At 64.8% G+C, this 56,467-nt stretch carries 54 protein-coding genes (1 of these 54 cut by a window edge); 40 read left to right on the plus strand and 14 right to left on the minus strand.

The features are described from left to right. From trmD to leuC, 3 genes are all read left to right on the plus strand, one after another. A partial coding sequence (gene trmD, locus ACP146_RS00005; protein WP_425032138.1) for a tRNA (guanine(37)-N(1))-methyltransferase occupies positions 1–406 on the plus strand: 406 nt, incomplete at its 5' end. Between the two features lie 53 nt (positions 407–459). Beyond that, entirely contained in the window at positions 460–915 is a 456-nt protein-coding gene (rplS, locus tag ACP146_RS00010) for a 50S ribosomal protein L19 (protein ID WP_422369598.1), read from the plus strand. A 161-nt stretch (positions 916–1,076) separates the two neighbouring features. Next, the gene (gene leuC, locus ACP146_RS00015; RefSeq protein ID WP_422369599.1) at positions 1,077–2,480 is read left to right on the plus strand and encodes a 3-isopropylmalate dehydratase large subunit; all 1,404 of its coding nucleotides are present in this window, start codon (positions 1,077–1,079) and stop codon (positions 2,478–2,480) included. A 12-nt stretch (positions 2,481–2,492) separates the two neighbouring features. Here the strand turns inward: leuC and ACP146_RS00020 are convergent, their stop codons facing one another. Then, positions 2,493–3,764: a glycosyltransferase gene (locus ACP146_RS00020; RefSeq protein ID WP_422369600.1), complete on the minus strand. Its 1,272-nt coding sequence runs from the start codon at positions 3,762–3,764 to the stop codon at positions 2,493–2,495. A gap of 261 nt (positions 3,765–4,025) precedes the next feature. On the opposite strand from ACP146_RS00020, the gene ACP146_RS00025 reads away from it, so the two are divergent. From ACP146_RS00025 to ACP146_RS00050, 6 genes are all read left to right on the plus strand, one after another. Next, the gene (locus tag ACP146_RS00025; protein ID WP_425032139.1) at positions 4,026–5,819 is read left to right on the plus strand and encodes a L,D-transpeptidase family protein; all 1,794 of its coding nucleotides are present in this window, start codon (positions 4,026–4,028) and stop codon (positions 5,817–5,819) included. Between the two features lie 289 nt (positions 5,820–6,108). Next, on the plus strand, positions 6,109–6,681 hold the full coding sequence (locus ACP146_RS00030; RefSeq protein WP_422364714.1) for a DUF882 domain-containing protein: 573 nt from the start codon (positions 6,109–6,111) through the stop codon (positions 6,679–6,681). A gap of 125 nt (positions 6,682–6,806) precedes the next feature. Further along, positions 6,807–7,412, plus strand: a complete 606-nt coding sequence (gene leuD, locus ACP146_RS00035; protein ID WP_422364715.1) for a 3-isopropylmalate dehydratase small subunit — start codon at positions 6,807–6,809, stop codon at positions 7,410–7,412. A 76-nt stretch (positions 7,413–7,488) separates the two neighbouring features. Further along, positions 7,489–8,601 (plus strand): 3-isopropylmalate dehydrogenase, encoded by a 1,113-nt coding sequence (gene leuB, locus ACP146_RS00040; protein WP_422364716.1) that lies wholly within the window; start codon positions 7,489–7,491, stop codon positions 8,599–8,601. Between the two features lie 159 nt (positions 8,602–8,760). Then, the gene (locus ACP146_RS00045) at positions 8,761–10,113 is read left to right on the plus strand and encodes an OmpP1/FadL family transporter (protein WP_422364717.1); all 1,353 of its coding nucleotides are present in this window, start codon (positions 8,761–8,763) and stop codon (positions 10,111–10,113) included. Positions 10,114–10,404: 291 nt separating this feature from the next. Then, positions 10,405–10,587 (plus strand): hypothetical protein, encoded by a 183-nt coding sequence (locus ACP146_RS00050; protein WP_299395528.1) that lies wholly within the window; start codon positions 10,405–10,407, stop codon positions 10,585–10,587. A gap of 101 nt (positions 10,588–10,688) precedes the next feature. Here the strand turns inward: ACP146_RS00050 and ACP146_RS00055 are convergent, their stop codons facing one another. Beyond that, positions 10,689–11,021: an Mpo1-like protein gene (locus tag ACP146_RS00055; protein ID WP_422364718.1), complete on the minus strand. Its 333-nt coding sequence runs from the start codon at positions 11,019–11,021 to the stop codon at positions 10,689–10,691. Between the two features lie 142 nt (positions 11,022–11,163). On the opposite strand from ACP146_RS00055, the gene ACP146_RS00060 reads away from it, so the two are divergent. The 4 genes from ACP146_RS00060 (at position 11,164) to ACP146_RS00075 (ending at position 14,681) form a co-directional block, all read left to right on the plus strand. Then, entirely contained in the window at positions 11,164–12,177 is a 1,014-nt protein-coding gene (locus ACP146_RS00060) for an aspartate-semialdehyde dehydrogenase (RefSeq protein ID WP_299395532.1), read from the plus strand. Between the two features lie 62 nt (positions 12,178–12,239). Continuing rightward, positions 12,240–12,866, plus strand: a complete 627-nt coding sequence (locus tag ACP146_RS00065) for a LysE family translocator (protein WP_422364719.1) — start codon at positions 12,240–12,242, stop codon at positions 12,864–12,866. Between the two features lie 56 nt (positions 12,867–12,922). After that, positions 12,923–13,504 (plus strand): tyrosine phosphatase family protein, encoded by a 582-nt coding sequence (locus tag ACP146_RS00070; RefSeq protein WP_422364720.1) that lies wholly within the window; start codon positions 12,923–12,925, stop codon positions 13,502–13,504. A 283-nt stretch (positions 13,505–13,787) separates the two neighbouring features. Next, complete coding sequence (locus tag ACP146_RS00075; protein WP_422364721.1) at positions 13,788–14,681, plus strand: LysR substrate-binding domain-containing protein; 894 nt, start codon at positions 13,788–13,790, stop codon at positions 14,679–14,681. Here the strand turns inward: ACP146_RS00075 and ACP146_RS00080 are convergent. Next, positions 14,672–15,301, minus strand: coding sequence for a DUF1062 domain-containing protein (locus tag ACP146_RS00080; RefSeq protein ID WP_422364722.1), 630 nt, complete (start codon positions 15,299–15,301; stop codon positions 14,672–14,674). The genes ACP146_RS00075 and ACP146_RS00080 overlap by 10 nt on opposite strands. A 340-nt stretch (positions 15,302–15,641) precedes the next feature. Then, positions 15,642–16,523, minus strand: coding sequence for a pyridoxal kinase PdxY (gene pdxY / locus ACP146_RS00085; RefSeq protein ID WP_422364723.1), 882 nt, complete (start codon positions 16,521–16,523; stop codon positions 15,642–15,644). A 118-nt stretch (positions 16,524–16,641) separates the two neighbouring features. Here pdxY and ACP146_RS00090 point away from each other — a divergent pair, with 118 nt between their 5' ends. The 9 genes from ACP146_RS00090 to ACP146_RS00130 all read left to right on the plus strand — a co-directional run bounded on the left by ACP146_RS00090 (position 16,642) and on the right by ACP146_RS00130 (position 25,925). Next, the gene (locus ACP146_RS00090) at positions 16,642–17,523 is read left to right on the plus strand and encodes an HpcH/HpaI aldolase/citrate lyase family protein (protein ID WP_422364724.1); all 882 of its coding nucleotides are present in this window, start codon (positions 16,642–16,644) and stop codon (positions 17,521–17,523) included. Between the two features lie 45 nt (positions 17,524–17,568). Next, entirely contained in the window at positions 17,569–18,636 is a 1,068-nt protein-coding gene (locus tag ACP146_RS00095; protein WP_422364725.1) for a MaoC family dehydratase, read from the plus strand. Positions 18,637–20,167: 1,531 nt separating this feature from the next. After that, a complete protein-coding gene (gene sdhC / locus ACP146_RS00100) occupies positions 20,168–20,563 on the plus strand; it encodes a succinate dehydrogenase, cytochrome b556 subunit (RefSeq protein ID WP_299395548.1) in 396 nt (131 codons plus the stop codon). Position 20,564: 1 nt separating this feature from the next. Next, positions 20,565–20,948: a succinate dehydrogenase, hydrophobic membrane anchor protein gene (gene sdhD / locus ACP146_RS00105; protein WP_422364726.1), complete on the plus strand. Its 384-nt coding sequence runs from the start codon at positions 20,565–20,567 to the stop codon at positions 20,946–20,948. Between the two features lie 65 nt (positions 20,949–21,013). Beyond that, positions 21,014–22,801, plus strand: a complete 1,788-nt coding sequence (gene sdhA, locus ACP146_RS00110; protein ID WP_422364727.1) for a succinate dehydrogenase flavoprotein subunit — start codon at positions 21,014–21,016, stop codon at positions 22,799–22,801. A 64-nt stretch (positions 22,802–22,865) separates the two neighbouring features. Beyond that, positions 22,866–23,645, plus strand: a complete 780-nt coding sequence (locus ACP146_RS00115) for a succinate dehydrogenase iron-sulfur subunit (protein ID WP_422364728.1) — start codon at positions 22,866–22,868, stop codon at positions 23,643–23,645. Positions 23,646–23,707: 62 nt separating this feature from the next. After that, positions 23,708–24,052, plus strand: a complete 345-nt coding sequence (locus tag ACP146_RS00120; RefSeq protein WP_422364729.1) for a hypothetical protein — start codon at positions 23,708–23,710, stop codon at positions 24,050–24,052. A 114-nt stretch (positions 24,053–24,166) separates the two neighbouring features. Beyond that, entirely contained in the window at positions 24,167–24,874 is a 708-nt protein-coding gene (locus ACP146_RS00125) for an FMN-binding negative transcriptional regulator (protein ID WP_422364730.1), read from the plus strand. Continuing rightward, on the plus strand, positions 24,840–25,925 hold the full coding sequence (locus tag ACP146_RS00130) for a glycerophosphodiester phosphodiesterase (RefSeq protein WP_422364731.1): 1,086 nt from the start codon (positions 24,840–24,842) through the stop codon (positions 25,923–25,925). The genes ACP146_RS00125 and ACP146_RS00130 overlap by 35 nt, the downstream gene beginning before the upstream one ends. A gap of 15 nt (positions 25,926–25,940) precedes the next feature. Here ACP146_RS00130 and ACP146_RS00135 read toward each other — a convergent pair whose 3' ends face one another. After that, positions 25,941–26,147 carry a DUF6494 family protein gene (locus tag ACP146_RS00135; RefSeq protein ID WP_422364732.1) on the minus strand — a complete coding sequence of 69 codons (207 nt, stop codon included), beginning with the start codon at positions 26,145–26,147 and terminating at the stop codon, positions 25,941–25,943. 119 nt (positions 26,148–26,266) lie between these two features. Here ACP146_RS00135 and ACP146_RS00140 point away from each other — a divergent pair, with 119 nt between their 5' ends. The 4 genes from ACP146_RS00140 to ACP146_RS00155 all read left to right on the plus strand — a co-directional run bounded on the left by ACP146_RS00140 (position 26,267) and on the right by ACP146_RS00155 (position 30,902). Next, positions 26,267–27,703, plus strand: coding sequence for an MFS transporter (locus ACP146_RS00140; protein WP_422364733.1), 1,437 nt, complete (start codon positions 26,267–26,269; stop codon positions 27,701–27,703). A 106-nt stretch (positions 27,704–27,809) separates the two neighbouring features. After that, positions 27,810–28,604, plus strand: a complete 795-nt coding sequence (locus tag ACP146_RS00145) for a phytanoyl-CoA dioxygenase family protein (protein ID WP_422364734.1) — start codon at positions 27,810–27,812, stop codon at positions 28,602–28,604. Positions 28,605–28,621: 17 nt separating this feature from the next. Beyond that, positions 28,622–29,971, plus strand: coding sequence for an NAD(P)H-dependent oxidoreductase (locus ACP146_RS00150; protein ID WP_425032140.1), 1,350 nt, complete (start codon positions 28,622–28,624; stop codon positions 29,969–29,971). 556 nt (positions 29,972–30,527) lie between these two features. Further along, positions 30,528–30,902, plus strand: coding sequence for a hypothetical protein (locus tag ACP146_RS00155; RefSeq protein WP_422364736.1), 375 nt, complete (start codon positions 30,528–30,530; stop codon positions 30,900–30,902). A gap of 89 nt (positions 30,903–30,991) precedes the next feature. Here ACP146_RS00155 and ACP146_RS00160 read toward each other — a convergent pair whose 3' ends face one another. The 6 genes from ACP146_RS00160 to ACP146_RS00185 form a co-directional block, all read right to left on the minus strand. Next, positions 30,992–31,693 carry a glutathione S-transferase N-terminal domain-containing protein gene (locus ACP146_RS00160; protein ID WP_422364737.1) on the minus strand — a complete coding sequence of 234 codons (702 nt, stop codon included), beginning with the start codon at positions 31,691–31,693 and terminating at the stop codon, positions 30,992–30,994. Positions 31,694–31,767: 74 nt separating this feature from the next. After that, positions 31,768–32,592 (minus strand): phosphodiesterase, encoded by an 825-nt coding sequence (locus tag ACP146_RS00165; protein ID WP_422364738.1) that lies wholly within the window; start codon positions 32,590–32,592, stop codon positions 31,768–31,770. 83 nt (positions 32,593–32,675) lie between these two features. After that, complete coding sequence (locus tag ACP146_RS00170) at positions 32,676–33,920, minus strand: extracellular solute-binding protein (protein ID WP_422364739.1); 1,245 nt, start codon at positions 33,918–33,920, stop codon at positions 32,676–32,678. A 150-nt stretch (positions 33,921–34,070) separates the two neighbouring features. Beyond that, the gene (locus ACP146_RS00175) at positions 34,071–35,045 is read right to left on the minus strand and encodes a carbohydrate ABC transporter permease (protein WP_422364740.1); all 975 of its coding nucleotides are present in this window, start codon (positions 35,043–35,045) and stop codon (positions 34,071–34,073) included. Beyond that, complete coding sequence (locus tag ACP146_RS00180) at positions 35,042–35,962, minus strand: carbohydrate ABC transporter permease (protein WP_422364741.1); 921 nt, start codon at positions 35,960–35,962, stop codon at positions 35,042–35,044. Before ACP146_RS00180 ends, ACP146_RS00175 begins: the two co-directional genes overlap by 4 nt. After that, positions 35,962–37,176, minus strand: a complete 1,215-nt coding sequence (locus ACP146_RS00185) for an ABC transporter ATP-binding protein (RefSeq protein ID WP_422364742.1) — start codon at positions 37,174–37,176, stop codon at positions 35,962–35,964. The genes ACP146_RS00180 and ACP146_RS00185 overlap by 1 nt, the downstream gene beginning before the upstream one ends. A gap of 139 nt (positions 37,177–37,315) precedes the next feature. On the opposite strand from ACP146_RS00185, the gene ACP146_RS00190 reads away from it, so the two are divergent. The 11 genes from ACP146_RS00190 to ACP146_RS00240 all read left to right on the plus strand — a co-directional run bounded on the left by ACP146_RS00190 (position 37,316) and on the right by ACP146_RS00240 (position 50,760). Beyond that, positions 37,316–38,179, plus strand: coding sequence for a LysR family transcriptional regulator (locus ACP146_RS00190; RefSeq protein WP_422364743.1), 864 nt, complete (start codon positions 37,316–37,318; stop codon positions 38,177–38,179). A gap of 140 nt (positions 38,180–38,319) precedes the next feature. After that, on the plus strand, positions 38,320–39,222 hold the full coding sequence (locus ACP146_RS00195; protein WP_422364744.1) for a DMT family transporter: 903 nt from the start codon (positions 38,320–38,322) through the stop codon (positions 39,220–39,222). 35 nt (positions 39,223–39,257) lie between these two features. Further along, positions 39,258–40,004, plus strand: a complete 747-nt coding sequence (locus tag ACP146_RS00200; protein WP_422364745.1) for an SDR family oxidoreductase — start codon at positions 39,258–39,260, stop codon at positions 40,002–40,004. Between the two features lie 105 nt (positions 40,005–40,109). Then, on the plus strand, positions 40,110–40,784 hold the full coding sequence (locus ACP146_RS00205) for an outer membrane protein (protein ID WP_422364746.1): 675 nt from the start codon (positions 40,110–40,112) through the stop codon (positions 40,782–40,784). Between the two features lie 91 nt (positions 40,785–40,875). Continuing rightward, on the plus strand, positions 40,876–42,039 hold the full coding sequence (gene zapE / locus ACP146_RS00210) for a cell division protein ZapE (protein ID WP_422364747.1): 1,164 nt from the start codon (positions 40,876–40,878) through the stop codon (positions 42,037–42,039). 182 nt (positions 42,040–42,221) lie between these two features. Then, positions 42,222–43,244, plus strand: a complete 1,023-nt coding sequence (gene mdh, locus ACP146_RS00215; RefSeq protein ID WP_422364748.1) for a malate dehydrogenase — start codon at positions 42,222–42,224, stop codon at positions 43,242–43,244. Positions 43,245–43,547: 303 nt separating this feature from the next. After that, positions 43,548–44,744, plus strand: coding sequence for an ADP-forming succinate--CoA ligase subunit beta (gene sucC / locus ACP146_RS00220; RefSeq protein ID WP_422364749.1), 1,197 nt, complete (start codon positions 43,548–43,550; stop codon positions 44,742–44,744). Between the two features lies 1 nt (position 44,745). Beyond that, positions 44,746–45,621, plus strand: coding sequence for a succinate--CoA ligase subunit alpha (gene sucD, locus ACP146_RS00225; protein WP_422364750.1), 876 nt, complete (start codon positions 44,746–44,748; stop codon positions 45,619–45,621). A 57-nt stretch (positions 45,622–45,678) separates the two neighbouring features. Then, positions 45,679–48,582, plus strand: coding sequence for a 2-oxoglutarate dehydrogenase E1 component (locus ACP146_RS00230; protein WP_422364751.1), 2,904 nt, complete (start codon positions 45,679–45,681; stop codon positions 48,580–48,582). A 45-nt stretch (positions 48,583–48,627) separates the two neighbouring features. Beyond that, a complete protein-coding gene (gene odhB, locus ACP146_RS00235; RefSeq protein WP_422364752.1) occupies positions 48,628–50,322 on the plus strand; it encodes a 2-oxoglutarate dehydrogenase complex dihydrolipoyllysine-residue succinyltransferase in 1,695 nt (564 codons plus the stop codon). Between the two features lie 9 nt (positions 50,323–50,331). Next, positions 50,332–50,760, plus strand: coding sequence for a hypothetical protein (locus tag ACP146_RS00240; protein ID WP_422364753.1), 429 nt, complete (start codon positions 50,332–50,334; stop codon positions 50,758–50,760). 32 nt (positions 50,761–50,792) lie between these two features. On the opposite strand, the gene ACP146_RS00245 is transcribed toward ACP146_RS00240, so the two are convergent. Together ACP146_RS00245 and ACP146_RS00250 are read right to left on the minus strand one after the other, a co-directional pair. Continuing rightward, positions 50,793–51,413 carry a LysE family translocator gene (locus ACP146_RS00245; RefSeq protein WP_422369602.1) on the minus strand — a complete coding sequence of 207 codons (621 nt, stop codon included), beginning with the start codon at positions 51,411–51,413 and terminating at the stop codon, positions 50,793–50,795. Positions 51,414–51,456: 43 nt separating this feature from the next. Beyond that, on the minus strand, positions 51,457–52,575 hold the full coding sequence (locus tag ACP146_RS00250; protein WP_422364754.1) for a threonine aldolase family protein: 1,119 nt from the start codon (positions 52,573–52,575) through the stop codon (positions 51,457–51,459). A 221-nt stretch (positions 52,576–52,796) separates the two neighbouring features. Between ACP146_RS00250 and lpdA the strand changes: the two genes are divergently transcribed. Both lpdA and ACP146_RS00260 read left to right on the plus strand, forming a co-directional pair. Next, positions 52,797–54,206 (plus strand): dihydrolipoyl dehydrogenase, encoded by a 1,410-nt coding sequence (gene lpdA, locus ACP146_RS00255; protein WP_422364755.1) that lies wholly within the window; start codon positions 52,797–52,799, stop codon positions 54,204–54,206. 174 nt (positions 54,207–54,380) lie between these two features. Beyond that, positions 54,381–55,061 carry a LysE family translocator gene (locus tag ACP146_RS00260; protein ID WP_422364756.1) on the plus strand — a complete coding sequence of 227 codons (681 nt, stop codon included), beginning with the start codon at positions 54,381–54,383 and terminating at the stop codon, positions 55,059–55,061. Here ACP146_RS00260 and ACP146_RS00265 read toward each other — a convergent pair. Continuing rightward, positions 55,058–55,999 (minus strand): AraC family transcriptional regulator, encoded by a 942-nt coding sequence (locus tag ACP146_RS00265; protein ID WP_422364757.1) that lies wholly within the window; start codon positions 55,997–55,999, stop codon positions 55,058–55,060. The two genes, ACP146_RS00260 and ACP146_RS00265, sit on opposite strands and share 4 nt — an antisense overlap. Before the next feature lie 104 nt (positions 56,000–56,103). On the opposite strand from ACP146_RS00265, the gene ACP146_RS00270 reads away from it, so the two are divergent. Continuing rightward, positions 56,104–56,467, plus strand: the 5' portion of a protein-coding gene (locus tag ACP146_RS00270; RefSeq protein WP_422364758.1) for a LysE family translocator. The gene runs 275 nt beyond the window's last position; only the first 364 of its 639 coding nucleotides appear in the window; it begins with the start codon at positions 56,104–56,106; the stop codon falls past the right edge of the window.

A 56,467-nucleotide genomic window follows, 5' to 3' on the forward strand; every position in this document is an offset into this window, starting at 1 on the left:
GGAATTGGCGGCGGGGCCGGGTGTGACCCTGCTCTGCGGCCGCTACGAGGGGGTCGACGAAAGGGTCCTGGAGGCCCATGACGTCCTCGAGGTCTCGCTGGGTGACTATGTCCTCTCCGGCGGCGAGACCGCGGCCCTGGTGTTGATGGATGCGATCGTCCGTCTGCTGCCCGAGGTGATGGGCAACGAGGACAGCCCGGGCGAGGAATCGTTCGGCGAGAACGAGTTTGAGGGGTTGCTGGAATATCCCCTCTTTACGCGGCCGGCCGAGTGGCAGGGGCGCAAGGTGCCGGAAGTCCTGACCTCCGGCCACCACGAGAAAATCCGCCTCTGGCGCAAGGCGCAGGCGGAAGAGATTACGAAGCGGCGCCGCCCGGATCTTTGGGCGCGCTACACGAAGAATTAGGGCCTGGCCTGCTTGTTGGCCGGTCACCCGCGTTGGTTTGAGGATTGAGAGCCATGAACGTCATCGAACAGATCGATCAAGAACAGATCGGCAAGCTGACCGCCGATAAAGAGCCGCCGGCTTTCGCCCCGGGCGACACCCTGCGGGTCAATGTGAAGGTCCGTGAAGGCAGCCGCGAGCGCGTTCAGGCCTTCGAGGGCGTCTGCATTGCGCGGCGTAACCGCGGGATCAACTCGGCCTTCACCGTGCGCAAGCTGTCCTACGGCGAAGGCGTCGAGCGTGTCTTCCCGCTCTACAGCCCGCGCATCGAGTCGATCGAGGTGGTGCGCCGCGGCGACGTCCGCCGCGCCAAGCTCTATTACCTCAGGGGCCGCACCGGTAAGGCCGCGCGCATCCGCGAGCAGACCACCGGTCACAGCGGCAAGCTGGAAGCCGCGGCCAAGCAGGAAGCTGCCAAGGCCAAGGCCGAGCGCAGCAAGTCCAAGAAAGCCGAGAAGGCCGAAGGCTAGCAGCCGAGGGTCTCTCTGCCGTCCAGGCATCAAGAGGGCCCGTCAGGCCGCTTCTCGGAAGCGCCGGCGGGCCCTTTTCTATTTCAGGCCCCTTCGTCCCAGGGCCGGGACGAGAAGAGGGGGCGTTGAAGAACAAGGCCTCTTCAAGGAACGATCACACGATGTCCGCACCGCGCACCCTGTTTGACAAGATCTGGGACAGCCATCTGGTGAACCGTCAGGACGACGGCACCTGCCTCATCTATATCGACCGTCATCTGGTGCACGAGGTGACCTCGCCACAGGCCTTCGAAGGCCTGCGCATGGCCGGGCGCAAGGTGCGCCATCCCGAGGCGACGCTGGCGGTGCCGGATCACAACGTGCCGACCACCGACCGCTCCAAGGGGATCGAGGAAGAGGAAAGCCGCATCCAGGTCGAAACCCTGGAGAAGAACTGCGCCGACTTCGGCGTGCCGATCTTTCAGATGAACGATGTCCGCCAGGGCATCGTCCACATCATCGGACCGGAACAGGGCTTCACCCAGCCCGGTATGACCATCGTCTGCGGCGACAGCCACACCGCGACCCACGGCGCCTTCGGGGCGCTGGCTTTCGGTATCGGCACCTCCGAGGTCGAACACGTTCTGGCGACCCAGACCCTGATCCAGCAGCCGGCGAAGAACATGCGCATCGCCGTCGACGGGGCGCTGCCGGTGGGCATTACCGCCAAGGACCTGATCCTCGCCATCATCGGCAAGATCGGCACCGCCGGCGGCACCGGCCATGTCATCGAATACGCCGGCCAGGCGATCCGCGACCTCTCCATGGAAGGCCGCATGACGGTCTGCAACATGTCCATCGAGGGCGGCGCCCGCGCCGGGCTGATCGCGCCGGACGAGAAGACCTACGACTATGTCATGGGCCGCCCCATGGCGCCCAAGGCCGGGGCCTGGGAACAGGCCGTCGCCTACTGGCGCAGCCTGCCCTCCGACGAGGGCGCGCGCTACGACAAGGAGGTGACGCTCGCGACCGGCGACATCGATCCGCAGATCACCTGGGGCACCAGCCCGGAAGACGTCGCGCCGATCACCGGCCGGGTGCCGAGCCCGGAAGAGGCCCGCGACGACGCCAAGCGCCAGGCGATGGAACGCTCGCTGGATTACATGGGCCTGAAGGCGGGCACGCCGCTCAGCGAAGTCGCCATCGACAAGGTCTTCATCGGCTCCTGCACCAACGGTCGCATCGAGGATCTGCGCGAGGCCGCCAAGGTCGCCGAGGGCCGCAAGGTCGCCGAGGGCGTCCACGCGATGATCGTGCCGGGATCGGGTCTGGTGAAGAACCAGGCCGAGGAAGAGGGGCTCGACCGCATCTTCACCGAGGCGGGCTTTGATTGGCGGGAGCCGGGCTGCTCCATGTGTCTGGCGATGAACGCCGACCGCCTGCAGCCGGGCGAGCGCTGCGCCTCCACCTCCAACCGCAACTTCGAGGGCCGCCAGGGCCGCGGCGGGCGCACCCACCTGATGAGCCCGGGCATGGCCGCGGCGGCGGCCATCGCAGGCCGCCTCGCCGACGTGCGGGAGCTTTAGGCAGCCCAGCTTTTAGTCGGCCCAGCTTTCGATCATCGCATCGACTTCTGCTGCCGCGCCCGCGGCACCGGGTTCCGCGCGCAGGGCTTCGCCGGTTTCGGCGGCGCGCCTGCGCATCTCCGGCGCTTCGGTGGCTTTCAGCGCCTCGGACAGGGTCGCTGCCGTCAGGCGCTTCTGCGGCAGAGGCGGCGGGCCGGCACCGGTTGCCGCCACCCGCTGGCCCCAGAAGGGCTGATCGCCGAACACCGGACAGATGACCGAGGGGCGCCCCCAGCGCAGGCCCTCGTGGGTGGTGCCGGCGCCGCCGTGATGAACCACCGCCGCACAGCGTGGAAACAGCCAGTCGTGCGGCGCGGATTCCAAAAAACAAACGTGCTCATTGCTGCTTGAATCCGTCAGGCCGCCCCAGCCGGTCGCCAAGACCCCGCGCTTTCCGACCGCCCGCAGCGCGTCGATCACGTTTTGGGTCAACGGCCCCGCGTCCTTTCCCGGCATGCTGCCGAAGCCGACATAGACCGGCGGCGGTCCGGCTTCGAGAAAGCGCGATAGCGCCGGCGGCGGCTGCCAGCCGGTGGCGGGCTCTGAGAACCAGTATCCCGTAACCTTCTCCCGGCTGCCCCAGTCTTCCGCCGCGGGCACCAGGTGGCGGCTGAAGCCGTGCAGCCGGGGCACGGCCTTTCCCGCCGGGTGGTAGCCGCCGAAAAGGTCTCGCGGTCCCTTCTCCGCGAGGCCAAGCCGTTCGCTGCGCCAGCGGCCGACCTGCCCTGACAGCAGGCGATGCATCAGGCCGACGACCGCCTTGTGACTCATCCGGTTGCCGAAGCGCCCGAGGTCGCCGAACGGCAGGCCCGGGCTGGGGAAGGCGCCGGTGGGGATATAAGCGGGGATCAGGGCCGTCGGTACGGCGATGATCTGCAACGCCTCGGCGATATGCTGAGCCGCCAGCCCCTTGGGGTGATGGTAGAGAATGATATCGGGCCGTACCTCCTGCGCGACGGCCCACATCTCGTCGAGCTGGCGGCGGAACAGGCCCTTGGAGGCGCGCCAGGCCCGGATCTTGCCGGAGAAGGTCCGCAGCGCCGCTTGGATCTCCGGCGTCTGGATCATTTCCCGCACGTTGTCGGAAAGCGGCGCGGCGGTCAGGCCTTGGGCCTCGATCATCGCCTCGAAGCCCTGCCCCGTACTCACGATCACGTTGTGGCCGCGGGCCCGCAGCGCGGCGCCCAGCGCCACATAAGGCTGCACGTCGCCGCGCGACCCCAGGGTCAGGATAAGAATCCGCATGCGTCCGGCATAGAGGTTTTGCCCGGCCCCGTCGAGAGGGGGGTCGAGAGTGAGGGCGAGAGGCGGCTGGAGAGGCCTTCGGGTGAGGGCACCCCTTTTTTGCAGCCCTTCCGGGCCCGGTGGTTGCATCGGGTGGGCTGGAAACCCGCCGCCTGCTGTGATCCTATGGATCTTGAGAGAGCAGAGCGCCCCCGGTTGAGAACAACCCGGCTGAGAACAACAAGGGCCGGCCGCGGGGCGAGAGGAAGAGGGGACCCAGGAATGAAAACCGGGGATATGATCGTCTGCGGAATCACGATCCGTGCAAGCTGCCTGTCGGTTTGCCTGCTTTGGGCGAGCCTCGCCCTGGCGCCGCTGCCCGCCGCTGCGGCGGCGCTGGAAGACGCGCTCGGCGCCCAGTTGCGCGCCGGCGTCGGAACCGCGGCCACCGATGACGAAATCGAGTCGCTGACGGTTCTGGAGCGCTTTTACCAGGCGCGCGGTCTGCAGCCGGTCTGGGTGGACGAGGCCGGGGCCTCGCCGCGCGCCCGGCAACTGACCGATCTGCTGCTGGCAGCCGATCTCGACGCTTTGGATCCGCGCGACTATGGGGCCGAGCAGATCGTTGCCCTGCTGGAGGCGAGGGAACCGGGGTCACTGGCTGAGCTTGAGGTGCGTCTGACCCAGGGGCTGGTGCGCTATGCCGCCGATCTCGGCCAGGGCCGCACCACGCCGCATATTGCCGACCCGGCGCTTTTCGTGTTCCGGGAGGAGGTGCGCAAGGAGGCGGTGCTGGCCGCCGCTGCCGAAGCGGAAGACCTGCGGGCTTTTGTGGAGAGCTACCGGCCCGACACCGTGCGTTACGACCGCCAGAAGGTCGCGTTGGCCGAATACCGCGCGCTGGCGACCCAGGGCGGCTGGCAGCCGCTGCCCCAGGGGCCGACCCTGAAGCCGGGCATGACCGATCCGCGGGTCGGCCTGCTGCGCGAACGCCTGCGTCTCTGGGGCGACCTGAAGCCGGACCAGGATCTGAGTGAAAGCGGCGGCGATCCATACTTCTACGACGACAAACTGGTCGAGGGTGTGAAGTGGATGCAGTACCGCCACGGCCTGACCCAGGACGGCGCGGTCGGCAGGAAGACCCTGGCGGCCCTCAACGTGCCCATCGAAACCCGCATCGAGCAGATGGTGCTGAACCTGGAGCGCCGGCGCTGGATGCCCGATGATCTCGGCCAGCGCCATATCTTCGTCAATATCGCGCGCAAGGAACTGCTGCCCAAGATCAAGCAGAACGCCAGCTATCTGGCGGAGCACAACTTCACCCTGTTCAGCGACTGGAGCAGCGGCGCCCGGGTGGTCGATCCGCTGATCGTCGACTGGGCGGCGGTGAACCGCAACAACTTCCCCTACAAGCTGCGCCAGGGCTCCGGCGACGGCAACGCCCTGGGCCGGGTGAAGTTCATGTTCCCGAACCGCTTCAACATCTATCTTCACGACACACCGGCGAAAGCGCTCTTCGGCAAGGACGAGCGCACCTTCAGCCACGGCTGCATCCGGGTTTCCGATCCGCCGGCGGGCAAGGCGGCGCTGCACTGGCGTCTGCTGTCGTCGGCGGACATCGCGCCGCAGCGTGCGGTTCAGCTCTACCGCCTGCGCTGGCGCATCGAGCAGCTGTTCCGAACCTGCAAGAGCGACGGCCTGCGCTTCGACGAAACCCAGATGCACGATGCCGGGCGGCTGATGAAGTTCGCCGCCATGGCGCTCGGCGCCGCGGCCCGCATCATGCAACTGGTCGATGCCCGCGACGGCTCGCGCCGACCGGCGACGGACGCCCTCGACGCCGGCTTTCTGCCCGCACTCCAGGCGATCTCCAAGACGCTCGAAGGCAACACCGAGCGCCAGAAAAATCCGCATCCAGCCGACAGCCTCGCGTTCCTCGCCTGGGTCTGCGCCCGCCTCGGCGGATGGAACTGCTACTACAAACCGCCCGGACCAAAGACCATGAAAACCGGTTGGCAAACCCTCGCAGCACAACTCACCGGATTCGCACTCGCAACAAACATCGAAAATGTGTGAATCCCATAGCCCACAAGGGGAGAGGGCCGGGGTGAGGGTGATGGCGGTGTCGGTTTGCGATGCTTGCCTTGAAAGGCGCCAGAGACGGGGCAATCCGGGAATAGACGGCTGCCACGCGCGTCCATAGGGGGTGGCGTGCCTGCCGGTCTTCAGAAATCCAGCCGCTGCGTTGCCTCGGCTCGGCGAAGCGTGTAAATCGTTAACACTCCCTTCGTCATTGTGGGCGCAATGTCCGAAGCGGAACACCGGACCCGCTCGCCAGACCCGTTCGAGAGAGGACCCAGGCGGTATGGACAACAGGTTTCTTGCCGGCGCCGCCTCGCGGCGCTCTTTCCTTTCCGGGGCCCTTGCCGGGGCTGCGGCTTTCACCTCCGCCTCGCTGATTCCGGGCCTTGCCGCGGCAGAGTCCGACAATATCCGAAGCCTCAGCTTCCGCTCCCTGCATACCGGCGAGGAGGTCACGGCGACCTACCTGCGCAACGGTGTTGTCGAGGCCGACGGCCTGCAGCAACTGAACCATGTACTGCGCGACTGGCGCAGTGGTGAGGTTTGGGAAATGGACCGCGGGCTGCTCGATCTGCTCTATGCCCTACGCCGCAAGATGGACAGCGATGCGCCTTTCGAGCTGATTTCCGGCTACCGTTCGCCCAAGACCAATGCCGGCCTTGCCGCCAAGAGCAAGGGTGTCGCCAAGCGCTCCCTGCACATGCGCGGCATGGCCGTCGACGTGCGCCTGCCGGAACGGGACCTGAAGGCGCTGCATCAGGCGGCCCTGGCGCTGAAGGGCGGCGGTGTCGGGCTTTATACGAAGTCCGGCTTCATTCACCTCGATACCGGCCGGGTCCGCCGCTGGGGCGCCTGAAGCCGCCGGTTTCTCGCAGGTCTGCCTTGAACAGACCGGGCTTTTCCCTTTCCGCCTGACCTCCTATGATCCGGCCTCAAAGCCTGGAACAAGACTGCAGCGCGCTCTAGGAGGTCTGCAAAGCAATGGATAAGTTCACGACCCTGACCGGGGTGGCCGCCCCCCTGCCGCTGGTGAATGTCGACACCGACATGATCATCCCCAAGCAGTTCCTGAAGACCGTGCAGCGCACCGGCCTTGCCAAGGGCCTTTTCTACGAGATGCGTTTCGACGAGGCGGGCCAGCCCAAGGAGGGTTTCGTTCTCGACCAGCCGGCCTATCAGAGCGCCAGCATCCTGGTCACGGGCGAGAACTTCGGTTGCGGATCGAGCCGCGAGCACGCGCCCTGGGCGCTGCTGGACGCCGGCATCCGCTGCGTCATCGCCCCCAGCTTCGCCGACATCTTCTACAACAACTGCTTCAAGAACGGCATTCTGCCCATCGCCCTGCCGCAGGAGCAGGTTGACCTGCTGATGGACGACGCCCAGCGCGGCGCCAATGCCGTGGTCTCGGTCGACCTGGAGAAGCAGGAGATTACGGGCCCGGACGGCGGCAAGATCCGTTTCGAGATCGATGCCTTTCGCAAGCACTGCCTGTTGAACGGTCTCGACGATATCGGGCTGACCCTGGAAAAAGCCGAAGCCATTACGGCTTTTGAGGAAAACCGCAAGATCAGCCAGCCCTGGTTATAGATCGGCGGTTCCGGACCGGGGCCGCTCAAGCGGCCCTAAGACTTCAAATAGTGTTTGATCGGGGAGGAGGCGCAGCGTGGCGTCCAACAAGAAACTATTGATCCTGCCGGGTGACGGCATCGGCCCGGAGGTGATGGGTGAGGTGCGCCGGGTCATCGATTGGATGGACAAGCGCCGCGCCGTCGGCTTTGACGTCGACGAAGGCTTGGTCGGCGGCGCCGCCATCGACGGCGAAGGCGCGCCGGTCAGCGATGCCACGGTTGAAAAGGCGATGAATGCCGATGCGGTGTTGCTGGGCGCCGTAGGCGGACCGAATTGGGACAATCTGCCTTTTGAGTGCAAGCCCGAGCGCGGCCTGCTGCGCCTGCGCAAGGACATGGCGCTGTTTGCCAACCTCAGGCCCGCGCTCTGCTTCGATGCGCTGGTGGAGGCGTCCTCTCTGAAACCGGAAGTGATCTCCGGCCTGGACATCATGATCGTGCGGGAGCTGACCGGCGGCGTTTACTTCGGCCAGCCGCGGGGCATCGAAACCCTGGCCGACGGCAGCCGCCGGGGCGTGAACACCCAGGTCTACACCACGCCGGAAATCCGCCGTGTCGCCCGGGTCGCCTTCGACCTCGCCAGAAAACGCCAGAACCGGCTTTGTTCGGTAGAAAAGGCAAACGTCATGGAATCAGGCGTTCTCTGGCGCGAAGAAGTCACCAAGCTGCATGCCTCGGACTTTGCCGACGTGGAGCTCAGTCACATGTACGCCGACAACTGTGCGATGCAGCTGGTGCGCGCGCCCAAGCAGTTCGACGTCATCGTCACCGATAATCTTTTTGGCGATCTGCTGTCCGATGCCGCGGCCATGCTGACGGGGTCTCTCGGCATGCTGCCCTCGGCGTCGCTCGGCGATGTCGACGAAAACGGCCGCCGCGCCGCGCTCTACGAGCCGGTGCATGGCTCGGCCCCGGATATCTCGGGCCAGGGCAAGGCCAATCCCCTGGCCACTCTGCTGAGCTTCGCCATGATGCTGCGCTACTCCTTTGATCTGGGCGAGGATGCCGACCTCATCGAACAGGCGGTGCAGGACGTGCTGGCCGCCGGCAACCGCACCGGCGACATCGCCGCTCCGGGCGCGCCGGTGATCTCTACCGAGCAGATGGGCGCGGCCCTGCTGGCTGCATTGGACCAGCGCGCCGCCTAAAGCCGAGAAGCTTCATCCTCCGGTCTTTTTAGCACCGCCTCGGCGGCGCGCTTCCCGCTGTGCTTTTTTTGGGGCGCAGGTGGTTCGCTTGTTCTACCTCTTTCGGGCGGCCGTTATAGTTTGATTACAACCATAATAATCAAACTGGGGGGCGTTCCAGTGGCCATTTCGCGGTCGAGGATCCATCGACTCTTCCTCTCCATTGGGTTTGCGGCTGCAGCGCTTGGCCCAGCGACAGCCTGGGCGGCGGGCTTTGCCATCAAAGAACAGAGCGGTTCTTCCCAGGGCCATTCTTTCGCCAGCGCGTCCACTGGGATCGAAGACATCTCGACGATGTTCTTCAACCCTTCCTTGATGGCCTTTCATGAAGGAAACCAGCTCGTCACGGTCGGCAGCCTTATTATTCCGCAATCCGAGTTCAAGGACGGCAGCGGCAGTTTTCAGGCAGGCGGGGCCATCGGCAACGCCGCCGGTTTCACCGGTCTCGACGACATCGGCAAAGACGCCCTGGTGCCGGCCACCTACGCCATGATCTCGCCGGCCGAGAACGTGCGCCTGGGGCTGGCGGTGACCTCGCCCTTCGGGCTTGTCACCACCAATCCGGAGGGTTGGGTGGGCCGCTACCACGCGCTGGACTCGCGGCTGACCACCATCAACATCTCGCCGACCGCAGCCTTCCGGATAAACGACTATCTGGCTGTCGGCGTCGGCTTCGTCGCACAGTACCTCGATGCCAAGCTGACCAATGCCGTCGACTTCGGCACCATCGGGTCCGGCCTGGGTGGCATGGCGGGACAGGAGGACGGCCGCGCCAAGCTGCGTGCGGACGACTTGGGTTTCGGCTTCACCCTTGGCTTGACGATAACGCCGGTGGAGGGGACCCGCATCGGCCTCGGCTACCGCTCCCAGATCGCCCACACCGCCAAGGGCGACGCCGCCTTCGATCTCGGCAGTGGTGTCGGCAACACGGTTTCGGCGCTGACGGGCCAGTTCGTCGACGGCGGAGCCCAAACCAGCGTGACCCTGCCGGAACAGGTGAGCATCGGCCTGCATCAGGATATCAACGACGAGCTGGCGATCATGGCGGAGGTCCAGTGGACCCACTGGAGCCGCTTCCAGGAACTGCGCATCGAATTCGACAACCCGGCCCAGGCTGACAGCGTGACCCTGGAAAGTTGGGAGAACAGCTGGTTCTTCGCCCTGGGCGGAACCTACAAGCCCTTCGACGACTGGACCTTCAAGCTGGGGGTGGCCTTCGACCAGTCGCCGGTGCCCGACGATACCCGCACCCCGCGGATCCCCGACGAGGACCGTTATTGGATCTCCGGCGGCATCTCCTACGACCCCTATGACTGGTTGTCGCTGTCTCTGGGCTATACCCACATCTTCCTGCCAGATGCCGATATCGACCTGGGCTTCGACGATCCCAATAATGCCCTTCGGGGTAGCCTGGAAGGGACGTATGAAGCCTCGATCGACATCATCGCCCTGCAGGGCAAGATCACGTTCTGAAGGGGTTGTTGACCTGAGGTCGAGGGGGCTTGGGCCATCCTTCGAGACAGCTCCTTGCGGGGCTTCCTCAGGATGAGGGCTTCACCTAGGTTGGCCTCATGCTGAGGAGGCGTGAAACGCCGTCTCGAAGCATGACAGCGCCATTTTCCCGATTTTCCCGGCGAGATGACAGGTCTGCCTTTTCTTGCTCGCGGGCGTCTCCGGCGACTGTGGGGTCACAATTCCTTCAATTGACCCCTTGCGGACCAGGGTCTATGGTGCCGTGTCTTAGCTCCAATGGGAGATGATTTGATGCAGAAGACCCTTACCGCCCTGATGGTTGCGGCAGGCGTCGCCGGGTTCGCGGGCTCCGCCTTTGCGGCCGGCTGCGGCTATTCCCATACGGTACAGAGCACGAAACCCGTCGTCACGGCGGACGCCCAGCAGTCGACCCCGGTGATCAAGACCACCACCCCGGAGACTGCCAAGAATTAGGCGCCAGACCCATGGACGAAACCAAAGGCCGTCCCTCTGGGCGGCCTTTCGGTTTAAGGGGCGCCTTTTCGGGACTTCATCAAGACAGGCAGCGTAACCGCTCAGCCATTGTGGGGCAGGTGCTGCCGCAGCTCGCCGCTCAGGCTGCCGCCGAGCCAGGCGAAGAACATGCGGAAGTCGCTGACGAAAGACCACAGCGGATGGGTGAAGGTCGCCGGCCGGTTGCGCTCGACAAGGGCGTGGGCCAGCCAGGCAAAGGCGTAGCCGCAGACCAGCGCCGCCGGGAACAGCCACCAGAGGCCGGAGGCGATACCGCCGGCCAGCAGGAAAAGGCCCAGGGCCGTCCCCAGGTAATGCAGGCCGCGGGTCGCCGCGGCGCGGTGTTCGCCCAGATAGCGGGGCCAGAAGGCCTGATAGGTTTTGGACCGTTCCAATGCGCCGTCCAGAAGGTTTGCGGGGCTCGCTTGTTGTCCCGCCGGAACTCTGATTTAACACGGGCTCCCTGGAGAGCCTACCCTTTCGCGGTTGTCGAAAGCCGCGGAGCAGTCGAAGTGAAAGGCAGATAGGTAAAAGGTTATGGGATACAGAGTAGCAGTGGTCGGCGCGACGGGCGCCGTGGGCCGCGAGATGATGAAGACGCTGTCCGAACGCGCGTTTCCGATCGACGACGTGGCGGCGCTGGCCTCCGAGCGTTCGGTCGGCAGCAAGGTCTCCTTCGGCGAGGACGATGAGGTAAAGGTCCAGAACCTGGCGGCCTTCGACTTCAAGGGCACCGATATCGTGTTCTCCTCGCCCGGCGCCAAGATTTCCGCCGAGTTTTCGCCCCGGGCGGCGAAGAAGGGTGCGGTGGTGATCGACAACACTTCGCACTTCCGCATGGACCCGGATGTACCGCTGGTGGTGCCGGAGGTGAATGCCGAGGCGCTGGCCGGTTATGCCAAGCGCAACATCGTCGCCAATCCGAACTGCTCGACCATCCAGATGGTGGTGGCCCTGAAGCCGCTGCACGAAAAGGCGCGGATCAAGCGGGCCGTCGTGGCGACCTATCAGTCGACCAGCGGCTCCGGCAAGGACGCCATGGACGAGCTGTTCAACCAGACCCGCGGCATCTATGTGAATGAGCCGGTGAAGCCGGAGCAGTTCACAAAGCAGATCGCCTTCAACGTCATTCCCCACATCGACAGCTTCATGGATGACGGCTTCACCAAGGAAGAATGGAAGATGATGGTGGAGACCAAGAAGATCCTGGATCCGGCCATCAAGCTGACGGCGACCTGCGTGCGCGTGCCGGTTTTCATCGGCCATGCCGAGGCGATCAATCTCGAGTTCGAGAACCCGATTTCCGAAGAGGAAGCGCGGGAGGTGCTGAACGCCCAGGACGGCGTCACCGTGGTCGATCACCGGGCCAACGAGGGCTACGTCACCCCGGCGGAGTGCGCCGGCGAAGACCAGGTCTACGTCAGCCGTATCCGCAGCGACCCGACGGTCGACAACGGGCTGTCGCTCTGGGTGGTGTCCGACAACCTGCGCAAGGGCGCGGCCTTGAACGCCGTGCAGATCGGCGAGACCCTGGCCCGCGATTACCTGTAGGAACGAAGACTGCCGGGCGGTTTCCGCCGCCGCCGCCCGGCATCCGCTCCGAGGAGCAGTTCATGACCTTTGACACCTGGTTCGTTTTTCTGGCGGCGGCGGTTCTGATCTGTCTCTCGCCTGGTGCCAATAACCTGCTGGCCCTGACCAACGGGCTGCGCTTCGGGGCGGCGCCCTCGCTGGCGGCGGTCGGCGGCCGCCTTGCCGCTTTCCTGGTGATGATCGTCATCGCTGCGGCGGGCCTGGGTGCGGTGTTGGCGGCCTCTGAACTGGCTTTCCAGATCATCAAGTGGGCGGGCGTTGCCTATCTCGTCTACCTCGGCCTGCGGGCGCTGATGGCGCCTGCGGCGGCGTCTGCCGTGCCGGCCGCCGGGGCTGGGCGCGGGTTGTCGGTTGCGGCTTTGGCGCGCCGCGAGTTCCTGGTGGCTGTCGGCAATCCCAAGGCGATCCTGGTTTTCACCGCGGTCTTTCCGCAGTTCCTCGTGCCCGGCGAGGCGGCACTGCCCCAGTTCGCCGTGATGGGGGCGACCTTTCTGGCGACCGAGTGTCTGGCGGCCTTTGCCTACGTGCTCTCGGGCAAGATCTTCGCCCCCTTGCTGCGCGACCGCGCGGCTCTGGTGAACCGCATCACCGGCGGCCTGCTGCTGGCCGCCGCCGGCCTGCTGGCGAGTGCCAGTCGCCGGGCGTGATCGATTCCCGGTCGATGCGACATCGAGTCTTTTGTGTCCGACAAGGAATCTGTTGAGTGAAACCCATTTCGATTTCCGTTTTGACCGTCTGCGGCATCGATGAACTGCCGAACCACGGCACACTGGGTGTCACCCATGTGCTGTCTTTGATCGATCCAGGTTCACCGGCGCTGGAGGCTTTCCAGAACTACGACAGTCATCATCGGACCACGCTGAACTTTCACGACATCATCGAGCCGCTCAACGGCAAAGTCATGCCCGGGCCGGAGCATGTCGCCGAGGTTCTGCAGTTCGGCGAGGAATTGGCGGCGTCGCGGGAAGCCCGCAGCGACGGACATCTTCTGGTTCACTGTCACATGGGCGTGTCGCGCTCGACCGCAGCCATGCTGACGCTCCTGGCCCAGGTTCATCCGGGCGAAACCGAGGACCGGCTCTTTGCAAGGCTGAGAGAGATCCGCCCGCAGGCCTGGCCCAATTCCATCATGATCGGTTATGCCGACGACCTGTTGGGACGAGAGGGCAGGCTGACGGCGGCGCTGCGCCGGCACTACGGGCATCGAATCAAGCACGATCCGGAGGTTGCCGACTGGATGGCGCGGCTGGGCCGCCGCCGGGAAGTGGAGATGGCGGCGGACTGACCCGAACAACGCCGCTTTAGCGGCGCTTTGGGGTTTTGTTCAGCAACAGTGTCCAGAGCACCGGGTCGGTGCCGCTGGCTGGGCCGCTCACCAGGAATCTCGTGAGATTTAGGGGCAGGGCCGCCTCGCAGCCGCCCGGCCGCCGGGGTGAAAACCGTTTGCCGCTGCGGCCGAATTTATTGAGAAAATCTCTAATCATCTGCTAAAGATCGTCTGGTATGACTGGCCTTTCAAACGCGAAGGCTGCAATGGCTATTGAGGTTTTCTCAAGATAGGAAGAACTGTGCGACGACTTCCTTCGCTCAGAGGTTTGCAGGCTTTCGAGGCCGTGGCCCGATTGGGAAACCTCGCCGCCGCCGCCGAGTTTCTCGGCATCACCGGCAGTGCCGTCAGTCACCGCATTCGGGGACTGGAGAAGGAGCTGGGTGTGCCGCTGCTTCAGCGCTCACCGCGAGGACTTTCTCTGACGGCGGCCGGAAGCCGGTACCGGGAAGGCGTGGCGGGCGCCTTTGCCGAACTGGGCCGCGCGACCGCGGATCTGCTGGCGCCCGATCTCTCGCGGCCGCTTACCATCAGCCTCACCTCCGAGGTGGGGCTGCGCTGGTTGATGCCGCGCTTCCATCGCTTTAGAGAGCGGCATCCCGACATAGACACCGCCCTGCTCAGCACCTACGAGGTCGTCGATCTGCAGGCGGGCGAGGCCGACGTCGCCCTGCGCTATGGCAAAGGGGGCTGGGCCGGAGAGGAGGTCGTGCCGTTCCTGAAGTTCTCGGTCTCGCCGGTCTGCGCGCCGGCGGTTCGCGAGCGTATCGCCGGGATGTCGCCTCTTGAGGCGCTGGAATCCCAGGTAATCATTCGCGAGAGCTATCACGACTGGGCGCCGTGGCTCGAGGCCGCCGGTATCGACGATTTCGAGCCCAGAGGCACGCTGCAGTTCCGCGACTATTCCATGGCGATGGCCGCGGCGGTCGCCGGGCAGGGCATCGTTCTCGGGTATTCCGGCTATGTCGACGCGGAAGTCGCCGCCGGCCTTCTGGTCCAGCCCTTCGAACTCAGCGTCCTGACCGGCAAGGGCTATTACCTCGTCTATCTCAGCGAGCGCCTTGCCGATCCGCGGGTGCGGGCCTTCCTGGATTGGGTGCTGTCCGAGACGGAGGCGGCTGCGCCTCAGCCGTGAGCTCCCGCCGCTGCGATGGCCGCGGCTACGGACATCTGCGAAAGATCGATGAGCATCCGCATTCCGTCTACAGGCGGATTTCGCAGCTTTCCCTTCCGCGGTGGAGAAAGGGTCAGGCGGCCCTGGTCCTGCAGGTGTTGAAGCCGGCTGCGGGAAAGGCCGAGTTCCGCAGCAAGCAGCCGGTCAAGCCGCAGGCTTACCGCAACCGGAATGACAAAACCGATCTCCAGCCGCCCCGCCGTTTGCGCGCTGCCGGACATCAGCGTCTTTTGCACGAGCGCTTGGGGGAAAGTCTCGACCTTCTGAGCTTTGGTCCGCAGGTCGCCAAGGTCGAAAGCCAGGCGCCGGGCGGTTTCCGGGTCGTTTGCCTGCAGTTGGGCCAGGAATTCGGGGCTGATGCCGTTCACGGTTCTGCGCTCCAGCAGGGGCCGGTTCCAGGTGTTGCCGCAGGCCGTGCAGTTGTAGATCAGCCAGGCATCGAGGCGTTTGCCGTTGGCGTTGATCCTGAACTTGTCACTGCTTCGAAAGGCTCGGCTGTTGTGGCAGCGGCTGCAGGGCAGCCAGGGTTGCGGGGCGGTTTGCGGAACGATCGTCCAAAGGACGCGTAAGACATCGGACATGCCGGCTTGCTCTTCCCATTGGGAAGTTCGTCAAGACGACGGCAAGAAGGGGCCAAGAGGCCACGGTGTGGCGACGGTTTACGATGCGAAGGAGGTCAGGCGCAGGGCGGGCGGAGAAACCGGCCGAGATCCAGCCGTGCCATACCGGTCTCGAACCGCCACCAAGAGGAACTCACATTCATCGGTTCGGCAACGCGTGTGGCGCTACCGTTTTGATTGGTGGAACTGGTGAGACCGGCGGTTACGATGGCAAAGTGGTTGCTGCCCTTGGGTTGCTGACGGCGCAGTGATAGCCAAAACGGCGGCAAAAGGGAAGGCCGCGGCGCTTGGGGAATTTTTCTCAGGAGACTTCTGCTGCAGAGAACTGGGTTCGGGGATCGAGAAGCCGGTCCTGGGCGGCGACGATCTGCAGTTCGGCTTCGCCGCTGTCCAGAGTGGTCTGCAGGACCTCGAAGATCGACGCGGCTGCGGCGGCGAGCGCATCCGGCAGCTCCCGGCTTTTCAGATAGAAACCCAGAAACAGGGCAGCCACCGCATCGCCGGCGCCGTTGGGCGGCGGGTCGATGGGCAGGCGCGGGCAGGTGACGCGCCAGCAGCCCTCCGCCGAGACAGCCAGCATGGCAACCGATGCGGCATCGCCTACGGCTTGTTGCCCCGCTTGTTCCCCAGCTTGTTCGAGGGAGGTGACAAGAACGGCTTTCGGTCCCTGCTTCAGCAGAGCCTGCGCGGCGGCGAGGGTCTCTGCCTCGCTGTTCAGACTGCGGCCGCTCAGGATCTCCAGCTCGAAGAGGTTGGGGGTCAGGATGTCGGCCGACGGCAGCGCCCGCTCGCGCAGGAAGGCGGGCACGCCCTCGCGCACGAACAGTCCCTTGCCGCGATCGCCCATCACCGGATCGCAGAGCCAGATCGCTTCGGGATTGGCGGTGCGGATGCGCTCGGCCGCGTCCAGGATTACCGCGCCCAAAGCAGGATCGCCGATGTAGCCGGTCAGCAGCGCGTCGCAGCGCGCCAGGGCCCCGCGCGCCGCCAGACCGTCGATCAGCCGGGCGACATGGTCGGCGCTGAAGACCTCGCCCTGCCAATCCGGATAACCGGTGTGGTTGGAGAACTGGACGGTATGGACGGGCCAGACCTCAAGCCCCAGCCGCTGCAGCAGAAAGACCGCCGCGGCATTGCCGACATGGCCGTAGGCCACGTGGGATTGAACAGAAATCACGTTCATGGGGGCGCAGCTTGCCACAGGGCGCGCTTGCATTATAGTCGCGCCGCGTTCCATCCCATGACACCTTTTCTAGGGGCCGCCTTTCCAAGGGGCCGCCTTTCCAAGGGAGAGATGATCTATGTCGACTGCCGCCCGGCCCCGCCGCTCGGTCCTCTATATGCCCGGCTCCAACGCCCGCGCCCTGGAGAAAGGGCGCAGCCTGCCCGCCGATGCGCTAATCCTGGATCTGGAAGACGCCGTTGCGCCGGATGCCAAGGAAGTCGCGCGCCGGCAGATCGTCGAGGCGATAGCCGCCGGCGGCTACGGCGCAAGGGAACTGATCGTCCGGGTGAACGGTTTCGACGGCCCCTGGGGCGACGACGATGTGAAGGCCATGGCGACCTCCGGCGCCGATGCGATCCTGCTGCCCAAGGTCGAGACCGCCGCCATGGTGCGCGATCTCGAAGCGCGCATGACCGCCGCGGGCGCGCCCGACGACATGAGCATCATGTGCATGATGGAAACCCCGCTCGGTATGCTGAACGCCCTGGAAGTGGCCGCCGCTTCTCCGCGCATCACCTGCCTGGTGATGGGAACCTCCGATCTGGTGAAGGACCTGCAGGCCGCCCATACGCCGGAACGCCTGCCGGTACTGACCAGCCTCAGCCTCTGCATCCTGGCGGCGCGGGCCTACGGCATCGCCATCGTCGACGGCGTGCACCTCGATCTTTCCGACGACGAAGGCTTTGCCGCCCACTGCGTCCAAGGCAAGGAACTCGGCTTCGACGGCAAGACCCTGATCCATCCCAAGACCGTCGCCAAGGCCAACGAGGTCTTCGCCCCGTCGGAGGAAGAGGTCGCCTGGTCGCACAAGATCATTGCCGCCCATGCCGAGGCGGCGGCGGCCGGCCAGGGCGTTGTCGTCGTCGACGGCAAGCTGGTGGAGAACCTGCATGTCGAAGCGGCCGAACGGCTGGTCGCCTTGGCCGATGCGATCTCCGAAATGGAAAAAGCCGCCTAGAGCGAGTCCGGTCTAGAGGGGCCGATCTAAAGGAGACCTGGGCCGATGAGCAAGGCGGATACCGGCAACTTCTTCGAGGACTTCCAGCCCGGCCAGGTGTTGCGCCACGCGACACCGCGCAGCCTGACCGCCGGCGATCAGGCACTCTATACGGCGCTCTACGGATCGCGTTTCGCGCTGCAGTCGTCCGATGTCTTTGCCCGGCAATCGGGGCTGCCCCGGGCGCCGCTGGACGACTTGCTGGTCTTTCATGTGGTCTTCGGCAAGACGGTGCCGGATGTCTCTCTCAATGCAGTCGCCAACCTCGGCTATGCCGCCGGGCGTTTCGGCGTCCCGGTCTATCCCGGCGACACGCTGAGCGCCGAGAGCGAGGTGATCGGCGTCAAGGAGAACTCCAACGGTAAGACCGGCGTCGTCTATGTGCGGACCCGGGGCGTGAACCAGGAGGGCGCCCTGGTCGCCGACTACATCCGCTGGGTGATGGTGCGCAAGAAGGATCCGGCATCGGCGGCGCCGGAGCCGGTTGTGCCGGACCTGCCGGGCGCGGTGGCTGCCGAAGAGCTGACGATTCCCGACGGCCTCGACTTTTCGGCCTTTGATCCGGTTGCCGCCGGCAGTCCCCACCGCTGGGACGACTATCAGGTCGGCGAGAAGATCGACCACGGCGATGCCATGACCATCGAAGAGGCCGAGCATCAACTTGCCACGCGGCTCTATCAGAACACCGCAAGGGTCCATTTCAATCAGCACGCCGAGGGCAAGGGGCGTTTCGGGCGCCGCATCGTCTACGGCGGCCATGTGATCTCCCTGGCCCGTGCGCTCAGCTTCAACGGCCTCGGCGCGGCGGTGAAGCTGGCGGCGATCAACGCCGGCACCCACGCCGCCCCCAGTTTCGCCGGCGATACGATCTATGCCTGGTCGGAGGTGCTGGAGAAGACGGCGCTGCCGGGACGCAGTGATCTTGCCGTATTGCGCCTGCGCACGGTCGCCGCCAAGGACCACGCCTGCGGTGACTTTCCGTTCAAAGGGACGGAGGGCAGCGATGGGGGCGGACGGTATCATCCCGCGGTGGTCCTGGACCTCGACTACAGTGTCCTGATGCCACGCGCATAAAAGCGACTACATCTTGGGGATAGCGCCAAGTATTGTGTTTTATTGTCGAGAGAGCACAAAATTTGGTTGAAAGCGGCGAATCGCTCGTGTAATGAATGAGGCGCCGGGTGCAGAGGAGGAAACCTCTTCTGCGCTGTGCCCCGGAAGAAAGGGCAACACCCGACGCCTCGAGAGCTGGATCCAGCTCAGCGCGATCGCAGCGGCCAGTGAGTTCTTTGTTCAAATCTGCGCGCAGATACCGGGCCTGGCGTGACCGATAGAGCGCAGCGAGATCAAAACCCTCCCCGAGGGGAGCGAACTCACCCGGATGGCACCTTCCCGACTTTGCAGTCTTCTTCCGACCTCTGATCCGCTCGCTTTGCCGCGAACCGAAGTTCGCTGCGCTGCAGGCAGTTCCGACCGGGCCCAGGCAACCGCTCCGAAGAACTGTCACCCGTCAGGCGGCGGCGCAGGGCACGCCTCCTGATCCCGATTCCCGAGAAACCGCTTCCGAAGAAGCCGCTTCTTTGGCTGCAGAGTCTCCGCAAGCGAAGTCTCCGCTGCCTGGGAACCGTGCAGAACCTCGTGAAAGGCTCCGCCGTCCCGGACTGGCCAGCCCCCCGACACGGGGAAGGGGAGCGGCCGTCGCCGGAAGATGACGGTACAGAGTCTGACCGACACCCTCCAAACCAGCGGTCAAGAACTGCAGGGCAACCCGACCACCGGCGCCGGGCAAGTTGTCTCCGAAGAAACCACCCGCCCCCAGACTTTGGCTCCACGTCCCGGCACCGCCAACTCCCGAGAGAGTTCTTGGTACCGGCGCTCTCTGATCCGAAGACCGTGACCCCTGTGTCGTCTGACCCGAAGGCCTGCCGTCACCGAAATCACGGGAACCGAAGTTCTCCGAGACCGCCGCTTCCCTCCACCGCCGGGACCGTGAGATCCCTACTGCTTCAGGTTGCGTCCCGAGAGGCCGAAACCCCCCGGAAGGGCCGCTTTCACCGCCATCTGGCGCTTTCGCGTGCAAGAAGATGCTCGCCCGAATCATCTTGAGCGACAACACGAAATTTCTGCAATGCCTCAAAATCTTGTGCATAGTTTCGCCGGTGCTGCACAATTCCTTCACATCTTGCCCACAGCTCTGTCCACAAGGGTTAACAAGACCCGGAAACGAAAGCCGCCGCCGGCTGCGAATCGCCTGTCGCCGGCTCTGGATCCGCCTGGTTGTAACCGGGCGTCGTTGCGATGCATCATCATGTCGATTCCCGGGATTTCGAAAAGACCGCCCTGCTCTCGCCAAAGGACTTTTAAGATTATGATATATTGGCGTGTTTCCGGCCCTCGTGAGCCGCTTGAAGGGTGCCTGCGTTGACTTGTGTTGCGCTGCGGTCTAAATCACCTCCGTCTAGAGGTATTGTTCAGACTTACGCTCTATGACTGCGGTCTGCGCCATGAATTCTTTGCGCGGGCACTCCTCTTACAAGATGATGCTTAAGTTCAGTCGCATCAACACAGGCACTCAAACCGACGCAGAGCCCAAAGGCAGCCGCATATGAGCAGTTCCAACAGGCCCCTTTCCCCCCACCTACAGGTCTACCGGCCGCAGATCACCACAATGCTGTCGATCCTGCACCGCATCACCGGTATCGCGCTGGCGGTGGGCACGCTGCTGCTGATCTACTGGCTGGCGGCGGCGGCGAGCGGGCCGACGGCCTTTGCGACGGCGCAGGAACTGGTCGGCTCGATCTTCGGGCGCCTGCTGCTGTTCGGCTGGACTTTCGCGCTGTTCTATCACCTCAGCAACGGCATCCGGCACCTGTTCTGGGACGCGGGTCTCGGCTTCGAGATGCAAACCGCGGAGCGCAGCGGCTGGGCGGTGGTCGCGGCCAGCGTCGTGCTGACGGTTCTGAGCTGGGTTCTCGGCTACATGTCGATGGGAGGGGCCTGAGATGAGCCTGCGTTCCCCCCTCGGAAAAGTACGCGGACTGGGTTCCGCCAAAGACGGCACCGGCCACTGGTGGGCCCAGAGGCTGAGCGCCCTGGCGCTGATTCCGCTGACGCTTTGGTTCTGCGTCGCCCTGGTGTCGCTGAGCGGCGCCGACCATGCGGCGGTTGCCGCCTGGGCCGGTTCGCCCGTCGTTGCCGGGCTGCTGATCCTGCTGATCGCTGCGACATTCTATCACGCCTATCTGGGTGTCCAGGTGGTGATCGAGGACTACGTTCATCATGAGGGGTTGAAGATCGCCGGGCTGCTGTTGGTCAAAGGTGCGTCGGTCGTTCTAGCCCTCACCGGAATTCTGTCGGTCCTGCTGCTGCTCTTCGAGCGCGCTTGAGGCCGGCTTTTGACGTTGGTACCGAGTAACCCAAGACCTAAAGCAGAACGAACTGAGGGCCGCGCATGACCAAGTCCTACGAGGTAGTCGATCATACCTATGACGTCGTCGTGGTCGGCGCTGGCGGCGCCGGCCTGCGGGCGACCCTGGGTCTCGCCGAAGCCGGCTTGAAAACTGCCTGCGTCACCAAGGTCTTTCCGACCCGCAGCCATACCGTCGCGGCCCAGGGCGGGGTCTCCGCCTCCCTCGGCAACATGGGCGAGGATGACTGGCGCTGGCACATGTACGACACCGTAAAGGGCTCGGACTGGCTGGGCGATCAGGACGCCATCGAATACATGGTGCGCGAAGCCGCGCCGGCGATCCTGGAACTGGAACACTACGGCATGCCCTTCAGCCGCACCGAGGACGGCAAGATCTATCAGCGCCCCTTCGGCGGCATGACCACCCATTACGGCGAGGGCATCGCCCAGCGCACCTGCGCGGCGGCGGACCGCACCGGCCATGCCATGCTGCACACGCTCTATCAGCAGAGCCTGCGCCAGCACGCCGAGTTCTTCATCGAATACTTCGCCCTCGACCTGATCATGGAAGACGGCTCCTGCCGCGGCCTGATGGCCTGGAACCTGGACGACGGCACCATCCACCGCTTCAAGGCGCAGATGGTGATCATCGCCACCGGCGGTTACGGCCGGGTCTATTTCTCCTGCACCGGCGCCCATACCCAGACCGGCGACGGCAACGCCATGGTGGCGCGCGCCGGCCTGCCGCTGCAGGACATGGAGTTCGTGCAGTTCCACCCCACCGGCATCTACGGAGCCGGCTGCCTGATTACCGAGGGTGCGCGCGGCGAGGGCGGCTATCTCACCAATTCCGAGGGCGAGCGTTTCATGGAACGCTATGCGCCTTCGGCCAAGGACCTGGCGAGCCGCGACGTGGTGAGCCGCGCCATGACCATGGAGATCCGCGACGGCCGCGGCGTCGGGGCCGGCGACGACCACATTCATCTGCACTTGGAACACCTGGACCCGGCGCTGTTGCACGAGCGGCTGCCGGGCATCTCGGAATCGGCGCGCATTTTCGCCGGCGTCGACGTAACCAAGGAACCGATTCCGGTGCTGCCGACCTGCCACTACAACATGGGCGGCATCCCGGCGCTGTTCAGCGGTGAGGCGGTGACCGAGAAGAACGGCGACCCCAACACCGTGGTGCCCGGCCTGATGGCCATCGGCGAGGCGGCCTGCGTCTCGGTGCACGGCGCCAACCGCCTGGGTTCCAACTCCCTGCTCGACCTCGTGGTCTTCGGCCGTTCGGCGGCTAAGCGCTGCGCCGAGATCCTGACCCCGGGCGACAGCCAGCGGCCGCTGCCCGAGGATGCCGGCGACAACGCCCTGGACCGCCTCGACAAGGCGCGCCACGCCAAGGGCGATATCCCGACCGTGGAACTGCGCCTGGAAATGCAGCGCGCCATGCAGGGCCATGCCGCCGTGTTCCGCACCGGTGAGTCGCTGAACGAGGGTGTCGGCAAGCTCGACACCGCCTGGCAGAAGCGCGGCGACGTAGCGGTCACCGACCGCTCGATGATCTGGAATTCCGATCTGGTCGAAACCCTGGAACTCGACAACCTGATGTTCCAGGCCAAGATCACCATGGAGTCCGCCGCCAACCGCCAGGAAAGCCGCGGGGCCCACGCCCGCGAGGATTTCCCGGACCGCGACGACGTGAACTGGATGAAACACACGCTGGCCTGGTGCGGCGAGGACGGCAAGGTGCGCTTTGGCGACCGCCCGGTCAGCCTCAACACCCTGACCAACGAGGTTCAGACCTTCCCGCCCAAGGCGCGCGTCTACTAAGCGCCCGGTAAGCATGCAGCGAAAGTTCCCGGACTATTGGCTCTGGTTTTAGAGAAAGAATTCGATGGCTGAGTTCGCACTTCCCGCCAATTCCAAGATCGGCACCGGCAAGTCCTGGCCGAAGTCGGCGGACGCCGGCAAGACCAAGACCTTCAAGGTCTATCGCTGGAATCCCGACGACGGCGAAAACCCGAAGGTCGACACCTTCGAGGTGGACCTGGACAGCTGCGGGCCGATGGTTCTCGACGCGCTGATCAAGATCAAGAACGAGATCGACCCGACCCTGACCTTCCGGCGTTCCTGCCGCGAGGGGGTCTGCGGTTCCTGCGCCATGAACATCGACGGCACCAACACCCTGGCCTGCACCAAGTACCTCAGCGAAATCGGCGGCGACGTGAAGGTCTATCCGCTGCCGCATATGCCGGTGGTGAAGGACCTGGTGCCCGACCTCACCCAGGTCTACGCGCAGTACGCCTCCATCGAGCCCTGGCTGAAGACCGAGACCCCGGCGCCGGAGCGCGAGCGCGCCCAAAGTCCGGAAGAGCGCGCCAAGCTGGACGGCCTCTGGGAGTGCATTCTCTGCTTCTCCTGCTCGACCTCCTGCCCCAGCTACTGGTGGAACGGCGACCGCTACCTCGGCCCCGCCATTCTTTTGCAGGCCTACCGCTGGATCGCCGACAGCCGCGACGAGGCGACCGGCGAGCGCCTCGACCAGCTGGAAGATCCCTTCCGGCTCTACCGCTGCCACACCATCATGAACTGCACCAAGACCTGCCCCAAGGGCCTGAACCCGGCCAAAGCCATCGCCGAGATCAAGAAGCTGATGATCGAGCGCAAGGGCTGAGCGGGTTTAGCGCCAGACCAAATCCCCTGGCGGCAGGGGGCAGGGCGTCCTATCTCTAAGGGATGCTGATCAGGATCATTCTGGGCGTTGTGGCGGCCGGTGTCGCCGGAACCCTTGCCAATGCGGCGGCGGCCGGTCTGTTCCTGCGGCCCGATCTCTTCGAGCGGCTGGCGGTGGTGCCCAACCGCTACTTCATCGGCATCGCGCTTGCTCTTGTCATCCCCCTGATCTACCGCCTGCTGCGCGGTCCCGCCGGCGCGCTGGTGGCGCTGGCCTTTCTCACCATCGCGCCCTCGCTGCTGGCCAAGCTCGGTCTCGGCGCCATGACCGCCTGGACCACGGTGCTGGCCTTGAACTTCGTCTACGCCCTGGCCGCCCTGGTCGCCTACCGTCTGGTGGTGCGCTAAAGCCGCGTTCAACGCCAAAGTGGTCCGGCATATTCGGTCCCTAGTGGCTCTTTTGCAGATCCGGATGGCTGCTTAGTCTGCGCCGCCGCCACGCAGTCAGACCGGACCCGTCCCATGTTCGTTCCCAAGGCTTTTCGCCTCGACGACCGCCAGCAGATCGCGGCGGTGATAGAGGCCAACAACTTCGGCCTTCTCGTGACCGCTGCGGCGGGTGCGCCTGAGGCCAGCCACCTGCCGTTTCTTTACGACCCGGCTGCCACAGCGGCGGGGCCGCAAGGCACCTTGCGGGCCCATTTGGCGCGCGCCAACCCGCAGTGGCGCGACTTCGCCAAGCTGGCTGAAGAAGGGTTCGAGGCGCTGGTGATCTTTCAGGGGCCGCACAGCTACATCTCGCCCACCTGGTACGGCGGCGGACCGCCGACCGTGCCGACCTGGAACTATGTCGCCGTGCACGCTTATGGCGTGCCGCGGATCATCGACGATGCTGCCGAACTGCGCGATATGCTCGATGGCATGGTTGCACTCCATGAGGCGGAAGAGGCGCAGCCCTGGCCCACCGCCGGTCTCGAAGAGGGGTTTATGCAGGCGATGATGCGCGGCGTGGTGGCTTTTGAGATTCCGGTCACGCGTCTGGAGGCCAAAGCCAAGTTGAGCCAGAATAAGAAGCCCGCGCAGCTTGCCGCCGCGACGGCGGTGCTGGAGGCCGCAACGGACCCTCTGGCGCGGCAGACCGGCGCCTGGATGCGCGCGGCCGTGAACAACTTGGAAACCAAGGCTTCCGCCGACCATGAACAAGGAAACCCAGACAAGCGGCAAGGATAAGGGCGGGCTGTCGCGCGCTTCGCGCTTCTGGTTGATGGCGACAGCCGTCCTGATCGTTTTCGCGCTGCTGGGGATCATCGCGCCCGGTGAGACGCCGGTTGCCGTCGACCGTTCGACCCAGGCGCCCCTTGATCTACAGGGCCACCGCGGCGCCCGCGGCCTGATGCCAGAAAACACCCTGCCGGCTTTCGAGACGGCGCTGGCCCTCGGGGTCACCACCCTGGAACTGGATACGGTGATGACCGCCGACGGCGTGGTGGTGGTGCATCACGACCGTCGTCTCTCGACTGAACGCACCCGTGACAGCGCCGGTAGCTGGCTGACGGAGGCGGCGGCCGCGCCGCTGATCGATCTGACTTTTGCGGATCTTGAAGTCTATGACGTCGGCCGCGCTAAACCCGGCAGCCGTACCGCCCGGCGGTATCCCGAACAGGCCGGGTTGGACGGCGTTGCGATTCCCAGTCTGGCCGCGGTCATCGCGCGGGCGGAGAGTCTCAGCGGCGGAACGGTCCGCTACAACATCGAGACCAAGATCTCGCCGCTCTCGCCGGCGGACTCGGCGGAACCGGCAGCATTTGTCCCGGCCCTCATCGCGGTGATCCGCAACGCCGGGGTCGCCGAACGGGCGGCGGTGCAGTCCTTCGACTGGCGTACCTTGCTGCTGGTGCAGGAACAGGCGCCGGAGATCGAGACCGTTTACCTGACGGCAGAGCAATCCTGGCTCGACAACCTCGGGCGCGGTGCGCGCGAGCCCTCACCCTGGATCGGCGGTCTTGCGATCAACTGGGCCGAGGTGACGCCCCCGGCGGCGGTGAAGGCGGCGGGCGGCGCCGTCTGGTCGCCCTATTTCCGCGATCTGAAGGAGCAGGACTTGCGGGAGGCGCAACGCCTGGGCCTGCGCGTCGTCGTCTGGACGGTGAACGATCCGGACGACATGGCCTCCCTCATCGATCTCGGAGTCGACGGCATCAGCACCGACTATCCCGACCGCGCCGGCGCGGTGATGCAGGAAAAGGGCTTGTCTCTGCCGCCGGCGTTTCCCGGATCGTAACAAATCCGACCGGGATCAACCGAGCGAGATGTCGCCGGTGATCTCCTGATTCAGGTCAAGACCTTCCACGGAAAGAACGACCTTGGCTTTCAGGGTTTCGGAACCGGTCAGCTTGCCGCCGTCGATGGCGCCGCGCACGGCGGTCTCGATCTCGCGCTGCGAGGTGACGCCCACTTTCTTCAGAAACTTGCGCAGTTCCATGTTGAAGGTTTCTTCGTTCATGACCGGGCTCCGGAATTGGTTGTGATAGCATTGGCATTTAGATAGCCCTCCGGCCGCGCCGCGACAATCATTCTGGTGCAAACGAAGGCGCCCGGCGAAAGAGAAGACCTTCTTTGACGGTGAACGGCAGCGATTCGGCGCAGTGGCGCGACATTCTGAACCGCGAGCACGGAGCCTCCCTTGCCGTGGTCTGCCTTGGCGTCTGGCTGCATGCCGCCGATGCCCTGCTGGTTTCCACCATGATGCCGGCCATCGTCGCGGAGATCGGCGGCATCAACCTGATGCCCTGGACCGTGGCGCTCTATGAGATCGGCTCCATCGTTGCCGGGGCGGCCAGCGGTCTGCTCGCCCTGCGCTACGGCCTTCGATTGCCGATGGCGGCGGCAGCGGTTCTCTTCGCCGCCGGCTGCGCCGCCTCGGCCCTGGCGCCGGAAATGTGGGTGCTGCTCGCCGGACGCTTGTTCCAGGGCTTCGGCGGTGGTGGGCTGATGGCGCTTTCCTTCGTTTCGGTCGGCCTGCTGTTTCCCCGGCGGCTGATCGCCCGCGCCATGGGCGTGGTCTCGACGATCTGGGCGGTCTCGGCCTTTCTGGGGCCGCTGATCGGCGGGCTTTTCGTCGAACTGGCGTCCTGGCGTCTCGGTTTCTGGTTCTTCGCCGTGCAGGCGGTGTTCCTCGCCCTTTGGATGGTGACACGGTCGGAGCAGGCCAGGCTCAAGCCCGAGGAGACGGCAGCGGAGCGCTTTCCTATTGTCCGTCTTCTGTGGCTCTCAGCCGGTGTGGTGTCCATTGCCTATGCGGGCATCGAGATTTCGGCGCTGCGCACCCCGGCCTTCGTTCTGGCCGGTGCCGTCTGCCTGATCGTTTTTCTCAGGCTCGATGCCCGCAGAGCTGGCAATCGTTTGCTGCCGCTGAAGCCAATCTCTTTGCGCAATCCGCTGGGCGCGGCGCTGACCATGATCCTCTGCTTCACCGCCGCGACCATTGCCATGAGCATCTACGGGCCGCTGCTGATGACCCGGCTGCACGGCGTTTCCGTTCTGGTGGCCGGTTATGTGCTGGCGGTCGAAGCGGTGGCCTGGGCGGGGACCGCCGCCCTGCTGGCGGGCACGCCGGAGCGCCGCGATCCGCAGATGATCCTGACCGGCATGCTGCTGGTCACGGCCAGCATCCTGGGCTTCGCCTACAGCGTGGCCGCTGGACCGATCTGGTTGATCGCCTGTTTTGCGGCGCTGCAGGGCTGCGGCTTCGGCATGGCCTGGACCTTCATCCTGCGCCGCGCGACGGGGCTTGCGCCCGACGGTGAGGCCCAGCGGGTTTCCGGCGCGATCCCCACGGTGCAGCGGCTCGGCTATGCCCTGGGGGCGGCCTACGCGGGCATCGTCGCCAATGCCGCGGGCATCGGCAGCACGGGTGCAACCGCGTTCTTCGATACGGTTGCCACGACCGTCTTCCTCGCCTGCCTTCCCCTTGCCGTTCTGGGTTTGATTGCTGCGGCGGCCTTTGTCCGGCCGGTCTCTTTCCCAGACCAAGCTGGCCGGCAAAGCGCCGGAGAATAGGCGCGCTTTTTTTGCCAGGACTGCGGCTTTGAGGGATACTGCGTCCCTGAAGAACCAATCGCCCTGCAACGAAGAAGAGGCGAGGCTGAAACGAGGGAGGCCGCAGATGCTTTTGACCGAAGAACAGCGCACGGAATTCGACCGCGAAGGGTATCTCTTCCTGCCGCGGGCATTCTCGGAAGACGAAGCGGCGCTGCTGCGCGGCGAGGCATCGCGCGTCTTCGCCTTGGAGCGCGAGGAGGTCTGGCGCGAAGACAGCGGCGCGCCGCGAACCGCCTTTGCCGCCCAGGCCTACAGCGAGCCCTTCCGGCGTCTCGGCCTGCATCCGCGGTTGGTCGAACCGGTGACGCAGTTGCTCGACGGCCCGGTCTATCTGCATCAGTACAAGGTGAATGCCAAGGCGGCTTTCGACGGCGACGTTTGGCAGTGGCATCAGGACTACGGCACCTGGGCACGCGACGACGCCATGCCCGAAGCGCGGGCGATGAACATCGCCGTCTTCGTCGACGAGGTGACGCCGGTGAACGGCCCGCTGATGTTTATTCCGCGCAGCCACAGAGAGGGCGTCTACGAGACCGGTCATGATCTGGAGACGACCTCCTATCCGCTCTGGACGTTGGACCGCGAAACGGTCACCCGGCTGGCGGAAGCCGGCGGCATCGTCGCGCCCACCGGGCCCGCCGGCTCGGTGCTGATGTTCCACTGCAACCTGGTGCACGCCAGCCCGCCGAACATCAGCCCCTGGGGGCGGACCATCGTCTACCTCTCGCTCTGTCACGTCGACAATCACATCCGCCAGTTCAAAAGGCCGGACTGGGTGGCGCATCGCGACTTCACGCCGATCGAACCGCTCGCCGACGACTGTCTGGCCGAACTGGTCGCCCAACAGGCAGCGGAGTAACCGGCCCATGAATCTGCATGCTCTGTTGGGCCGCCGCGCGGCGGAAGGAAAGCCCGTCCGCATCGGCCTTATCGGCGCCGGTAAGTTCGGCACCATGTTTCTGGCGCAAGCCGCACTCACCCCCGGTTTCCACGTGGTGGCCATCGCCGATCTGGCGCCTGAGCGCGCGCGCCTCTCTCGCCAAGGCCGGTTGGCCGGAAGAACGCTACGCTGCGCCCGATATCGACACCGCCATGGCACTGGGCAGCACCTGGATCACCGAAGATGCAGGGGCGCTGTTCGGGGCGGAGGACATCGCCGTGGTCATCGATGCCACCGGCCATCCCGCCGCCGGCATTCGCCATGCGCGCCTGGCCTGCGCCCACGGCAAGCATATCGTGATGGTCAACGTCGAGGCCGATGCCCTGGCCGGTCCCTTGCTGGCGGCGGAGGCTGAGAAGGCCGGGCTTGTCTACAGCCTGGCCTACGGCGATCAGCCGGCGCTGATCTGCGAGATGGTCGATTGGGCCCGTGCCTGCGGTTTCCCCGTGGTCGCGGCGGGCAAGGGCACCAAGTACCTGCCTTCCTATCACAAGCTGACGCCCGACGATGTCTGGAATCACTACGGTATCACGCCGGAGGACGCGGCCAAGGGCGGCATGAACCCGCAGATGTTCAACTCCTTCATGGACGGTACCAAGTCGGCCATCGAGATGGCGGCGGTGGCCAATGCGACCGGGCTGACACCGGCGCCGAGCGGCCTCGCGTTTCCGCCGGTCGATGCGGAAAACCTGGCAACGGTTCTGCGTCCGGCCGCCGAGGGCGGCAGCCTGCATCACAAGGGCCAGGTCGAGGTGATCTCCTCCCTGGCGCGCGACGGCAGTGCGATCGAGCGGGATCTGCGCTGGGGTGTTTATGTCGTCTTCGAAGCGCCGAGCGACTATGCGCGGCGCTGCTTCGGCGAGTACGGCCTGGCGACCGATCCCAGCGGGCGTTACGCGGCGATGTACAAGCCCTATCACCTGATCGGCCTGGAACTCGGTATCTCGGTTGCCTATGCCGGGGTGCTGGGACAGGCAACCGGCGCGGCGCGCAGTTGGAGCGGCGATGTCGTGGCCACGGCCAAACGCGACCTCCAACCCGGCGAGGTCTTGGACGGTGAAGGCGGCTACACGGTCTGGGGCAAGCTGATGCCGGCGGCGGACAGTTTGCGCGGTGGCTGCCTGCCCCTCGGTCTTGCCCAGGGCATCAAGCTGGTGCGTCCGGTTGCCGAAGGAGCGGCGCTTTCCTGGGATGACGTCGCCTTCGATGCAGCCGATCCATCGGTCGCCTGCCGGCGGGAGATGGAGCAGCACTTCGCCGCCGGGAAAGCCAGCGCCGCGGAGTAGGTGTTTTTGATTTCTTCGGTTCCAGCCCGCTCCCCCCTCCCGGCCACCCAATGAGATTATCCTAGTGGGTGGCCGGGAGGGGGGAGCGGGCCGGCGCCGCTTCGACGTAGTCGAAAACAAAAACAGCAATAGGTTTAAATCCCCGCGTCACGATGTTTTCAAGCCTGCGTGACTTTCCCTTGCGAATCATTACTCCCAACCCCAGATTTATACTTGAGAGTTCTTTTCTCAAAAGGCCCGGTAAAGACTGAGGGCCCGCCGCGGTTTCGCCGGTTGAAAGGCTGTGTCGATTGCCCTGAGAGCGGGGAAAATCGCGGCAGAAAAGGGTTTAGCGGCACCTGAAAGGCGTAAGGCCTTTGCGCTGCAACGGCCGCCCGGCTCGCCCGAAAGAGTCCGGAGCCTGTGGTAAAACCCACCGCTTTTCCACAACAGCAAAGTCACAATGGGTTCTTGATCGGGAATATCCCGGCCGCTTCGACGTTAGTCTTGTATGAACGAAGAACAGAGTCGTTTCGACAGACAAGACAGTCGAAGAAATTCGAAGGAGGCGAAAGCCATGAGCAAGACGACTGCATCTGAAAGGAGCCCGCGAAAGCGCCTGAACGCGTCGGTCCTTGCGCTTGCGTTGGCAGCCCCCCTGGCGATCCCCTTGGTCGTTGCGGCGACCACCGCATTTTCCGGCAACGCCGAAGCCCAGGGGCCGCAGTGCGCCCCCCGCGAGGCGCTGCTGAAGAGCCTGTCGAAAAACTACAAGGAAGCGCCGGTCAACATGGGCGTGACCTCGACCGGTTCGCTGATCGAGATTCTGGCGAGCCCCGCCGGTTCCTGGACCATTCTGGTCACCGTACCCGGCGGCCCGACCTGCATGGTCTCCTCCGGCGACGGCTGGCGCGACGTGCCGGTCCAGGTCGCCCAGGATCCGGCTGTTTAGGGAACCTTGCCGTTTAGGGGACCCGGCTGTTTAGGGGACTCTGCCGTCTAAAGGAAAACGAACAACGGCCTGGCAAGCCTCGCCCGATATCAGGCCGCGCTGTCGAAAGCGGGGACGGATCGGGCGAGGCCGTCGAAGAGGTCCAGCATGCAGTGGCGCCAGGCCCGCAGAGTGGAATCTTCCGGCGCCAGGATGTCCTGGTCGCAGACCGACCGCGCCCATTGGAATTCCGCAAAAGCCAGATAGTCGGCGTAGGCCGGCCGTTCCCCGCAGATAAAGGAAGACTCGGCCAGGTGCTGGCGCAGCGGCTCCAGCACCGGGTGGAGTGCTTCCAGATAAAGCGCCCGTCGCGCCGCCAGATGCTGCAGGCTCTCGCCGTAACGGGCTTCCCGTGTTTGGCGATAGTAGTCGCGGTCATCCGGATGAACGGCGGCCAGCATGTAGGGTGCCAGGATCGGCGAGAGCGCTTTCTGCAGGCTGTTGTCTGTCCAATGACTGATAAAACGCGCCAAAGCGCGTCCGCCCGCGCCGTCGAAGAGGGAAGGCGCGTCGGGGTAGGTGTCTTCCAGATAGCAGGCGATGTCCCAGGAGTCGCTTACCACCCGGTCGCTGTCGGCCAGCACAGGCACCTTCGCCTGGCCGCTGAAGGCGACGCGGTCGCGCTCGGTAAACTTCACCGGGCGGTACTCCGGTTTCAGGCCCTTGTGGGCCAGCGCCAAGCGCGCGCGCCAGCAATAGGGGCTGGGGCGCCGGTCGTCGCCGCAAAGCCGTTCGTAGAGGATCAAGCCCATGGCCGCGTCTCTTCGCCGTTTTCCATGCTTCTCATGGTGGCGAAGTCGGCGGCGGCTGCCAAGTCGGTAAGTCGTTAGCGCGCCATGGTCTGACGGTCCCAGTCAGCGTAGTCGGGCGAGCCCTCGACACGCACGTCCCCGGTGTAACCGAACTCGACCATCTGCACCGTGACCGAGCCCTCGTCGGCAAAGATGACGGCGTAGGATTCCGGAAGGTCGGAGGCGCTGAGCAATTTGCTTTCCGCGAAATTCGCCCAACCCGCATGGTTGGTGCCGCGCGGTGAGCTTGTCGGGATGCCGCGAAAGGATCCGGCGAGCGGCAGATGACAGTGGCCGTGAAAGATGTGGGCGACCTTGTCGCGGTGGGCGGCGACAACGTCACCGAAGGCGTCGGCATCCAGCAGCATGATCCGGTCCATCGGGGCGATATGCGTCGGCGCGGGGTTGTGGTGCATGAAGAGATAGACGGGACGTGTCGCGGCTGCCAGGCGTTTGTCGAGCCAGGCAAGGCGCTGCGCGTCATAGTGGCCGGCATGACTGTCCGGTCCCCAGGTGTCGATCAGAAAGGCGTCTCCCGCGCTGAGCGGCACGACGCGCTGGACATGCCCGTCCTCGTCGGCCAGTTCGGGAAAGACCGAAAGAAAGGCCGGACGGTCGTCGTGGTTGCCGATGCAGAGGTAGACCGGCAGCGGCAGCGCGGCGATGCGCTGGCTCAGGTGCTCGTAATCGGCTTTCTCACCCCAGTCGGAGAGGTCGCCGGTGATGATCACCGCTTCGGCATCGGGGTGATGGTCCAGGGCATGCGCCAGGGCGCGGTCGAAGTTGGCGTTGGAATCGCGTCCGCCGATGGTCTGGCCCGGCGTCGTCAGGTGGATGTCTGTCAACTGGATGAGTTTCATCGTGATCTCCGAGGACGGGGACGGCTGCGGGCCATAACCGCAAGCCGTCCCCGCCATGGGGTTTGGCGAAGAAGGGATCTGCCTCAGTTCAACAGATCACCGACTTCTTCGGAGAGTTCGCTCTGCAGTTCGGTCATGTCTTCATGATCGCCGACGACGATGCCCTCGATGCCGTCATAGATCACCTGGGTGATGGCGAGGCCATTGTCGCCGGGATAGGCCTGCCACTCGCGCAGCAGCGGCAACTGGTTGACGGCGGTCTTCTTGTTGGGGTTCTGCTGGTAGAAGTCCGCCAGGATGATTTCGTTGGCGGCCTTGTTCGGCGGCATGTAACCGGTGGTGCGGGCGACGTCTGCAGCACCCTCGCCGGAGGTGATGAACTTCAGCCACTTCCAGGCCGCGTCCAGCTCCGCCGGGTCTTCGGAGGTCGAGACCAGCATTGCCGAGTTGCCACCGGCGGGCAGGCCCTTGGGCGTGCCGTTGATGCCGGGGAAGGGGCCGGTCTTCAGCTCGAAGTCGCCCTGGGAGCGCTCCACGGCGCCGAGCGCCGAGGTCGACCAGAACATCATGCCGATCTCACCGGCGGAGAACGACGAGAGTGCCGCCTTCCATTCCAGGTTCTGCATGTCACAGCCGCGGAAGATGCTTTTCATGGTGTTCAGCGAGTTGAGGGCCTCCGGGCTGTCCAGAGAGACCTTGGTGCCCTCGACCGTCGGCTTTTCCTGGGTCCACATCAGGGCCTGCAGGAACCAATTGCCGGTGATGTTCCAGCCCCAGAAGACCGGGTTCTTCACGCCCTTGGCCTGCATGGTGCGGCAGGCGTTGATGACCTCCTCCCAGGTCTCCGGCAGCTTGTCGATACCGCCGGCGCGCAGCACATCCATGTTGTAGTAGCCGACCGGCAGGGAGACGGAAAACGGCAGTCCGTAGACACCGTTGTCGAAGGTGCCGAGATCCAGCATCGCCTTGTGATAACCGTCTTTCTCGAAGTCGGCTTCCTTGGCGATGAAGGGCTCCAGAGAACGGGCGATGCCTTTCTCGACCAGGATCGCCTGGCGGTTCAGGCCCTGCATGGTGACGTCGGGCAGGGTGCCGGCCACCGCCTCGCGCAGGATGGTGTTGGTACCGTCTTCGTAGGATTCATAAGTGGCGCGGAACTTGATCTCGATGCCGGGGTTCTCGGCATAGAACTTCGGCAGGATCTTTTCGTAGGTCACATCGAAGAGGTGACTGTAGGGATAGCCGAATTCGACGACGATTTTTTCTTCTGCCATGGCCGGCGCGGTCATCAGACCGAAGACCATTGCGGTGGTCAGAAAAGCTTTCATGCGTTATTCCTCCTAAGTTCAGAGAGGCGGTATGGGGTGAGGCTGCCACTTCGTTCCCCTCGGCCGCCCGATCGATCCCGGTTCGCCGGGAACTTCCAGCGGGGGTGCGGTCCGTCTGCACCCCCAGTTCTTTTTCCGTTTCCGGCTTCCTTATTTCATACCCGTCAGCGTGATCCCTTCGATGAAGCGGCGCTGGGCCATCAGGAAGGCGATGATCAGCGGCGTCACGATAACGGTCGCCGTCGCCATCATCGGGCCGAAGAAACTGCCGTCGGCATCGCCCTTGAACTCGCGCAGGCCCAGCGGCGGTGTGAAGAGTTCGCGGTTGCCGGTCACCACGATGCGCGGCCAGAAGTAGTCGTTCCAATGGGCGACGACGGAGAAGATGGCGAAAGCCAGCAAGGCCGGTACCGCCGTCGGCAGCATCACCCGCCAGATGATCGAGAACTCGTTCATGCCGTCCATGCGTGCGGCGTCGATCAGATCGTCCGGCACGGTCAGGAAGAACTGGCGCATCAGAAAGATGCCGAAGACTGAAATCGTCCAGGGGATGATGAGGGCGGCGTAGGTGTTGGTCAGCCCGACCTTGGCCAGCATGATGTAGAGCGGCAGGGCGACGGCATGAACCGGAATCAGCAGGCAGAACAGGACCATGGTGAACACCAGGTCGCGGCCGCGCCAGCGCAGCTTGGCCAGGGCGTAGGCACAGGGCAGGGCGATGACGACCTGGATGAAAAAGATCGAGGCGGTGACGATGACCCCGTTCAGCAGGTAGCGCAGCAGCGGCGCCTCGGAAAAGGCCATGGTGTAATTGAAGACCGCCGGGCGCACGGCGCAGGCCTCCTGCAACTCGGTCATCAGACTCACCTGGATCTCCGCCGTGCTCTTGCCGGGAAAGCGAGGCGCGGCGGCGGCGATGGCGGCGCGGTCCGGGGCGCCGCGGATCACGCAGCGCTCGTCGATCATCTCCGCCTGGCTGCCGAAGAAGCCGCCGACATTGCGCTCGATCTCGCCGGGCGATTTCAGCGAATAGGACAGCATCACGTAGAACGGCAGGATGACGATGACCGCGCCGAGAATCAGGATGGCGTGCTTCCAGGTTTCGGTGGTGGAAAAGCGGCTCATGCGTAGTGCACCCGGCGTTCGACCAGCCAGCGCTGGATGAGGGTCAGGAACAGCACGAAGGCCAGGAAGATGACGGTTACCGCGGAGCCGAGCCCGATGAGGTTCTGCTGGATGCCTTTTTCGTAGATGGCGAACATCATCACGTAGACCGACTTGGAGGGACCGCCGCCCTGGGGGTAGAAGGCTTCGATGGTGTCGAAGACCTGAAAGCTGCGGATGCAGGTGATGGTCACGACGAAAACGGTGGTCGGCCCCAGCATCGGCCAGGTGACGAGGCGGAAGCGTTCCCAGCCCGAGCCCGCGCCGTCCATGGCGGCGGCGTGATACAGCTCGCGCGGGACCGAGGTCAGTCCGGCGAGATACAGCACCATGTTGAAGCCGAAACCCTGCCAGACCCCGATGAAGGCAACCGACCAGATCGCGTAGTCTTTATCGCCGAGCCAGAGCGGGAAGTTGCGCGCGCAACCCTGGGCGAAGAAGCCGAAGGCCTCCAGCCAGGTGCCGCAGCTCAGGGCCAGGGTCTGGTTGACCAGGCCGATCGTCGGATGCAGCGCGAACTCCCAGACGATGGCCATGGCGAGCAGGGCGGCCATGACAGGCAGGAAGTAGACCGTTTTGTAGAAGTCTCCGAAGCGCTTCAGGGAGTTGATCAGGAGCGCCGCGCCCAGCCCCAGCCCGACGGCCAGGGGCACCACCACCGCGACATAGGTGAAGGTCGCGACGAACATCTTTTCGAAGGAGGAGCGGGTGACGATGCGTTCGTAGTTGCGCCATCCCACCCACTCGGTGCCGTCGTTGCCGAGGCTGTAATCGGTGAACGACAGAAAGGCGGCGACCAGGATCGGGGCGACGAGGATCACCAGCATCAGGAGGATCGCCGGCGCGACGAACCAGATATGGGCGTTGGAGCGCGCCATCAGGAGGCGACGGCGGTTTCGTGCTGAGGCGCTGGCGGCTGTGTGGCCGCGATAGGTGCTGCGCGACGACCCGGCGCTTCGTCCGGAAAACGCAGCCGCCTGCCGTCTTTGGCGAAGGTCATGGCCTTGCCCGGCGCTGGGGCGGCATGAACAAGGTCGCCGAGGGAAATGTTGGTTGCCGTCTCGCCCGGGGTGCGGACCACCAGGCGGTGGCCGCCGAGGTCGAGGTGCAGATAGACGTCCGCGCCCAGGTTCTCGCGATAGGTCACGCTGCCGGAGAAAGCGCCCTCCCGCGCCGAGGCGACGACGGAGAGATGTTCGGCCCGTAAGCCGATGGTGATCTCGGGGCCGATGGTGACCTCGGGGTTGCCGCCCGGCAGAACTTTCGCCAGGACAGCGCCGAGACAGGTGACACGGCCCTGGGCGTCCACCGTGGCGGGCAGGGTGTTGATCTTCGGCGAGCCCACGAACTCCGCGACCCGCAGATCCGCCGGGTCGTCGTAAACCACCTGCGGCGAGTCGAGCTGCAGGATTTCACCGCCCATCATCACCGCCATGCGGTCCGACATGGTCAGTGCCTCCGCCTGGTCGTGGGTGACGTAGATGAAGGTGGTGGCGAGGGCGCGGTGCAGTTCGGCAAGTTCGGCGCGCATGTGGACGCGCAGCGCCGCGTCGAGATTGGACAGCGGTTCGTCCATCAGGAAGGCGACGGGCTTGCGCACCATGGCCCGGCCCAGGGCGGCGCGCTGGCGCTGGCCGCCGGAAAGCTGCCCCGGCTTGCGGTCGAGCAGGGCCTCGATGCGCAGGACCTTCGCCGTTTCTGCGACTTGGCCGCGCAGCGCCAGGTGTTGCCGGCGCGCCAGCAGCGGCCCCAGGACCGGCAGGCGCTGGTCAAAGCGCAGGTCGCGCAGGCGCAGCGGCACCATCATGTTTTCCGCCACCGTCAGATGGGGATAGAGCGCATAGGACTGGAACACCATGGCCAGATTGCGGTCGGCGGCGCGGGTTCGGTTGACGATCTCTCCGCCGATGCCGACGTCCCCGCCGCTCTGGGCTTCCAACCCGGCGATGATCCGCAGCAGGGTCGACTTGCCGCAGCCCGAGGGGCCGACCAGGGTGAGAAACTCACCGCCCGGAATGGTGAGGTCGATGCCCTTCAGGACCTCCGTTTCGCCAAACGATTTTCGAACTCCAGCAAGACTGATCGTCGCCAACAGACTGTCCCCGCATCCAAACCCCGGCCCCTGTTGCGGCGACTCTTAGCAAAGTAGATTGAACTTGATGTGACATTGTATTAGTCAAATTAATACATCTTCAGAATTGCGTTTGCCGAGGCGGAACAGGCCGGCCCCGATGAAGCCCAGCCCCTATCAAATTGCCGCTTTCACCGCCGCCGCCAGAGAGCGCAGCTTCTCCAAGGCGGCTGCCGTCCTCGGTGTCACCCAATCGTCGATCACCCAGCACGTCGCCAAGCTGGAACGCCTTATGGGCACCCTGCTTTTTGTGCGGCGGCGCGATGGCCTGGAACTGACGCCGGCGGCTGAGGAACTCTTTCAGGTTTCAGACCGGCTCCGCACGCTGGAGCAGATCATCGATGAAAAGGTGGCGAGCTACGGCGCGCTCTCCGCCGGGCATCTGCGGATCATCGCCAATGCGCCGCGCCCGGCGCTGCCGGTGATTGCGAAGTATACGCAGCTCCATCCGCAGGTGCAGATCGACTTCAGTCTCTACAGCTGGACCATCGCCATGCAGAAGCTGCATGAGCGGGACATGGACATTGCCATTATCACCGAGCCGGAAGTCGTCGAGGGTGTCTCGCTGCATGAGATGAGCCAGACGCCCTACAAGCTGCATGTGCGCCGCGACTATGCCCTGGCCGGACGTAAAGCCGTCTCTCTGGCGGATCTGAACGAGGAAATCGTGGTGATGCCGGAAGACGGCTCTTTCACCCAGCGCATCGTCGACGCCAAGGTCAAGGCGGCGGGCCTCCAACTCTCGCGGGTGATCAAGACCTCGACCTTTCCGGTGGTGAAGGAGGCCGTCCTGCACGGCGTCGGGGTGGGCATCGTTCTGGAGGACAGCCTCTTTCCGTCCAACAATCTGGTCGCCCTGCCGATCCGGGAGATGCCGGAGACCTATCGCCACTGCCTGGTCACGCCGCCCTACAAGCGCGACCTGCGCCTGGTGCGCAGCTTCGTCGACGTGGCACTGGAATAGCGCGCTAAGGGCCCTCGCCGATTGTCGGCTGACAATGCAGGTCTTGTGGCCCGCTTCAGCCGCGGGCTAGGCTTGAAGCCGTTCTTCTTTCCCTTTCCGCGCACACTCTCCGCCGGCTTCCGCGAAGGCCCTGTCTTGTCATGTTCAACGCCTCTCTCTATGGGCTGACGGTCCTGATCTGGGGCACCACCTGGATCGCCATCAAGTATCAGGTCGAGGGGGTCGCGCCGGAGCTTTCGGTGGCCTATCGCTTCGCTTTGGCGGCGGCGGTGGTCTTCGTCTGGGCGCTGGTGGCGCGGCAGCGTCTGCGCTTTGCCTTGCGCACCCATGTGCTGCTGATGGCCATGGGCGCCTGCATGTTCTGTTTCAACTTCTACTTCTTTTATCTGGCGGCCAATCACCTTACCTCCGGCCTGCTGGCGGTGGTGTTCTCCACCGCCTCGGTGATGAACATCATCAACGGACGGCTGTTGCTCGGACGCCGTTCGACGCCGCGTACCCTGCTGGGTGCGGCGCTGGGGATCGCCGGGGTGGCGGCGCTGTTCTGGCCGGAGGTGCGGGCCTTCGATCTTGGCGACGCCGGTGTCGCCGGGCTGCTGCTGTCGCTGCTGGGCACCCTCTGCTTTTCCCTCGGCAACATGACCTCGGTGCGGGCACAGGCCGAGGGTCTGCCGATTCTCGCCTGCAATGCCTGGGGCATGGCCTATGGCGCCTTGATCATGTTTGCCCTGGCCGCTGTCGTCGGGGCGCCGCTGACCTTCGACACCGGCTTTCCCTATGTCGCTTCGCTGCTCTATCTCGCGATCTTCGGCTCGGTTCTGGCCTTCGGCGCCTATCTGACCCTGTTGGGCCGCATCGGTGCCGACCGCGCCGCCTACGCGACGGTCCTCTTTCCGATCGTGGCGCTGGCCATTTCGACCGTCTTCGAGGACTATCGCTGGACCACCGAGGCCCTGGCCGGGGTGGCGCTTGTGCTGACCGGCAATATCCTGGTACTGACGCGTCAGCGCCCCAGGCCGGGGCAAGCCGCACCCACTTCGTAATCTGGTCCACTTCGTAGCAACAAGGAGGTGCTGTGATGTCCGGAACCCTGTTGGTCACCGGCGCCAGCCGCGGCATCGGCGCCGCCGTGGCGCGGATGGCGGCGGAACGCGGCTATGCGGTCTGCGTGAACTACCTGGCTTCGGCGGCCGCTGCCGAACAACTGGTCGGCGATATAGAAAAAGCCGGCGGTCGGGCCCTGGCGGTGAAGGCGGACGTGGCCCAGGAGGCGCAGGTCGAGGCGCTCTTCAAGACCCTCGACGCCGAACTGCCGCCGCTGGCCGGGCTGGTCAACAATGCCGGCTTCTCCGGCCTGGTGAACCGGATCGAAGGCGCCCCGGCGGAGACGATCCGCCAGGTGATGGAACTGAACGTGCTGGGCAGCATCTGGTGCGCACGGGCCGCCATCCGGCGCATGGCCCGGTGCCACGGCGGCCGGGGCGGGGCCATCGTCAACATCTCCTCCGGCGCGGCGACTCTGGGCAGCCCGGGCGAATATGTCTGGTATGCCGCCTCCAAGGGCGCCATCGACAGCCTCACGATCGGCCTCGCCAGGGAAAACGCCGCCGAGGGCATACGCGTGAACGCGGTGGCACCGGGATTCGTGAACACGGAAATCCATGCGGCCGCCGGCATGCCGGACCGTCTGGAGAAGATCGCCCCGACCATGCCCATCGGCCGCGCGGCGGAGCCCGAGGAGATCGCCGAGGCGGTGATCTGGCTGCTCTCCGATGCCGCCTCTTATACCACCGGCGCAATCTTAAGGGTTGCTGGCGGCAGGTAGAGCAACCAGGGTGTTTGACCGAACCCCATTTCCCTGGACAGCTTCAGATTATAGGCGCACAAACGTTAGGCGTTAGTCGGGGGACTTGGGGGGCATTGTCTTACGATGAAACGGCACGTGACGGCGCTGGCGATCAGCGTCATGGTCGCCGTGGCTGCGCCGGCTTTGGCGCAGGACGGCTCAAGCGGATTCTATGTCGGGATCCGCGGGATCGGGTCCGCCGCTCAGGTGGACGAGGTGAACAGCAGCGGTTTCGGTGGAGCGGAGACTGTCGAGAACGACGACGACAAAGTCGCCGGTGTCGGCGGTATCGTCGGTTACCGTTGGCAGGATTTACCCCTGCGCACTGAGATCGAAGGCAGCTATCGCTTCCGCTTCGACATGGATGTCCGCGATCAGGGCGCACCGGTCATCGACTACGAATCCAATGTTTCGACCACCTCGGTTCTGTTGAGCATCTTCCTCGAATGGCGCAACGAGTCAGACTTTACGCCTTTCGTTGGCGGCAGCGTCGGCTGGGCGCGCAACTCTGCCGCGAACGACCGGGTCACCCTCGGGACTGCCGCCCACGAGTCGGACGATACCGACAAGGACAATCTCGCCTGGGGTGCCATGGCCGGGGTCGACTGGTTGTTTCTGGACGACGTTTCCGCGCAGCTCGCCTATCGATTCATCAATCTGGGCGATGTCGATGCCGGCAGTTTCTCGGGCGGCGACAGCATCGATGCCGACAACTACACCTCTCATGAGATCCTGCTGTCCGTGAGCTATTGGTTCTAGTTTCTGTTCAGGACGTGATCGAGCCGGCCCGCTCCCGCTTCCGGCGGCTGCCCCTTTCCCCCTTGCCGGCTTTGCCGTAATTAACGGCTGCATGAGTAACAAAGCGGAAAACGATCCGGACGATCAGGCGCCGCCTCCGGCGGGGCCACTGGCGGTCTATCGCGCCCGGCGCCGCGAAGGGCATCTGCGCCATGACCCCGGTCAGCAGTTGGCGGCGGAGAAGCTGCAGTCCCTGCACAACGCCCTGCGTGGTTACGAACCGGCTGGCGGCATGGGGGGCTGGAAGGCGCGACTCGGTCTTGCCCGCCGCCGTGTCGAGCCGCCTTTGGGTCTCTACATCTTCGGCGGGGTCGGCACCGGCAAATCGATGCTGATGGACCTGTTCTTCGACGGGGCCCCGCTGGAGAAGAAGCGCCGCGTTCACTTCCACGCCTTCATGCAGGAGGTGCAAGAGCGCCTCCATGTCTGGCGCCAGGATGACGCCAATGCCGACAAGGCCGACCCCCTGCCGGTCATTGCCAGCGATCTGGCGGACGAGGCTTGGCTGCTCTGCTTCGACGAGTTTCATGTCGTCAATATTGCCGATGCGATGATTCTCGGCCGCCTGTTCGAGACTCTCTTCGAGCACGGCGTGGTGGTGGTCGCCACCTCCAACTGGCCGCCGGACCGTCTTTACGAAGGCGGGCTGCAGCGCGAACGCTTTCTGCCTTTCATCGAGGTGGTGAAGCAGCGTCTCGACGTGCTGGAACTGGACGGCGGCATCGACTACCGCCAGCAGCGCCTGAAGGACATCGCCACCTATCACGCGCCGCTCGGGGCCAAGGCGGAGGCTGCGCTCGACAAGGCCTTCGCCGAACTGACCGAAGGGGCGACGGCGGCGCCCGATTCCGTATTCTACAAGGGGCGGGAAATTCCGGTGCCTCTGGCGGCCCGCGGCGTGGCGCGGTTTTCCTTTGCCGACCTCTGCGAGCAGCCGCTGGGGCCAGGCGACTACCTGGCCATCGCCGGGCTCTATCATACCCTGGTGCTCTCCGGCGTGCCGCTGCTCTCGGCGGAGAACCGCAACGAGGCACGCCGCTTCATGACCTTGATCGACGCCCTCTACGAGCATCGGGTGAAGCTGGTCGTCGCCGCCGAAGCGCCGCCCGAAAGACTCTATCCGAGCGGCGACGGCGCCGTCGAATTCCAGCGCACCGTCAGCCGTCTTCAGGAGATGCGCTCGGCTGACTACGTCAGCGCTGCGCATATGACGTGATCGCGTTTGCGCAGCGATGATCAAGAGCCTGTGTTCGCGTCGCTACGGCACGCCCTGCGCCTTGCCCCGGCCTGCAAATCGCGCTAGGTAACCGGCACCTGCCGCTGCGCATCCAAAGAGCGATACAAGCGGCCGGCAGGACACCCAATCCGGGCAGCTCACATCGATCGAGGAATCACATCATGGCTCGCAACAAGATCGCGCTTGTCGGTGCCGGCAACATCGGCGGCACCCTCGCCCTACTCGCCGGCTTGAAGGAACTGGGCGATGTCGTCCTCTTCGACATCATCGACGGTGTTCCCCAGGGCAAGGCGCTCGATCTGGTCGAGTCCTCCCCGGTCGAAGGCTTCGACGCCAAATTCGTCGGCTCCAGCAAGTACTCGGCCCTCAAGGGCGCCGATGTGGTCATCGTCACCGCCGGGGTCGCCCGCAAGCCGGGCATGAGCCGCGACGACCTGCTGGACATCAACACCAAGGTCATGACGGCGGTGGGCGAGGGCATCAGGAAGAACTGCCCCAAGGCTTTCGTGATCTGCATCACCAATCCGCTGGATGCCATGGTCTGGGTGCTGCAGCAGGCCAGCGGCCTGCCCGCCCATCAGGTGGTCGGCATGGCTGGCGTGCTCGATTCGGCGCGCTTCCGTTACTTTCTTGCTGAGGAAATGAGCGTCTCGGTTGAAGATGTCTCCGCTTTCGTACTCGGCGGCCACGGCGACACCATGGTGCCCATGGTGCGCTACTCCACCGTCGCCGGCATCCCGCTGCCCGATCTCATCAAGATGGGCTGGCTGACCAAGGAGCGCCTCGACAAGATCGTCCAGCGCACCCGCGACGGCGGCGCCGAGATCGTCGGCCTGCTGAAGACCGGCTCGGCCTTCTACGCGCCGGCCTCTTCGGCGATCTCCATGGCCGAGTCCTATCTGAAGGACAAGAAGCGGGTGCTGCCCTGTGCCGCCTATCTCTCCGGCCAGTATGGCATCAAGGGCCTCTATGTAGGGGTTCCCTGCGTCATCGGCGCCAAGGGCGTGGAGCGCATCGTCGAGCTCAGCCTCAGCAAGTCCGAGCAGTCCATGCTGAACAAGTCGGTCAAGGCGGTGAGCGGGCTGGTCGATGTCTGCAAGGGCATGATGAAGGCGGGCGCGAAGAAAGCCCCGGCTAAGAAGACTGCGGCGAAAAAGGGTGCGGCCAAGAAGGCCAGGGCCTGAGCCCCAGAGTGTTCATGGGCGTGTTCTCGGGCGTGTTCTTGCCGCGGCGCGCTGTTGAAACCACCCTCGGCGGCGGTCGCGAAAGCGGTGCCTTCGGCGGATTTCTGCCGGTTGCGCTGCTCCGCCGGGGTGTTAAGGTAGCACGGAAAGCGGCACGAAAGGCCGTGTCTCGGTGACTTCGACGGGGGGCGTCGGGGTGCGGGCAGGCACGGCGGCTGGGACGACAACGATGCTAGAAATCAAAGCACGGCAAGCCGGCTCCAGCTGTCTGATCTCCTCAATCCACACTGAAGCGGCAGGTCCATGAATATTCATGAGTATCAGGCCAAGGCACTCTTGGCGAAGTTCGGCGTTGCGGTTCCCAGGGGCGGAGTCGCCTATACGCCGGAAGAGGCGGAAAACGCGGCCCGCGAACTGGGCGGTCCCGTCTATGTCGTGAAATCGCAGATCCATGCCGGTGGCCGCGGCGCCGGACGCTTCAAGGACGACCCCGAGGGCCAGGGTGGCGTGCGGGTTTGCAAGTCGCTGGACGAGGTCAAGGAAAACGCCCGCAAGATGCTGGGGCACATCCTGGTGACCAAGCAGTCCGGCGCGGCGGGCAAAGAGGTCAAGCGCCTCTACATCGAAGACGGCTGCGACATCGCGCGGGAGCTTTACCTCGGCATGCTGATCGACCGGGCCACCAGCCGTATCACCATTATGGCCTCCACCGAGGGCGGCATGGAAATCGAAGAGGTCGCCGCCGCCACCCCGGAGAAGATCCTGAAGCTGGCCATCGATCCGGCCGAGGGCTACATGCCCTACCACGGGCGCCAGATTGCCTTCGGTCTGGGCCTTGAGGGCAAGCAGGTCAATGCCGCGGTGAAGTTTATCGGGGCCATGTACAAGGCCTTCTTGGCGCTCGATGCCTCCATCGTCGAGATCAACCCCCTGGTGGTGACCGGCGGCGGCGAGGTGATGGCGCTGGATGCCAAGATGAACTTCGACGACAACGCCCTGTTCCGCCACAAGGACGTGGCCGACATGCGCGACGAAGACGAAGAAGACGCCATGGAGTTGGAGGCGGCGCGCCACGAGCTGAATTACATCAAGCTCGACGGCCAGGTCGGCTGCATGGTGAACGGCGCCGGGCTCGCCATGGCGACCATGGACATCATCAAGCTCTACGGCAGCGAACCGGCGAACTTTCTCGACGTCGGCGGCGGCGCCACCAAAGAGCGGGTAACCGCGGCCTTCAAGATCATTCTCTCCGACAAGAACGTCGAAGGCATCCTGGTGAACATCTTCGGCGGCATCATGCGCTGCGACGTCATCGCCGAGGGGGTGGTGGCCGCGGCCCGCGAGGTGGAACTGCGTGTTCCCCTTGTCGTGCGCCTGGAGGGCACCAACGTGGAACTGGGTAAGAAGATCCTGGCCGACTCCGGTCTGCCGATCGTCTCGGCGGACAATCTGGCCGATGCCGCCGAGAAGGTGGTGAAGGCCGTGAAGGAGGCAGCATAAAATGGCGGTCCTGGTCGACAGCAACACCAAGGTCATCTGTCAGGGCTTCACCGGCGCCCAGGGGACTTTCCATTCCGAACAGGCGCTGGCCTACGGCACCAAGATGGTCGGCGGCGTCACGCCCGGTAAGGGCGGTGGCAGCCATCTCGACCTGCCGATCTTCAATACGGTGGCCGAAGCGGTCGAGAAGACCGGCGCCACGGCTTCGGTGATTTATGTCCCGCCGCCCTTCGCGGCGGATGCGATCCTGGAGGCGATCGATGCCGAGGTCGATCTGATCGTCTGCATCACCGAAGGCATCCCGGTTCTGGACATGGTGCGCGTCAAACGCGTTTTAGCCGACTCCAAATCGCGCCTGATCGGCCCCAACTGCCCGGGTATCATCACCCCGGAAGAGTGCAAGATCGGCATCATGCCGGGCCATATCCATGCCGCCGGCAAGATCGGCGTGGTCTCGCGCTCCGGCACCCTGACCTACGAGGCCGTGGCCCAGACCACCGCGGCGGGCCTGGGGCAGACGACCTGCATCGGCATTGGCGGCGACCCGGTGAACGGCACCAACTTCATCGACTGCCTGGAGCTGTTCCTGGAGGACCCCAAGACCGAGGGGATTATCATGATCGGCGAGATCGGCGGCAGCGCCGAGGAAGACGCCGCAGATTTTTTCAAGGCGTCAAAGATAAAGAAACCTATCTGTGGTTTCATCGCCGGAGTGACAGCGCCGCCGGGCCGCCGCATGGGCCATGCCGGTGCGATCATTGCCGGTGGTAAAGGCGGTGCGGACGACAAGATCGAAGCACTGAAATCGGCTGGTTTTCTGGTCGCGGATTCGCCGGCCAGTCTGGGTTCGACAATGCTGCAGGCCATGGCGGGCTAGCGGCACAGAAAGGAAGGCGGCCTGGCTTGGTTTCGCCCCGGCCGGGCCGGGAGAGACATGACCATCCATTCCCCGTCTCAAGCTGCTGTCCTCGCGGATCTCTACCGCCGGTTCAATGAATCGCCAGGGTCTGTCGATCCGCAATGGCAGGCCTTCTTCGGCGACCTCGACCCAGAGGCGAAAGCGGTCATCGAAAAGCTGAACGGCGCCGCCGCCAATGGCACCGGGCCGGCCGCAGCGGCGGTGACGGCCGCTGCCGGATCGGTGGACGTCGGCGATGCCGGTGTGCGCGCCGCCACCCTGGATTCGATCCGCGCCCTGATGCTGATCCGGGCCTACCGGGTACGCGGCCATCTGGAGGCCGAACTCGACCCCCTCGGCCTGAAGGCGCGGGAGCCGCATCCCGAACTCGACCCCAAGAGCTACGGCTTCACCGAAGAGGACATGGACCGGCCGATCTTCATCGACAACGTGCTGGGCCTGGAAACCGCCAGCCTGCGCAAGATTGTCGAGGTGGTGCGGGCGACCTATTGCGGGACCATCGGCGTCGAATTCATGCACATCCAGGATCCGGCGCAGAAGGCCTGGATCCAGGAGCGCATCGAATCGATCCGCAACCAGCCCGACTTCACTGTGAACGGCAAGCGCGCGATTCTGGAGCGCCTGACCGCGGCGGAGACTTTCGAGCAGTTCCTCAACAAGAAATACACCGGTACCAAGCGCTTCGGCCTCGACGGCGGCGAATCCATGATCCCGGCGTTGGAGCAGATCCTGAAGCGCGGCGGCCAGCTCGGCCTCAAAGAGGTCGTCATCGGCATGCCCCACCGCGGGCGCCTGAACGTGCTGGCGAACTTCATGGGCAAGCCCTTTTCGGCGATCTTCTCGGAGTTCGAGGGCGGTGCCGCCCATCCAGAAGACGTCGGCGGTTCGGGCGATGTGAAGTATCACCTCGGCACCTCCTCGGACCGGGAGTTCGACGGCAACGTCATCCACCTTTCCCTGACCGCCAACCCCTCGCACCTGGAAGCGGTCAATCCGGTGGTGGTCGGCAAGGTCCGCGCCAAGCAGGAGCAGGGCAAGTACAAGGACCGGACCGAGGTCATGGCGCTGCTGATGCACGGCGATGCGGCCTTCGCCGGGCAGGGTCTGGTGCCGGAAACCCTGGATCTCTCCGAGCTGAAGGGCTACCGCATCGGCGGCACCATCCACTTCATCGTCAACAACCAGATCGGTTTCACCACCAATCCGGTGAACTCGCGCTCCGGGCCCTACTGCTCGGACGTGGCCAAGATCATCCAGGCGCCGATCTTCCATGTGAACGGCGACGATCCGGAGGCGGTGACCCATGTCGCGCGCATCGCGACGGAGTTCCGCCAGACGTTCAACAAGGACGTCATCATCGACATGTTCTGCTATCGCCGCCACGGCCATAACGAAGGCGATGAGCCCGCCTTCACCCAGCCGCTGATGTACAAGGCGATCGCCAAGCATGCGACCACCCGCCAGGTCTACGGCGAGAAATTGGTGTCGCAGAGCACCTTTACCCAGGAGGAAGTCGACGGCCTGGTCCAGCAGTGGACCGACCGACTGGAGCAGGATTTCCAGGCGGCCAAGAGCTACAAGCCCAACAAGGCGGACTGGCTGGAAGGAGCCTGGTCCGGTCTGGACGCGGCGCGCGGCTACGATCCGCGGCGCGGCAAGACGGCCGTTGGGATGGAGACTCTGAAAGAGGTCGCTTTGGCCCTGACCAAAGTGCCGGTCGACTTCAAGCTCAACCGCAAGATCGCCCGCCAGCTCGACGCCAAGCGCAAGATGGTCGAAAGCGGCGAGGGAATCGACTGGGCGACCGCCGAGGCGATGGCATTCGGGACGTTGTTGATCGAAGGTCATCCGGTGCGCCTCTCGGGCCAGGACAGCAACCGTGGGACCTTCTCCCAACGTCATGCCGCTTTCATCGATCAGGAAACCGAGGCGACCTACAAGCCGCTCAGCCACATCCGTGAGGAGCAGGCACGCCTGGAAATCGTCGATTCGCCGCTGAGCGAACTGGCGGTGCTCGGCTTCGAGTACGGTTTCTCCCTGGCTGAGCCGCGGGCCCTGGTGATGTGGGAGGCACAGTTCGGCGACTTCGTGAACGGCGCGCAGATCATCATCGATCAGTTCATCGCCTCGGGCGAATCCAAGTGGCTGCGCATGTCCGGCGTGGTGATGCTGCTGCCGCACGGCTATGAGGGCCAGGGGCCGGAGCACTCCTCGGCCCGGATCGAACGCTTCCTGCAGCTCTGCGGGGAAGACAACCTGCAGGTCGTGAACTGCACGACGCCGGCCAACTATTTCCACGTGCTGCGGCGCCAGCTTCACCGCGAGTTCCGCAAGCCGCTGATCGTCTTCACCCCGAAGTCGTTGCTGCGCCACAAGCGTTGCGTTTCCAAGCTCGACGATTTCGGGCCGGAGAGCTGCTTCCACCGTGTGCTCTACGATGACGATCTGCCGAGCGAGAAAAAGGATGCCAAGCAGGTGGTGATCTGCTCCGGCAAGGTCTACTACGACCTTCTGGAAGAGCGGGAGAAACGCGGCATCAAGGATGTTCATTTCCTGCGCCTGGAGCAGCTCTACCCCTTCCCCGCCGACGGCCTGATGCAGGAACTGGAGCCTTACAAGCACTGTGATCTGGTCTGGTGCCAGGAAGAGCCGCGCAACATGGGCCCCTGGGCTTTCGTTTCCACCTTCATCGAAGAGGTGGCCGAAGAGATCGGTTTCAAGGCGCCCCGGCCGCGCTATGCCGGGCGGCAGTCGGCGGCCTCGCCGGCCACCGGGTCGCACAAGCGCCATGTCAATGAGCAGGCGGCTTTGATCGACGACGCCCTGACCCTCGGCAAGAAGGCCGTGGGACGTATCCAGTCGCGCAAGGCCGCGATGGCGGAACGGGAAAAGAAAAGCAAAGGCCAGGCCGCGGAATAGCACCGGCGGACTTCGGCTTCGTGCCAGAGGATGAGTGAGACGGATATGCCGACAGATATCGTAGTGCCCACCCTGGGCGAATCGGTCAGCGAAGCAACGGTGGCCCAGTGGCTGAAGAAGCCCGGCGAAGCCGTTGCCGTGGACGAGCCGCTGGTCGAGCTTGAAACCGACAAGGTGACCCTGGAGGTCAACGCAACGGCAGCCGGGGTGCTGTCCGAGGTGGTTGCCGGTGAAGGCGACAACGTCGAAGTCGGCGCGCTTCTGGGCCGCATCGGCGAGGGGGAAGGCGTTGCCGCTGCACCGCCGCCGGCGGCGGCCGAGAAGGCGAGTCCCGAACCCGCCGCGCCTGAGCCCGCACCGGCTGCGGCGCCGTCGGGCAACGGCAAGGCCATGGACCTCGTCGTCCCTGTGCTGGGCGAATCGGTCACCGAGGCGACGGTGGCGCAATGGCTGAAGAAGGCCGGTGAGGCCGTGGCAGCGGACGAGCCCCTGGTCGAACTTGAAACCGACAAGGTGACCCTTGAGGTCAATGCGCCCTCTGCCGGTGCGCTGCAGTCGATCGCCGCCGAAGAAGGCGCGACCGTCGAAGTCGGTGCCCTGCTGGGCGTTTTCGCTGCCGGTGCCGGGGGCGATGCCGGTGCGGCTGCCCCCGCAACTGCGGCGCCCGCGCCCCAGGCAACTGCGTCAGCGCCCGCTGCGGCGGAAGCGCCGGCGGCACCGGTGGCGTCTGAACCGTCCGGCGGCGGCATCAGCCTGGACCCCGCCGCGGTGACGCGCAGCGGCGGCAAGATCACCAAGGCCGACCTCGAAGCCTTCTTGGCGGACTCCGCCGGCGGCGCTCTGGGCCCGGCGGTCCGCAAGCTGGTCGAAGAAAACAAGCTCGACCCGGCGGTGATCCCGGCCAGCGGCAAGGACGGCCGCCTGACCAAGGAAGACGTGATCGACTTCCTGGAGGGCAAGACCCAGGCCATTCCGGGTCCGGTCTCGGCGCCGGCTGCAACTCCGGCAGCGGCGCCCGCGCAGGCCCCCGCGGCGGCCGGGCCGCGCGAGGAGCGGGTGCGCATGCCCAAGCTGCGCCAGACCATCGCCCGGCGCCTGAAGGAAGCCCAGAACACCGCGGCCATGCTGACCACCTTCAACGAGGCGGACATGTCGGCGGTCATGGCCTTGCGCGCGCAGTACAAGGACAGCTTTGAAAAGAAGCACGGCGTGAAGCTCGGCTTTTCATCTTTCTTCACCAAGGCCTGCGTGGCCGCCCTGCAGGAACTGCCGGCGGTGAACGCGCGCATCGAAGGCGATGAGATCGTCTACAACAAGTTCTACGACATCGGCATGGCGGTTTCGACGCCCAACGGCCTGATGGTTCCGGTGATGCGGGACTGCGACAAGCTGGGTTTTGCTGAGATCGAGAAGTCTCTCGGCGAACTGGCGGCCAAGGGCCGCGACGGCAAGCTGGGCATGGACGAGATGACCGGCGGCACCTTCACCATCACCAACGGCGGGGTCTTCGGGTCGATGATGTCGACACCGATCCTCAACATGCCGCAGTCGGCGATTCTCGGCCTGCACAAGATCCAGCAGCGGCCGATGGCGGTCGACGGCAAGGTGGAGATCCGCCCGATGATGTACCTGGCGCTGTCTTACGACCACCGCATCATCGACGGGCGCGAGGCGGTCACCTTCCTGGTGCGGGTCAAGGAAGCCATTGAAGACCCGCAGCGCTTGCTGATCGGGATGTAATGCCGGGGCATGAGCAATGGTGACGACAACGAAGGGCTTTCCGGCTTTGCAGACCGGCGTCTCAAGCGCCTTCTGGACCGCCATGGCGAGGCCGACTACGAGCTCGACCTGACGGGCCTGGACCTGGCCCACGCCGTCGGCTCGGTCGACCGCATGGTGGAACGTCAGCGGTTTCGGGATGTCGGGCGCTCGGTCCTCATCCGGATCGATCCGGCGACGCCCGACAGCGGGGAAACCCTGTTCGGCACCCTTGGGCGGCATCTGCTGGACCTGAAGCGGCGCGGTTTGATCGCCACGCTGGCACCCCTCGATCCGGCGCGCGGCGCCGGTTTCAATCTTACGCTGCCGGCCGGCAAGGAAAGCCCGTCAGACCCTGCTGCGGAAGGCGAGACCTTGGCCGACCTGGCGCCCGGGGACGACGAGGACCCGCCGGGTTAACCGGCGGCCGCTTTGCCGTTATGTCCCTGATCTCAGTTCCGTTCGGGACGCAAGAGAAGTAACCCGGCCCCTATCAGCAGGCCGCCGGTGAGGCGATTCTTCCAGAGCTGTATCTTCGGGTTGACGACCAAAGCAGCAAGCCTGTGGCCGGCCAGGGCATAGAGTGCCAAAGCGGCCATGAAGAGTGTCAGATAGCTGCCGCCCAGTAGAAGGAAAGTACCGCTGCCGCCGGCGGGTGCAAACTGCGGCAGAAAGGCGAAGTAAAAAAGCAGACCCTTCGGGTTGGTAACCGATGTCAGAAAGGCTTGCGATACGAGCGCGCGATGGCGCAAAGCCTGTATCGACTGCGCCTGGTTTCCAACAGCGGGGGCAGTGGTTCCGAGGCCTCGCCAATAGGCGATTCCAAGCCAGATCAGATAGGCTGCGCCGATCCAGCGCAGAAGCATGAAGCCGGTTTGGGAGGCGAGGAGTACAGCCGAGAGTCCGAGAACCGTGACTACAATAAGCAACAAGTTGCCGAGCAGAGCGCCCGCCATAAGGCTCAAGGGTCGGCGGCGATCGCCGCTGAGGGCGTGAGACAGGACCAGCAGCGTCGAGGGACCCGGCGCCAGGGCCAGAACTGCCGCTGTCAGCAAAAAGAGGCTGAAATCCACTGCGCCCAACTCTATTGCTCCCGGCGCCCGACCGGCTGAGTCATCATGCGACCTTTTCGGCTGCGTTCCTTCGGGCGAGCGCCCGCTGCAGGGCAACGACACCCTCGACGATCTCCGCATCGCTCAACGCCATGGCGCCTTCGCGCACGGTGATCTCGAAGAGCCCTCTGCCGTCATAGGGCGATATCAGCGTGGCGTTGAACAGCCAGAGGCCGCTTTCCTCCGCAACGTCCAGAGCCGCTTCCATCAGGTCGGCGCCGCCGGTCTCCAGGCTGACCAGAAGGGCGTTGGCCTGGGGCGGATCTGGTGTCACCCATACCCCGGGCAGGACTGACAGCCCGCGAGCGATGGCTTTGGCTTTCTCGTGATAGGCTGTCATGCGCGGCAGGCGTTTTTCCAGGCCTTTCATGGCTGCAGCAACATAGGGAAAAAGGTGGATCAACTGTCCGCCGCAGCGCTGCCGCCAGAGCCTTACCTCAGCCACCACGTCTTCGGGGCCGGCCAGGGCGCCGCCGGCGAGCCCGCCGAGTCCTTTGTAGAAAGACACGTAAAGCGAATCGAAGGGGGCGGCGATCTCCGCCGGGCTGCGGCCGTAAAAAGGCTGACTCTCCCAGATTCTTGCCGCATCGGCGTGAAGGGCGACACCCTTGTCCCTGGCCATGGCGGCGAAGCCTTCGATATCGGACCAGGGATGCAGGCGGCAGCCGAAGCGCCGCAGGGGCAGTTCCAGGGCGACGGCCCCAAGGGGTTCGACAATAGCGTCCAGATCGGCCGGCACCGCCAGGCGATCCGGTTCTCCCATGGCCGCTGCCTGCAGGCCGAAGACGCTTTGATAGGCTTCCGCTTCCTCGGCGAAAATGTGGCTCTGTCGATGCAGGGCGATGGTCGGGCAGCCTTGCCGGTCGGCCCAGACCCGCAGGGCGGCGTTCTGCAGCATCTTGCCGCTGGGTCCGAAGACGGCGGCGGGCTTGCCCAGAATCTCGGCGATGCGCGCCTCGAAATCCTCGATCAGTTGGCCCGACCCATAGAAATCGGCTTCGGTCTCTTCCGGCAGGAAGGCCGCCAAGTCGGCCAAAGCCCGGCTGGGACTGAGCGGCGGGTCATGGGAGAGGAAACGGTCGCAGGAACGGCGCAGGCTTTCCTTGTCGCGGAGGGCGTCCATACATACTTCCCAGGGTGCGGGTTTGGTTGAACAGGAATTCCCAGGTTAGCCGATCTTCCGGCCCGCGGCGAGTTGCCGCGCTGATTAGGGTATTCGGAAATGGATCATGCCTTTACGGCGCGGCTGCCTTACCCGCTGTGCGCTTGTCCGCCCCGGCGCGATGCGGCAAGGTGGCGGGAATTGATACCTTGTTTACGTCACGCCGAGGGAAGTGAAAGACCATGAGCGACAAGCAGTACGATCTGGTGGTTATCGGTGGTGGGCCCGGCGGCTACGTGGCGGCGATCCGCGCCGCGCAGTTGGGCATGACGACGGCCTGTGTGGAGGGGCGCGGCAGCCTCGGCGGCACCTGCCTGAACATCGGCTGCATTCCCTCCAAGGCGCTGCTGCAATCTTCCGAAAAATTCGCCGATGCGACCAAGCATTTCGCCGAGCACGGCATCAAGGTCGATGGCGTGGCGCTCGACCTGCCGGCGATGATGGGCCGCAAGGACAAGGTGGTGAAGAACCTGACCGGCGGTATCGAGTTTCTGTTCAAGAAAAACAAGGTCGACTACATCAAGGGCTGGGGCTCCATCCCCGCTGCCGGTTCGGTGAAGGTCGCCCTGGCCGATGGTGGCGAAAAGGTGCTGCAGACCAAGTCGATCCTCATCGCCACGGGGTCCGAATCGACGCCTTTGCCGGGCGTCGAAACCGACGAGAAACAGGTCGTCACCTCGACCGGCGCGCTGTCGCTCGACAAGGTGCCGGAGCATCTGGTGGTGATCGGCGCCGGGGTGATCGGGCTGGAAATGGGCTCCGTCTGGTCGCGGCTCGGCGCCAAGGTGACCGTGGTTGAATTCCTCGACCGCATTCTGCCGGGCATGGACGCGGAAATCGCCAAGCAGACCCAGCGCGTGCTCACCAAGCAGGGTCTGAAGTTCAAGCTGGGCACCAAGGTGACCGGCGCGGCGAACGGCAAGTCCGGTGTCAAGTTGACCCTCGAACCCGCCAAGGGCGGCGATGCCGAGGAAATGGAGGCCGCTGTTGTGCTGGTCGCCATCGGCCGGCGGCCCTTCACCGAAGGCCTGGGCCTGAAGGAACTGGGGGTCGCTATGGACAACCGCGGCTTCATCCAGGTCGACGGGCACTATCAGACCTCGGTGCCGGGTATCTATGCCATCGGCGACTGCGTGCCGGGCCCGATGCTGGCCCACAAGGCCGAAGAAGACGGCGTCGTCGCGGTGGAGCGCATGGCCGGCCAGTCCAGCCATGTCGACTACAACATGGTCCCCGGCGTGGTCTACACCTGGCCGGAGGTCGCCGGCGTCGGCAAGACCGAGGAGCAGTTGAAGGAGGAAGGGGTCGACTACCGGGTCGGCAAGTTCCCCTTTACCGCCAACAGCCGCGCCCAGGCCGTGGGCGATACGGACGGCGTGGTGAAGGTGCTGGCGGACAAGCGCACCGACAAGGTGCTGGGTGTCCACATCCTGGGGCCGCTGGCCGGCGATATTCTCGCCGAGGCGGTGACGGTGATGGAATTCGGCGGCTCGGCCGAGGACATCGCCCGCACCTGTCACTCCCATCCGGGCATGGGCGAGGCGGTGAAGGAAGCCGCCCTGGCCGTCGACGGCCGCGCTATTCACATCTAGAGCATGTTCCCAGGCAAGACTGTCGGGCTTCCGGTCTGCCGGGTGGCTGGTCGGACGCGCTTGGGCTGAAGCGCTGACTTTCGACACGGACCGAGGGAAATCGGTTACAAGGGACCAGCTTAGGGGTGGGCCTCAGCGTTCAAGTTGACGTGTCCTTGTCTTCTGGTGTGCCCCATGACCCTTGACCTCTTCCTCGCCTTTGCCGTTTTTGCCTTCAAGGCTTCCCTGTCGCCCGGCCCCAGCAGCTTCATCTTGCTGGCTTCCGGCGCCACTTTCGGCCTCCGGCAGTCGCTGCCCTTGCTTCTCGGCATCAGCCTTGGCTACGTGCTCATGATTCTGGTGGCCGGTCTGGCCTTTGAGCCGTTCATGAGCGCGCCGCCGGCACTCTTTATGGTCTCCAAGGTGGTTTTCGCGCTTTGGGCCCTTTGGCTTGCCTGGAAGATTGCGCGTCGCCCGCCGCCGGCTGACGAGAGACCGGCCCAGGAGAGACCGGCCCAGGAGAGACCGGCCCAGGAGATGCCGGCCCAGAAGACATCGGCAGGGCAAAGGCTGTTGTCTTTTCCGCAGGCCCTGGCCTTTCAGGTAATCAATCCTGCGAGCTGGTTCGTCGCTTTCGCCAGCATGGTTTCCTTCACCTCGGCCGTGTCCTCGGACGCGGGCTTCGTTTCCCTGGTCCTGATGCTGGCGGCGATCTTCGCTGTGATAAACCTGCCGAGCATCGGGCTCTACGCCCTGCTGGGTCAGGTGCTGCACCGCCTGTTCCCAGACCCGAAGAAGTTGCGGATCCTCAACGTCGTCGCGGCGGTGTTGCTGGTGCTGTCGATCGCGCCGCTTGTTCTGGGCGCGGTGTTTTAGGACTGCCGCGCGCTGCGGCGGAACGCGCCGGGGCCAATGCCGAAGGCGGCCTTGTAGCGCCGCGTGAACGACGGCAGAGAGGCATAGCCGCAGCGCGCGGCGATCTCGGCTGTGGCCAGATCGCTGTTGCGCAGAAGCTGGCGCGCCTTCATCAAGCGCCAGGTTGTCAGATAGGCGATGGGTGCCTGGCCAACCTGGCTGTTGAATCGCTCGGCAAAGCGGGCCCGCGACATGCCGGCGACTTTCGCAAGACCAGTGACGGTCCAGGACCGCTGCGGTTGGTTGTGGATGGCGCGCAGCGCCGCGGCCAGGTGCCGATCCGCCAGCGCCGTCATGTAGTCAGGCACCCCCTCTTCATTGCCGGGCTGATTCTGCCGCAGCGTCTGGATGAGAAGAATTTCCAGCAGGCGGCCAAGGATTCCCTGCATACCCTGCTCCGCCAGTTCGGTCTCCAGGGCCAGCAGGCGCAGGGCGGCCAGGGTCCAGGGTTGCGCGCCCAGATCCTGGGCCCGCAGGACGATCATGCCCGGCAGGCAGGCCAGCAGTGGATGGTCGATCGCTGCGTCGAGCCGGCAGAAGCCGCAGAGCAACTCGGCGCGCCCCTCACCGGTGCCGTAGCGCAGGGTTCCGCTGTCATCCAGCGGCACCCCGTCCATCACTGCCGCAAGCGGCTGCGGGTCGCGGCCCGGCCTGTCGGCGAGAACGTGTGCGGTGCCATTGGGCAGCAGCGCCAGGTCGCCCTCGTGGAGTTGCAGGGCGGTTGCTTCCGCTTCGTCGCCCACCCAGCAGCTTCCCCGGCGCAGGAAATGGAGACGCACGCAGGCAGGCTCCGCCGGTACCGTCACTGCAAAGGCGCCGGCGAGATCGGCGCGGAAGTAGAGCCCGCCGCGCAGCTGGAGGGTGGAAAATACATCACTTAGGACGTCTTGATGATCCATAGATCCGGATTTCTGGACGTTTGAATAAGAAAACGCGACAGAACATCAAATACAGAGAGGGTTATAAGGGTCAAGCTCCCGGCTCCTCAATCACGGAGCGCCTGATGACCCCTGACCTTTTTTTCGCGCTGATCGGCTTTGCCTTTGCCACCTCGGTGACCCCCGGGCCGAGCAATTTCCTGCTTCTGGCGTCCGGTGCGAACTTTGGATTCCGCCGATCCCTGCCCCTGGCCCTGGGCATCAACCTTGGGTTCCTCAGTATGATCCTGGTGGTCGGCCTGGGTTTGGGACAGGTCCTGCGGGACCATCCCGCCGTTTACTCCGTCCTGAAGATCGTTGCTGCCGGCTATGTGCTTTGGCTGGCCTGGAAGGTGGCCGGAAGCGCGGCACCGGAGGGAGAGCCGTCGACTTCGGCAAGCCGGCCGGTATCTTTTCTGCAGGCCGCGTTCCTGCAGTGGGTCAACCCGA

It is taken from the genome of Pelagibius sp. (genome assembly GCF_965249265.1).
GTDB lineage: Bacteria > Pseudomonadota > Alphaproteobacteria > Kiloniellales > Kiloniellaceae > Pelagibius.

Bases quoted from the DNA above. Each gene is read 5' to 3' on its own strand.
- ACP146_RS00090 (WP_422364724.1), top strand. From the start codon at position 16,642: ATGTCGACTGCCGCCCGGCCCCGCCGCTCGGTCCTCTATATGCCCGGC.
- ACP146_RS00145 (WP_422364734.1), top strand. From the start codon at position 27,810: ATGCTTTTGACCGAAGAACAGCGCACGGAATTCGACCGCGAAGGGTAT.
- sdhD (WP_422364726.1), top strand. From the start codon at position 20,565: ATGAGCCTGCGTTCCCCCCTCGGAAAAGTACGCGGACTGGGTTCCGCC.
- ACP146_RS00170 (WP_422364739.1), bottom strand. From the start codon at position 33,920: ATGAAAGCTTTTCTGACCACCGCAATGGTCTTCGGTCTGATGACCGCG.
- ACP146_RS00060 (WP_299395532.1), top strand. From the start codon at position 11,164: ATGGGATACAGAGTAGCAGTGGTCGGCGCGACGGGCGCCGTGGGCCGC.
- ACP146_RS00125 (WP_422364730.1), top strand. From the start codon at position 24,167: ATGTTCGTTCCCAAGGCTTTTCGCCTCGACGACCGCCAGCAGATCGCG.
- lpdA (WP_422364755.1), top strand. From the start codon at position 52,797: ATGAGCGACAAGCAGTACGATCTGGTGGTTATCGGTGGTGGGCCCGGC.
- ACP146_RS00020 (WP_422369600.1), bottom strand. From the start codon at position 3,764: ATGCGGATTCTTATCCTGACCCTGGGGTCGCGCGGCGACGTGCAGCCT.
- ACP146_RS00160 (WP_422364737.1), bottom strand. From the start codon at position 31,693: ATGGGCTTGATCCTCTACGAACGGCTTTGCGGCGACGACCGGCGCCCC.
- ACP146_RS00120 (WP_422364729.1), top strand. From the start codon at position 23,708: ATGCTGATCAGGATCATTCTGGGCGTTGTGGCGGCCGGTGTCGCCGGA.
- ACP146_RS00205 (WP_422364746.1), top strand. From the start codon at position 40,110: ATGAAACGGCACGTGACGGCGCTGGCGATCAGCGTCATGGTCGCCGTG.
- ACP146_RS00260 (WP_422364756.1), top strand. From the start codon at position 54,381: ATGACCCTTGACCTCTTCCTCGCCTTTGCCGTTTTTGCCTTCAAGGCT.
- rplS (WP_422369598.1), top strand. From the start codon at position 460: ATGAACGTCATCGAACAGATCGATCAAGAACAGATCGGCAAGCTGACC.
- ACP146_RS00155 (WP_422364736.1), top strand. From the start codon at position 30,528: ATGAGCAAGACGACTGCATCTGAAAGGAGCCCGCGAAAGCGCCTGAAC.
- ACP146_RS00050 (WP_299395528.1), top strand. From the start codon at position 10,405: ATGCAGAAGACCCTTACCGCCCTGATGGTTGCGGCAGGCGTCGCCGGG.
- ACP146_RS00250 (WP_422364754.1), bottom strand. From the start codon at position 52,575: ATGGACGCCCTCCGCGACAAGGAAAGCCTGCGCCGTTCCTGCGACCGT.
- ACP146_RS00025 (WP_425032139.1), top strand. From the start codon at position 4,026: ATGAAAACCGGGGATATGATCGTCTGCGGAATCACGATCCGTGCAAGC.
- ACP146_RS00080 (WP_422364722.1), bottom strand. From the start codon at position 15,301: ATGTCCGATGTCTTACGCGTCCTTTGGACGATCGTTCCGCAAACCGCC.
- sucC (WP_422364749.1), top strand. From the start codon at position 43,548: ATGAATATTCATGAGTATCAGGCCAAGGCACTCTTGGCGAAGTTCGGC.
- ACP146_RS00165 (WP_422364738.1), bottom strand. From the start codon at position 32,592: ATGAAACTCATCCAGTTGACAGACATCCACCTGACGACGCCGGGCCAG.
- leuD (WP_422364715.1), top strand. From the start codon at position 6,807: ATGGATAAGTTCACGACCCTGACCGGGGTGGCCGCCCCCCTGCCGCTG.
- ACP146_RS00230 (WP_422364751.1), top strand. From the start codon at position 45,679: ATGACCATCCATTCCCCGTCTCAAGCTGCTGTCCTCGCGGATCTCTAC.
- ACP146_RS00175 (WP_422364740.1), bottom strand. From the start codon at position 35,045: ATGAGCCGCTTTTCCACCACCGAAACCTGGAAGCACGCCATCCTGATT.
- ACP146_RS00200 (WP_422364745.1), top strand. From the start codon at position 39,258: ATGTCCGGAACCCTGTTGGTCACCGGCGCCAGCCGCGGCATCGGCGCC.
- odhB (WP_422364752.1), top strand. From the start codon at position 48,628: ATGCCGACAGATATCGTAGTGCCCACCCTGGGCGAATCGGTCAGCGAA.
- ACP146_RS00130 (WP_422364731.1), top strand. From the start codon at position 24,840: ATGAACAAGGAAACCCAGACAAGCGGCAAGGATAAGGGCGGGCTGTCG.
- ACP146_RS00065 (WP_422364719.1), top strand. From the start codon at position 12,240: ATGACCTTTGACACCTGGTTCGTTTTTCTGGCGGCGGCGGTTCTGATC.
- ACP146_RS00180 (WP_422364741.1), bottom strand. From the start codon at position 35,962: ATGGCGCGCTCCAACGCCCATATCTGGTTCGTCGCGCCGGCGATCCTC.
- leuC (WP_422369599.1), top strand. From the start codon at position 1,077: ATGTCCGCACCGCGCACCCTGTTTGACAAGATCTGGGACAGCCATCTG.
- sdhA (WP_422364727.1), top strand. From the start codon at position 21,014: ATGACCAAGTCCTACGAGGTAGTCGATCATACCTATGACGTCGTCGTG.
- ACP146_RS00265 (WP_422364757.1), bottom strand. From the start codon at position 55,999: ATGGATCATCAAGACGTCCTAAGTGATGTATTTTCCACCCTCCAGCTG.
- sdhC (WP_299395548.1), top strand. From the start codon at position 20,168: ATGAGCAGTTCCAACAGGCCCCTTTCCCCCCACCTACAGGTCTACCGG.
- ACP146_RS00115 (WP_422364728.1), top strand. From the start codon at position 22,866: ATGGCTGAGTTCGCACTTCCCGCCAATTCCAAGATCGGCACCGGCAAG.
- ACP146_RS00150 (WP_425032140.1), top strand. From the start codon at position 28,622: ATGCTCTGTTGGGCCGCCGCGCGGCGGAAGGAAAGCCCGTCCGCATCG.
- ACP146_RS00135 (WP_422364732.1), bottom strand. From the start codon at position 26,147: ATGAACGAAGAAACCTTCAACATGGAACTGCGCAAGTTTCTGAAGAAA.
- sucD (WP_422364750.1), top strand. From the start codon at position 44,746: ATGGCGGTCCTGGTCGACAGCAACACCAAGGTCATCTGTCAGGGCTTC.
- ACP146_RS00030 (WP_422364714.1), top strand. From the start codon at position 6,109: ATGGACAACAGGTTTCTTGCCGGCGCCGCCTCGCGGCGCTCTTTCCTT.
- pdxY (WP_422364723.1), bottom strand. From the start codon at position 16,523: ATGAACGTGATTTCTGTTCAATCCCACGTGGCCTACGGCCATGTCGGC.
- mdh (WP_422364748.1), top strand. From the start codon at position 42,222: ATGGCTCGCAACAAGATCGCGCTTGTCGGTGCCGGCAACATCGGCGGC.
- ACP146_RS00195 (WP_422364744.1), top strand. From the start codon at position 38,320: ATGTTCAACGCCTCTCTCTATGGGCTGACGGTCCTGATCTGGGGCACC.
- ACP146_RS00240 (WP_422364753.1), top strand. From the start codon at position 50,332: ATGAGCAATGGTGACGACAACGAAGGGCTTTCCGGCTTTGCAGACCGG.
- ACP146_RS00095 (WP_422364725.1), top strand. From the start codon at position 17,569: ATGAGCAAGGCGGATACCGGCAACTTCTTCGAGGACTTCCAGCCCGGC.
- ACP146_RS00190 (WP_422364743.1), top strand. From the start codon at position 37,316: ATGAAGCCCAGCCCCTATCAAATTGCCGCTTTCACCGCCGCCGCCAGA.
- zapE (WP_422364747.1), top strand. From the start codon at position 40,876: ATGAGTAACAAAGCGGAAAACGATCCGGACGATCAGGCGCCGCCTCCG.